The sequence below is a fragment of the Sphingobacterium sp. HSC-15S19 genome, assembly GCF_050433745.1.
In the GTDB taxonomy this organism is placed as follows: Bacteria; Bacteroidota; Bacteroidia; order Sphingobacteriales; family Sphingobacteriaceae; genus Sphingobacterium; species Sphingobacterium siyangense.
The window spans coordinates 1-57,671 of sequence record NZ_JBNPWQ010000024.1 but is presented as its reverse complement, the minus strand read 5'-3'; the positions used below and the strand labels follow the sequence as shown (position 1 = coordinate 57,671).

At 37.9% G+C, this 57,671-nt stretch carries 51 protein-coding genes; 25 read left to right on the top strand and 26 right to left on the bottom strand.

Features of this window, described 5'->3' with window-relative positions; genetic code table 11:
- Window positions 1-2: 2 nt before the first annotated feature.
- The 5 genes from L1283_RS18905 to L1283_RS18885 all read right to left on the bottom strand — a co-directional run bounded on the left by L1283_RS18905 (window position 3) and on the right by L1283_RS18885 (window position 3,840).
- Window positions 3-560: an ExbD/TolR family protein gene (locus tag L1283_RS18905; protein WP_075990314.1), complete on the bottom strand. Its 558-nt coding sequence runs from the start codon at window positions 558-560 to the stop codon at window positions 3-5.
- 24 nt (window positions 561-584) lie between these two features.
- The gene (locus L1283_RS18900) at window positions 585-1,247 is read right to left on the bottom strand and encodes an ExbD/TolR family protein (RefSeq protein WP_112375110.1); all 663 of its coding nucleotides are present in this window, start codon (window positions 1,245-1,247) and stop codon (window positions 585-587) included.
- A gap of 101 nt (window positions 1,248-1,348) precedes the next feature.
- A complete protein-coding gene (locus tag L1283_RS18895; RefSeq protein ID WP_075990316.1) occupies window positions 1,349-2,173 on the bottom strand; it encodes a MotA/TolQ/ExbB proton channel family protein in 825 nt (274 codons plus the stop codon).
- A 433-nt stretch (window positions 2,174-2,606) separates the two neighbouring features.
- A complete protein-coding gene (locus L1283_RS18890; protein ID WP_075990317.1) occupies window positions 2,607-2,957 on the bottom strand; it encodes a translation initiation factor in 351 nt (116 codons plus the stop codon).
- A gap of 4 nt (window positions 2,958-2,961) precedes the next feature.
- Window positions 2,962-3,840, bottom strand: coding sequence for a diacylglycerol/lipid kinase family protein (locus L1283_RS18885; protein WP_286734148.1), 879 nt, complete (start codon window positions 3,838-3,840; stop codon window positions 2,962-2,964).
- A 304-nt stretch (window positions 3,841-4,144) separates the two neighbouring features.
- Here L1283_RS18885 and metK point away from each other — a divergent pair, with 304 nt between their 5' ends.
- Window positions 4,145-5,398, top strand: a complete 1,254-nt coding sequence (metK, locus tag L1283_RS18880; protein ID WP_201667001.1) for a methionine adenosyltransferase — start codon at window positions 4,145-4,147, stop codon at window positions 5,396-5,398.
- Between the two features lie 172 nt (window positions 5,399-5,570).
- Window positions 5,571-5,975 carry a Dabb family protein gene (locus L1283_RS18875; RefSeq protein WP_198386003.1) on the top strand — a complete coding sequence of 135 codons (405 nt, stop codon included), beginning with the start codon at window positions 5,571-5,573 and terminating at the stop codon, window positions 5,973-5,975.
- On the opposite strand, the gene L1283_RS18870 is transcribed toward L1283_RS18875, so the two are convergent.
- The 6 genes from L1283_RS18870 to L1283_RS18845 are packed head-to-tail and all read right to left on the bottom strand — an operon-like array spanning window position 5,968 to window position 12,207.
- Window positions 5,968-7,296: a DUF58 domain-containing protein gene (locus L1283_RS18870; RefSeq protein ID WP_286849155.1), complete on the bottom strand. Its 1,329-nt coding sequence runs from the start codon at window positions 7,294-7,296 to the stop codon at window positions 5,968-5,970. The two genes, L1283_RS18875 and L1283_RS18870, sit on opposite strands and share 8 nt — an antisense overlap.
- Window positions 7,296-8,285, bottom strand: a complete 990-nt coding sequence (locus L1283_RS18865) for an AAA family ATPase (RefSeq protein WP_286849153.1) — start codon at window positions 8,283-8,285, stop codon at window positions 7,296-7,298. The genes L1283_RS18870 and L1283_RS18865 overlap by 1 nt, the downstream gene beginning before the upstream one ends.
- A complete protein-coding gene (locus tag L1283_RS18860) occupies window positions 8,282-9,475 on the bottom strand; it encodes a DUF4350 domain-containing protein (protein ID WP_286849152.1) in 1,194 nt (397 codons plus the stop codon). Before L1283_RS18860 ends, L1283_RS18865 begins: the two co-directional genes overlap by 4 nt.
- Complete coding sequence (locus L1283_RS18855) at window positions 9,472-10,350, bottom strand: DUF4129 domain-containing protein (protein WP_286849150.1); 879 nt, start codon at window positions 10,348-10,350, stop codon at window positions 9,472-9,474. The genes L1283_RS18860 and L1283_RS18855 overlap by 4 nt, the downstream gene beginning before the upstream one ends.
- Window positions 10,343-11,254, bottom strand: coding sequence for an ABC transporter permease (locus L1283_RS18850; RefSeq protein WP_286849147.1), 912 nt, complete (start codon window positions 11,252-11,254; stop codon window positions 10,343-10,345). Before L1283_RS18850 ends, L1283_RS18855 begins: the two co-directional genes overlap by 8 nt.
- Entirely contained in the window at window positions 11,245-12,207 is a 963-nt protein-coding gene (locus L1283_RS18845) for a stage II sporulation protein M (protein WP_286849145.1), read from the bottom strand. Before L1283_RS18845 ends, L1283_RS18850 begins: the two co-directional genes overlap by 10 nt.
- Before the next feature lie 114 nt (window positions 12,208-12,321).
- Between L1283_RS18845 and L1283_RS18840 the strand changes: the two genes are divergently transcribed.
- Entirely contained in the window at window positions 12,322-13,053 is a 732-nt protein-coding gene (locus tag L1283_RS18840) for an RDD family protein (protein WP_088163328.1), read from the top strand.
- Window positions 13,054-13,327: 274 nt separating this feature from the next.
- On the opposite strand, the gene fabD is transcribed toward L1283_RS18840, so the two are convergent.
- From fabD to L1283_RS18825, 3 genes are all read right to left on the bottom strand, one after another.
- A complete protein-coding gene (fabD, locus tag L1283_RS18835; protein ID WP_120335223.1) occupies window positions 13,328-14,218 on the bottom strand; it encodes an ACP S-malonyltransferase in 891 nt (296 codons plus the stop codon).
- Between the two features lie 220 nt (window positions 14,219-14,438).
- A complete protein-coding gene (locus L1283_RS18830; RefSeq protein WP_286849142.1) occupies window positions 14,439-15,668 on the bottom strand; it encodes a M16 family metallopeptidase in 1,230 nt (409 codons plus the stop codon).
- Window positions 15,669-15,895: 227 nt separating this feature from the next.
- A complete protein-coding gene (locus L1283_RS18825) occupies window positions 15,896-18,733 on the bottom strand; it encodes an outer membrane beta-barrel protein (RefSeq protein WP_286849140.1) in 2,838 nt (945 codons plus the stop codon).
- 269 nt (window positions 18,734-19,002) lie between these two features.
- Here L1283_RS18825 and L1283_RS18820 point away from each other — a divergent pair, with 269 nt between their 5' ends.
- Window positions 19,003-19,599 carry a ribonuclease HII gene (locus tag L1283_RS18820; protein WP_075990330.1) on the top strand — a complete coding sequence of 199 codons (597 nt, stop codon included), beginning with the start codon at window positions 19,003-19,005 and terminating at the stop codon, window positions 19,597-19,599.
- A gap of 29 nt (window positions 19,600-19,628) precedes the next feature.
- On the opposite strand, the gene L1283_RS18815 is transcribed toward L1283_RS18820, so the two are convergent.
- The 5 genes from L1283_RS18815 to L1283_RS18795 form a co-directional block, all read right to left on the bottom strand.
- Entirely contained in the window at window positions 19,629-22,109 is a 2,481-nt protein-coding gene (locus tag L1283_RS18815; protein WP_286849136.1) for a YfhO family protein, read from the bottom strand.
- A 322-nt stretch (window positions 22,110-22,431) separates the two neighbouring features.
- The gene (locus L1283_RS18810; RefSeq protein WP_046673052.1) at window positions 22,432-22,752 is read right to left on the bottom strand and encodes a YbjQ family protein; all 321 of its coding nucleotides are present in this window, start codon (window positions 22,750-22,752) and stop codon (window positions 22,432-22,434) included.
- Window positions 22,753-22,755: 3 nt separating this feature from the next.
- Window positions 22,756-23,442: a potassium channel family protein gene (locus L1283_RS18805; protein WP_075990332.1), complete on the bottom strand. Its 687-nt coding sequence runs from the start codon at window positions 23,440-23,442 to the stop codon at window positions 22,756-22,758.
- Between the two features lie 110 nt (window positions 23,443-23,552).
- Entirely contained in the window at window positions 23,553-25,343 is a 1,791-nt protein-coding gene (locus tag L1283_RS18800) for a TrkH family potassium uptake protein (RefSeq protein WP_429626379.1), read from the bottom strand.
- Between the two features lie 178 nt (window positions 25,344-25,521).
- Complete coding sequence (locus tag L1283_RS18795; protein WP_145330954.1) at window positions 25,522-27,417, bottom strand: hypothetical protein; 1,896 nt, start codon at window positions 27,415-27,417, stop codon at window positions 25,522-25,524.
- A gap of 95 nt (window positions 27,418-27,512) precedes the next feature.
- Here L1283_RS18795 and L1283_RS18790 point away from each other — a divergent pair, with 95 nt between their 5' ends.
- Complete coding sequence (locus tag L1283_RS18790; protein WP_088163336.1) at window positions 27,513-28,550, top strand: hypothetical protein; 1,038 nt, start codon at window positions 27,513-27,515, stop codon at window positions 28,548-28,550.
- Complete coding sequence (locus L1283_RS18785) at window positions 28,510-30,963, top strand: hypothetical protein (RefSeq protein WP_429626377.1); 2,454 nt, start codon at window positions 28,510-28,512, stop codon at window positions 30,961-30,963. The genes L1283_RS18790 and L1283_RS18785 overlap by 41 nt, the downstream gene beginning before the upstream one ends.
- Before the next feature lie 89 nt (window positions 30,964-31,052).
- Here the strand turns inward: L1283_RS18785 and rsgA are convergent, their stop codons facing one another.
- Entirely contained in the window at window positions 31,053-31,973 is a 921-nt protein-coding gene (gene rsgA / locus L1283_RS18780) for a ribosome small subunit-dependent GTPase A (protein WP_145330950.1), read from the bottom strand.
- Between the two features lie 250 nt (window positions 31,974-32,223).
- On the opposite strand from rsgA, the gene L1283_RS18775 reads away from it, so the two are divergent.
- Window positions 32,224-33,489, top strand: a complete 1,266-nt coding sequence (locus L1283_RS18775; RefSeq protein WP_115046308.1) for a site-specific integrase — start codon at window positions 32,224-32,226, stop codon at window positions 33,487-33,489.
- Between the two features lie 395 nt (window positions 33,490-33,884).
- Complete coding sequence (locus tag L1283_RS18770) at window positions 33,885-34,790, top strand: hypothetical protein (RefSeq protein WP_115046304.1); 906 nt, start codon at window positions 33,885-33,887, stop codon at window positions 34,788-34,790.
- Window positions 34,791-34,990: 200 nt separating this feature from the next.
- Here the strand turns inward: L1283_RS18770 and L1283_RS18765 are convergent, their stop codons facing one another.
- On the bottom strand, window positions 34,991-35,389 hold the full coding sequence (locus L1283_RS18765) for a hypothetical protein (RefSeq protein WP_115046303.1): 399 nt from the start codon (window positions 35,387-35,389) through the stop codon (window positions 34,991-34,993).
- Between the two features lie 35 nt (window positions 35,390-35,424).
- Window positions 35,425-36,405: a hypothetical protein gene (locus L1283_RS18760; protein ID WP_115046301.1), complete on the bottom strand. Its 981-nt coding sequence runs from the start codon at window positions 36,403-36,405 to the stop codon at window positions 35,425-35,427.
- Window positions 36,406-36,491: 86 nt separating this feature from the next.
- Here L1283_RS18760 and L1283_RS18755 point away from each other — a divergent pair, with 86 nt between their 5' ends.
- From L1283_RS18755 to L1283_RS18695, 13 genes are all read left to right on the top strand, one after another.
- Window positions 36,492-36,725 (top strand): helix-turn-helix domain-containing protein, encoded by a 234-nt coding sequence (locus L1283_RS18755; protein ID WP_115046299.1) that lies wholly within the window; start codon window positions 36,492-36,494, stop codon window positions 36,723-36,725.
- 5 nt (window positions 36,726-36,730) lie between these two features.
- Entirely contained in the window at window positions 36,731-37,216 is a 486-nt protein-coding gene (locus L1283_RS18750) for a hypothetical protein (RefSeq protein WP_115046297.1), read from the top strand.
- A gap of 50 nt (window positions 37,217-37,266) precedes the next feature.
- Entirely contained in the window at window positions 37,267-40,089 is a 2,823-nt protein-coding gene (gene polA, locus L1283_RS18745; protein ID WP_429626376.1) for a DNA polymerase I, read from the top strand.
- 4 nt (window positions 40,090-40,093) lie between these two features.
- Entirely contained in the window at window positions 40,094-41,224 is a 1,131-nt protein-coding gene (locus L1283_RS18740; RefSeq protein ID WP_145330946.1) for a toxin-antitoxin system YwqK family antitoxin, read from the top strand.
- Between the two features lie 24 nt (window positions 41,225-41,248).
- Complete coding sequence (locus tag L1283_RS18735; RefSeq protein ID WP_088163340.1) at window positions 41,249-41,902, top strand: phosphatidylserine decarboxylase family protein; 654 nt, start codon at window positions 41,249-41,251, stop codon at window positions 41,900-41,902.
- A 63-nt stretch (window positions 41,903-41,965) separates the two neighbouring features.
- Window positions 41,966-43,003: a sensor histidine kinase gene (locus L1283_RS18730; protein WP_145330944.1), complete on the top strand. Its 1,038-nt coding sequence runs from the start codon at window positions 41,966-41,968 to the stop codon at window positions 43,001-43,003.
- A gap of 90 nt (window positions 43,004-43,093) precedes the next feature.
- Window positions 43,094-43,741, top strand: a complete 648-nt coding sequence (locus L1283_RS18725) for a DUF47 domain-containing protein (RefSeq protein WP_046671637.1) — start codon at window positions 43,094-43,096, stop codon at window positions 43,739-43,741.
- A gap of 36 nt (window positions 43,742-43,777) precedes the next feature.
- Complete coding sequence (locus L1283_RS18720; RefSeq protein WP_046671636.1) at window positions 43,778-44,788, top strand: inorganic phosphate transporter; 1,011 nt, start codon at window positions 43,778-43,780, stop codon at window positions 44,786-44,788.
- A gap of 240 nt (window positions 44,789-45,028) precedes the next feature.
- Window positions 45,029-46,402 carry an OmpA family protein gene (locus L1283_RS18715; protein ID WP_145330964.1) on the top strand — a complete coding sequence of 458 codons (1,374 nt, stop codon included), beginning with the start codon at window positions 45,029-45,031 and terminating at the stop codon, window positions 46,400-46,402.
- 179 nt (window positions 46,403-46,581) lie between these two features.
- On the top strand, window positions 46,582-47,994 hold the full coding sequence (locus L1283_RS18710) for a tetratricopeptide repeat protein (protein ID WP_145330942.1): 1,413 nt from the start codon (window positions 46,582-46,584) through the stop codon (window positions 47,992-47,994).
- A 95-nt stretch (window positions 47,995-48,089) separates the two neighbouring features.
- Window positions 48,090-48,836 carry a shikimate dehydrogenase family protein gene (locus tag L1283_RS18705; RefSeq protein WP_145330940.1) on the top strand — a complete coding sequence of 249 codons (747 nt, stop codon included), beginning with the start codon at window positions 48,090-48,092 and terminating at the stop codon, window positions 48,834-48,836.
- Window positions 48,837-48,880: 44 nt separating this feature from the next.
- The gene (locus L1283_RS18700; protein WP_145330938.1) at window positions 48,881-49,522 is read left to right on the top strand and encodes an MBL fold metallo-hydrolase; all 642 of its coding nucleotides are present in this window, start codon (window positions 48,881-48,883) and stop codon (window positions 49,520-49,522) included.
- A 5-nt stretch (window positions 49,523-49,527) separates the two neighbouring features.
- On the top strand, window positions 49,528-50,757 hold the full coding sequence (locus tag L1283_RS18695) for an FtsX-like permease family protein (protein ID WP_145330936.1): 1,230 nt from the start codon (window positions 49,528-49,530) through the stop codon (window positions 50,755-50,757).
- Here the strand turns inward: L1283_RS18695 and L1283_RS18690 are convergent.
- Both L1283_RS18690 and L1283_RS18685 read right to left on the bottom strand, forming a co-directional pair.
- On the bottom strand, window positions 50,754-51,401 hold the full coding sequence (locus tag L1283_RS18690; protein ID WP_145330934.1) for a carboxypeptidase regulatory-like domain-containing protein: 648 nt from the start codon (window positions 51,399-51,401) through the stop codon (window positions 50,754-50,756). The two genes, L1283_RS18695 and L1283_RS18690, sit on opposite strands and share 4 nt — an antisense overlap.
- Window positions 51,402-51,459: 58 nt before the next feature.
- Window positions 51,460-51,735 (bottom strand): NifU family protein, encoded by a 276-nt coding sequence (locus L1283_RS18685; RefSeq protein WP_075990344.1) that lies wholly within the window; start codon window positions 51,733-51,735, stop codon window positions 51,460-51,462.
- A 242-nt stretch (window positions 51,736-51,977) separates the two neighbouring features.
- On the opposite strand from L1283_RS18685, the gene L1283_RS18680 reads away from it, so the two are divergent.
- Genes L1283_RS18680 through coaBC form a run of 3 tightly spaced genes read left to right on the top strand, consistent with a single transcriptional unit; the run spans window position 51,978 to window position 54,427 of the window.
- Window positions 51,978-52,907 (top strand): outer membrane protein assembly factor BamD, encoded by a 930-nt coding sequence (locus L1283_RS18680; RefSeq protein WP_075990345.1) that lies wholly within the window; start codon window positions 51,978-51,980, stop codon window positions 52,905-52,907.
- Window positions 52,891-53,220 carry a DNA-directed RNA polymerase subunit omega gene (locus tag L1283_RS18675; RefSeq protein ID WP_075990346.1) on the top strand — a complete coding sequence of 110 codons (330 nt, stop codon included), beginning with the start codon at window positions 52,891-52,893 and terminating at the stop codon, window positions 53,218-53,220. Before L1283_RS18680 ends, L1283_RS18675 begins: the two co-directional genes overlap by 17 nt.
- 10 nt (window positions 53,221-53,230) lie before the next feature.
- Complete coding sequence (gene coaBC / locus L1283_RS18670; RefSeq protein ID WP_075990347.1) at window positions 53,231-54,427, top strand: bifunctional phosphopantothenoylcysteine decarboxylase/phosphopantothenate--cysteine ligase CoaBC; 1,197 nt, start codon at window positions 53,231-53,233, stop codon at window positions 54,425-54,427.
- Between the two features lie 46 nt (window positions 54,428-54,473).
- On the opposite strand, the gene L1283_RS18665 is transcribed toward coaBC, so the two are convergent.
- The gene (locus L1283_RS18665) at window positions 54,474-55,841 is read right to left on the bottom strand and encodes a methyltransferase RsmF C-terminal domain-like protein (protein ID WP_075990348.1); all 1,368 of its coding nucleotides are present in this window, start codon (window positions 55,839-55,841) and stop codon (window positions 54,474-54,476) included.
- 88 nt (window positions 55,842-55,929) lie between these two features.
- On the opposite strand from L1283_RS18665, the gene L1283_RS18660 reads away from it, so the two are divergent.
- Window positions 55,930-56,316, top strand: a complete 387-nt coding sequence (locus tag L1283_RS18660) for an SRPBCC family protein (RefSeq protein ID WP_075990349.1) — start codon at window positions 55,930-55,932, stop codon at window positions 56,314-56,316.
- Between the two features lie 69 nt (window positions 56,317-56,385).
- On the opposite strand, the gene L1283_RS18655 is transcribed toward L1283_RS18660, so the two are convergent.
- The gene (locus L1283_RS18655; protein WP_429626375.1) at window positions 56,386-57,105 is read right to left on the bottom strand and encodes a hypothetical protein; all 720 of its coding nucleotides are present in this window, start codon (window positions 57,103-57,105) and stop codon (window positions 56,386-56,388) included.
- Window positions 57,106-57,671: the final 566 nt, after the last annotated feature.

Below are 57,671 nucleotides of genomic sequence, written 5' to 3'. Positions count from 1 at the left end.
AACTAATCATTATAGATATTGTCACGTTTTAACACGTCCACTTCCTCTGGAGTAATCTTTCCGATCATATAGCGTTTTACGTCTACAATTTTCATCTCGTCAAGAATGTCAACAAGATTACGTTGTGTACATTTATCACTCGGTCTTATGATTACGATCATGTCTTTACCGCCTGAAACGCGAGGTACATATGCCTTTTTCTCCATCAAAACCTTACGAATCCCATCTGCACCGTAACCAGCAACAGTAGGACCTTCGATCGGACGAGCAACTTGACCATATACCCAAGAGACTTTATTGTCAGAACCCAATAAAATTGTCAGGGAGCGATTATCTGCTGTAAGCAATTCATCGCTTTGTTGCTCCTTAATTTTATTTTTGTCTGGCATAGCCACATCCATCGCTTGCGGTTTATTTAAGGATGTGGTCAACATGAAGAAGGTAATCAACAAGAACGCCAAATCCACCATCGCTGTAAGGTCGACCTTACCGCCATTCTTCTTGGATCTTACTTTCCCGCCTTTGCCTTTTTTACCACTATCCTGATTTAATTCTGCCATTGTTTGTTCTTATTAAATCGTCAATTATTTCTCCTCAGCACGCATGCCTGTTATGAAACTAAATTTGTTTTGCTTTTGATTGCGCAACGTTTCAATAACTAAATTAACCGAAGGATATTTTTCATTCGCATCTGCTTTGATAGCCATCTTTAAAGGTCCTGGATGCACGAAGTTTTTATCAGATGCTTCCTTTTCTTTATTTACTTCCTCAGCTGCAAGACGGGCATTTTGAACCCAGTAATACAACTCATTTGAAGTATTCTCTGTACTATCAACCGGGATACCAGTTTGCACACCTTTTTCCGTACGCTTACTTCCATCCAGAGCTAATAATCCTTTCAATTTAGACATTGGTACACCAAAGTTTTCCATCAATTTGAAACGATCATAATCTTCTTGTGAAAAGCCAACGCCATATTTTGCTGACATTCTTTCTAGTGCTTTTACGCGAACCTGTTGATCAGTCGTACCGAAGAAAACTTTACCTTGATCGCCTATTGTGATCATACCTACATTTGAATCAGGTAACTTATCTTTTGTAGTCGATGCTGGGGTATCCACCGTCAATGCTTCCGGTTGGCGCGCAGTCGCCGTTAAGACGAAGAACGTAAGCAGTAAGAACGATACGTCACACATCGCTGTCATGTCGATCGACGTACTGGCTCTTTTTACTTTTGCTTTACCCATTTTAAATTCTTCTTTTTAAATTAAAAACTCAATCTTCTATCCTATGATGCTTTTGATTTTTGATTTCCATAAAATAAAATCAAAAACTTTCATCATAGTTCTTATTTGTGGTTTGCAGCGTATGTTTGTACGATTGAGAAACCAGCTTCGTCGATAGAGTAAGTTAATTTATCGATTTTTGCAGTAAAGATGTTATACAATACGATAGCGAATGTTGAAGTCGCGATACCAGTTGCTGTATTGATCAAGGCCTCAGAGATACCGTTTGCCAATTTAGCTGAATCTGGAGCACCACCTGTTGCTAATGCCGAGAACGCTTTGATCATACCTGTTACTGTACCTAATAGACCACATAATGTACCGATAGAAACTAATGTAGCGATAACGTTTAAGTTTTTCTCTAACATTGGCATTTCTAATGCTGTAGTTTCTTCGATTTCTTTTTGAATTGCAATAGCAGCTTTTTCAGTGTTTACTTCAGGATCTGCAGATACTGATTTGTATTTCAATAAACCAGCTTTTACAACATTTGCTACTGAACCTTTTTGTTTGTCACACTCAGCGATAGCTGAATCGATGTTTCCACCATTAATCAATGTTTGAATTTTACGAACGAAGTTTCCTACGTTACCATTACCAGAAGCTTTGTTAATAACGATAAAACGTTCTACTGAGAAAACCCATACCATCAAGAATAAACCAAGCAAAACAGGTACGATAGCCCCAGCATGGTAAACCATTCCTAAGTAGTTACCTGGATTTGGAGCATTTTCAGGATTGTTGTCAACGAAGTTAGTTGGATTGCCCATCACAAATTTCCATACACAGAAACCCACGATGAAACAGATGATGATTGCAGCTTGAGCAAAGAAAGATCCTCCGTTGTTGCTCTCTTGTTTTGCAGCAGTTTTAGGTGCGTTTGCCATTTTTCTAATTTTTAGTTTTTTACTGTTGTTTAAATATATAATGTTGTTTAAATTATATGCACTCTTATTCGCTTTTGAGACCAATTTTGCAAAGCAAATTTAATATTTAATGTCAAATTTAAAATATTCATCTCAAATATATAAAAAAAATCAAATTTGTTTTTTCAAACTGAACACACCATTAATCAGTGTTATTTTTCTCAGCAGTTCCCGTTATATAATCATTATTACTCTATGCTAAATCGCTTATTCGCAATAATTATTTTACAATGAAAGCCATTTTTTTTTTGATATGCAAAAAAATCAAGGATTTTAAACGACAAAAAGTAAGTGATTACTCATGTTTCTGAACAACTAGACATCCTACACTCAAAGCATACTTGCCTAATAGACAATTCATTAGATTTACCACGATTATCCCTGATATACTTGTTTAACCACCAACTAATTTTACGCGATACCCCTCTTTAAGTAACAAATCATAGATCTTTTGTTTAAACTCTCCCTGAATGATGACCTCCCCATCCTTCACTGTTCCACCCACTCCGCACTTCGTTTTCAACAATTTACCTAAATTCTCCAAGTCTTCCGCTTTTCCAACAAACCCCGTAACCAACGTAACAACTTTCCCCTTCCGCATTTTCCGGTCAAGCTGCACTTTTAAGTTTTGCTGATTTACAGGTAACGTATCTGCTTCCTGAAAAAAATCAGCCAGCTGATAGCTGAAGCTGTCATCTGTTGAATATACAACGCCCTCATAGGACTGTTTCTTATTTTTACTCATGATCTTAACAAATTATCTTTAATGCTTTTGGCATAATAGAAATATCCAATTTATCGCCAAGTTCGATCGGCTCCCCATCCACATGAACCGGTGACACCTTATCAATCTCGATCTGTATGTTCTTTCCAGGAATGATCTCGACATAACTGGATTGATCTGCCGATTTATTAAAAAGATGGAAAATCATCTTTGGCAAAATGTAAAGCGGAAATTTGTGCACGATACAGACATCTAAAATGCCATCGTTAACCGAAGCCTGTGGTGCGATATAGGCATTATTTCCATATTGGGGAGAGTTCGCTACGCTGATCATAAACGCTTGCCTTTCGTATACCTTTCCATCAATCGTCAATTTGTAATGTGCAGGCTGATACTTGCTGAGCACATTAAAAACGGACTTCATATAGCCCAAAGGTCCGCGAATATTTTCATTCGCAAAATTTTCACTTACAGAGGCATCAAAACCTAAACCCGCGATATTAAAAAATCGTCTATCATTAATTACACCACAATCCACCTCTATCGATTCAAAACGATTAATCCGACGGATAGCAGCAGCTTCATTCATTGGAACCCCCAAGTAAAGCGCCAGGCCGTTACCAGAACCTTCAGGAATAATCCCCAATGGAATTCCAGATCCTACCAAAGCGGAGCCCAGTTCATTGATCGTCCCATCACCACCGACCGCGATAACTGCATCATAGCCTTCTTTGATCGCTTTCAGCCCAATTTCGTAAGCATGGTTCGGTCTCGCGGTCTGCTGAAAAGTAGGATCAAACTTCTGCAGATCAAGCACATCCAGCACTTGTTTTTTAAAGGAAGTTTTATTTTTCCCCCCTGAAATAGGATTAATAACAAACAGTATTTGTTTACGTTCTGACATATCCAAAGATAGCGGAAATTACCAATTTCTTAAAATAATGTAATCTTTATACTAATTAGCGCACTTCCCTATGCTTTTAAAAGTTAAAATATAAATTTGATTTTAAATAATCCTCAAAGTATTGTAGCTTTGTCGCACAAAAAATAGAATGTGGACTGATTTGCGTGCTGTTGCGTTACAAGGCAACGACAAGGAGATTGCAACCACAGTAAAAAAGTGCTAAAAACCCTTCGCTATCACGGCTCTTATCACTTTGCTGTTATTTCATTCTAGCGCAAATCCAATATTAAAAATTACGTAAAGCATGGCTTATTTATTTACGTCAGAATCTGTTTCTGAAGGGCATCCAGACAAAATTGCGGATCAAATTTCAGATGCATTAATAGACAATTTTTTAGCATGGGACGAGGATTCTCGCGTCGCTATTGAAACACTAGTAACCACAGGACAGGTTGTCCTTGCCGGGGAAGTTAAATCAAACATATACCTCGATGTTCAGAAAATAGCCCGTTCGGTGATCCAAAAGATTGGCTACACCAAGTCTGAATACATGTTCGAGGCAAATTCCTGTGGCGTTCTTTCGGCGATTCACGAGCAGTCTGCTGATATCAACCAGGGCGTAGACCGCAAGACAAGGCAAGAACAAGGTGCGGGCGACCAAGGTATCATGTTCGGTTATGCAAACAACGAAACTGAAAATTTTATGCCTCTGGCATTGGACCTATCGCATCGCTTACTTTATGAATTGGCCGAGCTACGTCGCGAAAATAACGAAATCAAGTATTTGCGCCCGGACGCAAAATCTCAGGTTACCCTTGAGTATAGCGACGATCACAAACCAAAAAGAATCGAAGCAATCGTAATCTCCACACAACATGACGACTTCGATACGGAACAAGTTATGTTGGATAAAATTACACATGACATCAAAACGATCTTAATTCCTCGTGTTAAAGCACAATTGAAACCAGAACTTCAGTTGTTATTTAACGATGAAATTAAGTTTCATATCAATCCAACTGGAAAATTTGTTATCGGTGGACCTCACGGAGATACAGGACTTACCGGTCGCAAGATCATTGTCGATACCTACGGCGGCCGAGGTGCACATGGTGGAGGGGCTTTCTCAGGAAAAGATCCATCTAAAGTAGACCGTTCTGCTGCATACGCAACGCGCCATATTGCTAAAAACTTAGTGGCAGCAGGTGTTGCAGATGAAATTCTCGTACAGATTTCCTATGCAATTGGTGTAAAAGATCCTATGGGAATCTATGTAAATACCTATGGAACGAGCAAAGTAAATTTGACCGATGGTCAGATTGCTGAAAAAATTGCTCATTTGTTTGATATGACTCCCTACGGAATTGAAACGCGTTTGGGTCTGAGAAATCCAATTTATTCAGAAACGGCTGCCTATGGACACATGGGAAGAACACCAAGAAAAGTAACCAAGGAATTCGAAAGCTCAACTGGCGAGAAAAAGCAAATTGAGGTTGAACTTTTTACTTGGGAAAAACTGGATTATATCGATAAAGTGAAAGAAGAGTTTGGTTTGTAAGAGCCTACCCTCCATAAAAAGATAAAAGGAAGACATGATGTCTTCCTTTTTTTGTTTGTTAAAAACGCCTATTTTTCATTAAACACAAAAAACCTTTTCTCACGATGAGCGTCATTGGTATTGGTGAATTCACGAAGGTTTTGTATCTTAAAGCTTCTAAACCGTTTCAATCATGAAAAGACGCAACTTTCTTCTAGCACCCATGGTGCTCGTAACTGCTCCCACATGGGCAAATACAGTTCAATCGGATGAGGCTATCGAGTCCAGCACCATTGTACACGTTGTCAATTTTTGGCTAAAAAAAGATCTCAGTGAAAAAGAAAAAAAGAATTTTGTTGGATTTTTTGAGGACCTTCGAAAAATCGACGTCATCAAAACGCTCAATTATGGAGTTCCGGCGCAGACAAACCCGAGACCTGTCGTAGACAACAGCTTTGACTATACGTTGATTGTCACTTTCAAAAACCTTAAAGATATTACAACGTACGAGACACATCCGATTCATTTAAAAGCGATCGAAAAATATCAGCATTTGTGGACAAAAGTAATGGTCAAAGATACCTCCATCATTAAATAAGGCCACGTGCCTTAATTTCCAAATATTTGTTGATGGAGTTAATGGTCAGGTTTTCCGGTGCTGTATAGATTGTCTGAAACCCATTGCGAATCAGTTCCTGTACGATAAGTTGTTTCTCATAGATAAACTTTTCAGCAATGACCTGGTTGTAAATATCTATTGTCTTTTTCGGCGTACTCTTCGCTAAATCCTCTATTTCTACGTTTTTAAAAACAACAACGACAATAATGTGGCTTCTATTTAACATCGACAGATAATTTAGCTGACGTCTTAAGGAATCTAAGGTCTCAAAATTTGTATAGACAAAAATCAGCGAACGTTTATTAATATGTGCATTGGCATAACTATATAATCTTCCAAATTCCGACTCCTCAAATTTGGTCGACACCTGGTATAGTGCCTCCGAAATCTTGTGCATTTGATTATTCCTCTTCTCAGCCGCTATAAATGCATTGATATCCTTTGAAAAGGTTAATAATCCGGCACGGTCCTGCTTTAAGATGGTCGCATTGGAAAGAACGAGTGCTGCATTGATCGAGTAGTCCAATAAGGTAAGACCGTTGAATGGCATACGCATTGCCCGACCTAAATCAATAAAAGAATAAATTGGCTGAGACTTCTCCTCTTCGTACTGATTGACCATCAGCTTCTTTACTTTTGCAGATGCCTTCCAGTTCATGTGTCTATAGTCATCCCCCTGCACATACTCTCTAACATGGTCAAATTCCATAGCCGAACCAATCCGTCGAATACGCTTTATCCCCAGTTCATTCAACCGATTACTTGTTGCCAAAAGCTGGTATTTTCGGAGTTGAATATAGGATGGATAACAGGGTATTTCCTGTTCTTGATTGGTAACAAACCTTCTTTTGAAAAATCCAAAACGCTTAACCAAAGCCATACAACGACCAAACTGATAAACTCCCCTTTGTGTGGGCCGCAAGGAAAACGAAATTTCCGAACGCTGAAAGGCCAGCAAACTTGTCGCAAAATCTTTATCCCGAATTTGAAGCTGTACCGGAAACTCCTCCAAAATATCCACTTTTGTCCCAAACGGGTAAAAAGAATTCACAATCAGACGCATCGGGTTTTCATCGCCATTGGATAATTTTTCAGGATATATCCTTGTGATCTCAATTCGCCCCTTTCCTGAAAACAAGACAATAAAATCAAAAGCCAAAACAGCCAACCATATCCAAAAAACAATCCAAGCCACAATCAACAATCCTTTAACGAAAAAAGAAAATGTAAAGAGTGTTGCTACACCTAATAGGGTGTAGAAGAATTGATTTGTTAGAAAAAGCTGCCTTAATTTCTTCATTATCTTGGAATTTCTACAGAATTAATGATTTGGTCGATGACATAAGCGGTGGTAAATCCTTCCATTTCCCTTTCTGGAGTTAACATAACACGGTGGCCCAGTACGGCAGATGCCACCCTCCGAATATCCTCAGGAGTAACAAAGTCTCGGCCTGTCAAGGCAGCTGAAGCCTTTGCTGATTCCAACAAAGCAATAGAAGCCCGCGGTGATGCCCCAAGGGTCAAACTTGGATTCGTGCGTGTCTTTATAATAACTTGAGCAATGTAAGTTAACAACTCTTCGTGAACAAAGATAGATTTGATCAATTTCTGGAATTCTAAAATTTCTGCGGCCGAAACTACAGCCTGAACCTGATCCTCTTTATTCTCTGCTTTTTGGGCATGGTGCTCCTTTAATATTTCCAGTTCCTGTTCAAGTTCAGGATAATTCACATTGATCTTAAACAAGAAACGATCGAGCTGAGCTTCCGGCAATCGATAAGTACCTTCGTGTTCGATGGGGTTTTGTGTCGCAAAAACAATAAACGGTCCTGGCAATCGATAGGTCGTTCCATCGACCGACACTTGTTGCTCCGCCATACTTTCAAAAAGTGCGGCTTGTGTCTTTGCCGGAGCACGATTGATTTCATCGATTAAAACAATATTTGCAAAAATAGGTCCCCGACGAAATTCAAATTCATTACTTTTCAAATCGAGTATCGACGATCCCGTTACATCCGAAGGCATTAAATCCGGTGTAAATTGAATCCGCTTGAATTCACTGTGAATAGTTTTGGCAATCAATTTTGCGGATAATGTTTTTGCCACCCCAGGCAAGCCCTCGATCAAAGAATGCCCTGAAGCCAAGATCGAGATTAAGAGCATGTCAATCAATTGATCTTGCCCAACGATTACTTTTTTCACCTCCGACTTTACCTGCGCCATTTTATCGAATAAAACGGACACATCTATTCGATTTTCAAAAGATATATATTTATCGAAGTCACTCATATCATTTTTGCTTTATGTTTAAATTCTTCTATTGTATCATTAATCAATTTGAGATCAGCCACATCATGTTGTTTAGCATCTTGCATACGAACAATCAGCCTGATTAAAGACTGTGTCTCTGCGAGCGAAACCCCAGACCGCTCGGCCAGTTCCTCACTGAACTCTTCTTCCCGCAACATCAGCGTGTCCAAATGAAAGCGCATCCGAAGATCGTGCAGGAAGTAATCTATTTTTTTTGCGACCATATTACCTGGTGCACCATTTTCATAATATAAAGTAGCGATGGTTCCACAGAACTCCTTCGAGAGATTTGGTTCCGGACTCACTACCGCCACAGCCCGCTGCTCACGTCTACTTCTAAACACAAGCAAAAGGACTAGCCCCGCTAACAAAACATACCAGGCTTGCCGAAGACCATCATTCATAAGCAATACACGCAAAGGTGTCCGATATTGCTCCATATTCGCTTTAAAATCATACCAAGCGATCGGCTTATCATTTAGATAAGATAACGACTTCGCAACATAGGCATATTGCGAGGCGGAATTCAGCAAGTAATAGTTCCCAAATAAATCAGGGGTCAGGTGAAGATAGAACGTTCCTTTACCAAATTGAACCGCGATGAAGTTCGGTAGCGCAAATTCCTTATAGGTGATCGAGCCCAAAATAGTCGCATTTTTAGGAAGTTTTTTAAATACTTCGCCAAGATCTGATTTACTGTAATGAATTTTATTGTTATCGTTCATCAACCGAACGCGCAACTGACTTTTTATATCTACACCTTTTTTAAAACCATAGAAATTATCTGCTTTCAAACCCAGGGAATCCAACAGATAATTATCAATATCCTCAGCTACAATCATTGCTTTCCCACCCCGGTTTACATAATCAAGTAACTTATCTTCCGCGGCTTCACCCATCGAAAAATAGGAGGTATAAAAAAATAAGTTAGCGTCTGTTTTCTTTGTGCTATCCAGATACTCATACAATGGTCGCTCAATCGTTGTATTCTTTTGATCAATGATATGCTTCAGTTCTTGACGCAATACATAAGCTCCAAAGGGATTTTTATCCTTTGCATCAAAAGTCCGATCCCAGATAATAGGTTTCTTACTTGTTGCATCGATAAGAGCTATTAGCACTAACACAACAGTCAATAATATCAATCCAAATTTTACCGATCCCTTCATTTAATCTGTTTTTGATATTGGTGAAACAATTGCTGATATTGACTAAAATTGTCTTCTGCCAATTCAAATTGACCAAACCAGACATAATCAAATATTCTTGTACATTCAGCAAATCCACGACGGAGCTCCTCGTTTTGAATCTCTTCTGCAAATTCAGCATTTGTTTTGCTCAGCTTCCATTTTATATGATCTGATTGCGCTAGTTTCTGAATATTCAATAGCTGTAAGTATCGGATTCCCAACGCATAATTCCTTTGCGCAATAGCCTCCTGAATGTAAGGTTCTAGATTGCTATTCATCAGGTTTCGCTCTACATACGCTAAAACGTCAAGTTCACTCTCTTCTTCACTATGTTTAATAAAATATTGTTTTCTGTTGTAGAGCACTTTATAAAGGATAAACGCTAACGCAATAACAGCTAAAAAAGCAAATACATAACCAAACTCTTCCCGAAATTTATAGGGATTATCTGGCATGATACTTCCAATCCAGTCCGCGAGCCGCGCAAGGATGCGCTGTAATACGCCTACGCGATCCTTAATATTTTCTGAATAAACAAAATCATCAGTCTCGTAACGTTTGATGATATCCTGATAAGGATCCATTTTAAACGAACGTTCTTCGGTATATTTTGGGATTGAATCAAATAATGTTGGATCCCACAGGTCAATTTCATCGTTTTCCTGTTGGCCATTAGGAGCTTTTACGGCTATTGAGTCAATAGCGACAGAATCTGTTCCCACCAAGGTCGAATCTATTCTCACATTGAGCGAATCGATTCTATCACTATTGGAATCCGTATCCCTTGGTTTTGGATCACAAGCATAAAAAATGGATAATAAGGCGATACCAAAAAAAACGAAGAGTCTATTCATCTTTTCCTCCTATCTTTTCGATCATGCCATAAATACGTTCTCCAAATTTGAGGTCCTTGGCCGTTTCATAAATAATACCATTGGCCAAAACACCGGACATATACAGAAAAAGGGTAAATAACGTGATAAATAAGCCTCCCAATGTCATCAGCAGTTTTCCCCAGGATGAATCAAAAAAGGCGGCATCTATACCTAAGAAGTTGAATGATAAAAGCCCCATGATAATCAAAGGAACTATGGAAATCATCATGACCGCCATTTGAAAAATAAAATTCACGATATAGGTCGCGATACCATATTGAATCAATTTTTTGCTCAGCATCACATAGGCATCTGTAAAACAGCTCCCTAGATCCGAATAACCTTCCCGATAAAATAAAAATGAGCAAAATAACCAAATGCCGACCATCGACCCCAAAATACCGATCGCAAAACTCCCGACGAAAGGGATAAAAGCACAAATTGCAGCGACGATGGCCAGGGGAATAAAGACGACAATTAACGCCAATATCATGGCAATTAAAAACATAAAGTATTTCCCGAGGTTTGATCGGAAATTCTTCAGCACCTCTGCGCCCGAAAATGCTGTACTTTTGCGCTCTTTGAGCAGTAAAAAATATTCGATAGAAATACCATAAACGTAAAGCCCCAAAGCTACCAGCGCCAAAATGAGTAATCCAGCCCAAGTAAAAGCATCGATATCCTCAAAAGAATCACTGTTGGCAGAGAATGTGATTTTTGTAGACAGAAAATAATAAACCAAGGCAATCCCTGCTAGAGGTACCGCAGATAAACCAAAAATAGTAGAAACAAAGTGTCTATAGATCAATTTAAAAAGATCTATGAAACTTTGAACAAAGTCCCCTACCTTCCGTTCTTTTTGAAACTCAAAATCTATTTCCATTGAAATCGTTTTGCTAGTCGATAAGGATTAATAACATAAAAATAAAGGATAGCCAGTAAGGATAAAACGATAATCAATAAGCATAACCAAATTGACACATTATAATACCGTGTTACAAAACCTTCCAATGTACCAGCGATAATAAAAAAAGGAATTGTGCTGACGAGAACTTTCATCGCAATCTTTGCTGCGCGGACAAAAGATGTCAAACGTGTAAACGATTTGGGAAATAGAATGCTATTACCGATGGCCAACCCGCATCCTCCAGCCACAATAATTACCGAAATCTCAATAGTGCCATGAATCCAAATCGCCGACATGGCTTTCCCCATAACGCCGTACTGGAAAAACATATGATGAAATGCACCAAGCATAATACCATTGCTAAACAAAACATAACCTGTTCCTACACTGAAAAATAGTCCAGCAGCAAAGGCCATAAAGGCAACCCGCACATTATTAATCGTAATCCAAATTGCTGACCCAAAGTTACTCCCCTTTTCATATACCGCAGCAGGATCTCCTGCTTTTATGCTTTCTATCGTCGAATCAACATAGTAGTCACCTAAAATAAGCCGAATAAAATCCATATCGTATACAGACGACACAAAACCAATGACCGAAGCCAAAACAAAAATTAAAAAGGAGTATAACAAAGGTCTACGGATGGACCAAATTGCTTGTGGTATCTCTTCGGTGATAAAAGATTTAAACTTATTATTGGAAGCTTTCTGATCTTTATAGATTTTCTGATGGACGGTCACGGCCAGTTCATTCAGATAAGCCTTTACCTTACTTTCAGGATAAAAGGTTTGCGCATACGCCAGATCATTTGTGAGCTCAATGTAATTTGAGGCCAATTCATCTGGATCAACCTGCATATTAATTGATAAATTATTTTCAATTAACGTCCATTTTTCTTTATTTCGTTCTACAAAGGATGCTTCTCTCATTAATTTTTTTAACTGGCATAACCAAATATAGGAAATATCCATGATTGAAAAGCACAAATTAGAGCTAAAATGACCTAGATATGCTATATTACATTAAATTCAACTAATTTGCATATGAATAAGCTTGAGATAAATACGGCACAAAATGTAAAAATCGAATATAATCTTGCCAGTCTTGGCTCAAGAATGATCGCATTTGCAATAGATTATTTTATTATAGTCTGTTATTATTTCTTTTGCTTTTTTCTCTTGGACAGCATTAACATGAACACAGGAGATCCCTATCTCTTTTATGGGATTATGATGGCATTGACCTTACCTGCATTTTTTTATACTTTGATTACTGAAACAGCCTTCGGAGGCCAAACAGTAGGCAAGAAAATCATGAAAATAAAGGTCGTCAAACTTGACGGCTCACGTGCCAACTTCTATCAATACTTGTCCAGATGGAGCCTATCTATCGTAGATATCTGGATGACGATGGGTGGTGTCGCCATTACTTCGATCGTTTTATCCAAAAATGGACAACGCATTGGAGATATTGCGGGTGAAACTTCTGTTATCAGTCTCAAACCTACCTTAAAATTGAGCGACACAATCTATGAAGAGACATTCGACAATCACCCTATCCTATTTCCTCAAGTGATTAAATTGAGCGACAAGGATGCTAACTCAGTCAAAGAGATCTATCAAACAGCTTTTGATAGAAGAGACGTAGGAATTTTAACTGCTTTAGTACAACGCCTGGAAACGGTGATGGAGGTTAAACATCCGGAAAAAATGACCCCCAATGATTTTGTCCTGCAAGTTATGAAAGATCATTACAGTATGTTTAAGGATAAATAGTTTTTAAGCCCATCGTTGATTCTGCATTCTCTCGGTCAAAAGACGGATATTGATCGGAGCTCGTTCGGTGTTTCTTCGCTTCCAACCGAAGAAGTACCGAACGAGCTCCGAAGAAGCACCGAGTAATCTCCGAAAATGATCCCTATGTCTTATCCATTTTTACAGGTAATTCTTGATGTGATTTGGATTTTTCGTTCATAAAAAATGCCCTCAAAAAGTTGGACACTTTTTGAGGGCACTGCAAAATAATTCCTTTTTTATACTGAATATTTTGTTACGCGGTCACTGATGCTGCGGAAGTCTGAACTTGACGGTCTACCTTCTTAACCAGTCCCTGCAATACATTTCCTGGACCAACTTCTACAAAAGCTGTTGCACCATCGGCCAACATATTTTGTACTGTCTGTGTCCACCGTACAGCGCCAGTTAATTGCGCAATAAGGTTTTGCTTGATAACCGCTGGATCTGTCTGTGGTTTGGCATCGATATTTTGATAAATCGGACAGCTAGGCGACAAAATGTCTACAGCTTCTATAGCCGCTTGCAATTCCACTTTGGCAGATTCCATCAATGGTGAGTGAAATGCTCCACCCACGTTTAATTTTAATGCGCGCTTAGCACCAGCCTCGGTCAATAAAGCACAAGCTTTATCCACGCCTTCAATAGATCCCGAAATAACCAATTGTCCAGGACAGTTATAATTTGCAGCTACCACGACATCATCAACCTGAGCACAGATATCTTCCACTATAGCATCTTCCAGACCTAATATCGCAGCCATCGTCGAAGGTTGAAGCTCACATGCCTTTTGCATCGCATTGGCGCGTTGTGCAACCAATTTCAAACCATCTTCAAAGCTCAATGCACCGGCTGCTACCAAAGCCGAAAACTCACCTAATGAGTGACCTGCAACCATGTCCGGTTGAAAAGACTCTCCCAGCGCTTTCGCCAAAATAACCGAATGCAAGAAAATAGCAGGTTGGGTTACTTTCGTTTGTTTCAACTCCTCGTCTGTACCGGAAAACATGATATCCGTGATGCGGAACCCTAAAATATCGTTAGCCTGTTCGAACAAGGCTTTCGTTTCATCATTTAAATTATACAGGTCTTGCCCCATTCCAACAAATTGGGCCCCTTGACCAGGAAATACATATGCTGTTTTCATCCCTTATATTTTTTATTCATTTATTTGTCTGCTACCATAGGTATTGAATCTGCCTTCGGCAGTCAATGGTTGAGAAGAACGAATTCCCGTAAGCGCAAACTTAGATAAATTGCTTTTTATATGCAATATAAATTCATGTCAGCCAGCTATTATTCCCATCGTCGGCCGATCGATCTCATATTATTCATCTTCTCTGAAGAATCTATACAGGTCCTTAAATTCAGTCTTCGGGGACAAAACTTAGCGACAACATCTTCTTCGGGTCAAATACATCTTGCGCTATTTCCAGCAGCTCTGTATTCGTCAAATCCTGAATTTTTTCAATTACTTCGTCCAATAAAATGACACGATCATAGTCCATCACGTTTTTCGCGGCAGAGATAATCATACTCATACGATTCTCTTCGGTCAAAGCAATCTGCCCAATAAATTTCTGCTTCGCCTTTTTTACCGCAGTTTCAGATAGCGGTTGCTCACTCAGCTTCGCAAGTTCTTTAAAGACGAGTTTTTTAGCTTTTTCAACTTTTTCTTCATCGGTACCGAGGTAAATACTAAATAACCCTGTATCCGAAAAAATAGTATAATTAGATTCAATGGTATAGGCTATTCCATATTTCTCCCGTATGGAGAGATTCAGGATAGATCCCATTCCCATTCCACCAAGCATATTATTTAAAAGCAGCAGCCCCGTCTTACGGTCATCTCGATAATTATAAGCTAAAGAACCGAGCATATAATGCACCTGATTGATTGGCTTGCCTACGGCAACATGCTGTTCAACAAGTGGTCTGACGTCATTGCGGAGACGTGCTATCGTATTTGAAGGCACGGTCCCAAATACTTTGTGCAACAATCGCTCAACTTCTTTTAGCGTATAATTGCCCGTGATACCAATAACCATTTCATTTGTATCATAATTTGCCCGCATAAAATCGACAATATCACCCTTTTGCAGTGCAAGAAGCTGATCTTCCAGGCCCAAAATATTATGCCCTAAACCCGATCCCTGAAAAACCAGATCTTCAAAATCGTCCACAATAGACTCTTCCGGGCTATCCAGATAAGATGCCATTTCATCTACAATGACAGATTTTTCTTTATCCAATTCTATATCGGGGAAAGTGGAATGAAAGAAGATATCTTCAAAAAGATCTAACGCACGATTTAAATAAGGCTGAAGAATAGAGGCATGTACACAGGTATACTCTTTCGTCGTATAAGCATTTAAATCTCCGCCAACGGATTCCAAATGATTTATAATCTGTTGTGTAGAGCGTCTTTCAGTACGCTTAAATAAAAGGTGCTCAATAAAATGGGCTACACCATACTTTCCAGCAGACTCGTCCCGAGACCCCGCGTTGATGACCATGCAGACATGAGTAACCGGTAAATTTTGATATTGAAATACTACGCGTATTCCGTTTGAAAGTCTAATAATTTCGTATTCCATGCAGTACAAACTTGCTGTAGCTTCTTTTAGTTTATCTATTTTTTGTGCCCATTAACCTTGACAGTCTTCCCTAAAACAAAAAATACAAAATCTTACATTTTTTGCTACGTTACTCAATCTTCAAAATCGTATGGGCATATGAAGTCTTCACAAAACTAGGCATTTTTAAATGCAAAACGGTCATAGCGAAATCACTATGACCGTTTTTATATCCTATGGGAATCAGATTACATACGCGGAGGTCTCATTCCGCCCGGAAATCTATTCTCTCCTTCTGGATTTCCCATCGCAAATTTTTGGAATTTATAAGTAAACAGAATCATAAAATATCGACCCAAACGGTTGGTACGGCTATCTGTAATCATAGACTCACTCACCGTTCTTGAAACATTCGTTTGCTGATTTAACAAGTCAAATGCTTGTAGACGCACAGTACCACGTTGTTGACTCAAGAACTTCTGCTCCAAATAGGTATTTATGACGAAAGGATTTGCATTAATACCGGCTCCATAACCACTGTTGAATTGCTTGGATAGATCCGCTCCGAAAATGGTTGTTTTTGTTATGTTAACAGAACCAATCAATGTTGGTGTCCAGGACGAGACATTCGTCGTACGATTTGTCAATGAATTCTCTGTATGATTAAATTGGTAGCGTACCCCTGGATTGATTTCTAGGTTCTCGGAAGGATTATATCTAAACATTAAACCTTGATTTAATACAATATTCCGGGCGATGTTCTTTTGACCTACGTTATCATCTTTCTCTGTGGAAACATATCCAATATTTTTATTGTAAGACACACCCCCCATTAACATAATATTATATGTTTTTTCTTTCAGTGATTTACCATAATGATAGAAAGAACTCACATTAAATGGCTTATCGCTTGTTTCATTCAAATAGCGGGTTTCAGAAACTAACGTTGAATTTGTTTGGCCAGTTTGATAATCCATTAAATCATCAAAATAGCTTTTGCTCAAGCTCACAATCTTGTTGTTAGTCAAACCGGCATTAACGAACGCAAAGAAGTTGTTTCCTTTTTGAAAATCATTCTTACGGAATCTTACATTCAATTGATGGCTAAATTCCGGATTCAGATTGGCGTTACCGATCACAATACTCGTCCGGTTTGTACTCATATCAAACGGCAAGATCTGCGTTACTGAAGGCTCATTCGGTGTTCCCGAATAATTGACAGAGATATTGGACTGTCTCGAAAATTTATACTCAAAACGTGCAATAGGCATCCAGTTCATATTGTTGCGATGAATTGGCACGACTAACCCTGAACTGATCGCATCACCTCTTAATTGAGAAGGCTGAGCAGCAGCTCCAATGGAATAGGTTATTTTATCGCCACTATACAAATAGTTTGCCCCGATTTTATGTGTTGTGAACGAATAATCATAATTATAATCAAAATTCAACTTGGGATCTTCTGCAATAAGGTTTCCATCGCGATCAAACCCTTGTTGTTTATTCGAATTGTCATACTTGTTTTTGTTGAAGTCATAGGTAAACTCTACTTTTCCCTTCTCAGAAACAGGTTCAGTATAATTCACTGAAGCGCCCCCATTCCAACTTTTATTATTTGCTTCTAGAATCGTTTTTTCATAGATCGAATCTAGAGGAGCGTTTGCATTGTTGGGATCAGCCAATAGCCTATCTAAAATGGCATTCTGATCCTTCGTTGTTTTTGCATTATTGAAGTTCATGTTTACAAAAACATTCCTTCCTTTGTCATTAAATTTATGGTTGTACAATCCGCTAATCCCAAATCTCGGTGCAGTAGAATTTGCAACAATATCTTGGGCCTGTGAATTATTAAATACACTACTACGGTAAGTTAGCGAATTAGTACCTGTCGTTACATCACTATTGTCGTAACCAAATTGAGGAGAAATTTTGATATAGTCTTTCGTTGTAGGCTTCCATTCAACATTTGCTTCAAAACGGTGGCTTGCTCCTACTGTATTGGAATTAGATTGAACACTGTCCGTTTGCATGATATTAGGTAGTGTATTTTCCTGAAAGCGCTGCGAGATTGTTGTATTGTTGCTATGGCTATAACTGTAACTACCGTAAACCGTCAATTTATCATTAAAGTCTTTACGGTAATTCAGCCCGATAGAACCGATTTTAGTTAAACCGTCCGATCCGCCAAACATGCCGCCGCCGCGACGGCCGCCACCACCTTGGCCACGACGCGCACCGCCACCTACAGTACTAAAGTCAAATAAGGGTGCATTGGTATTGTTCAAATTTCCCAATACAGAAATTTGTTCACCTTCGCGCATCCCCATCCACATCCCTGTAGCCTGGTAACGATCTTCGGTTCCCACGCCTGCCCGTAAGGTAGTCATATGTCCTGTATTGTATTTTGGGTCAATCTGAATATTTAAGACTTTTTCTGAATCACCCGTTTTATTACCGGTTACATTGGCCATATCGCCATAATCATCGATGACCTGCATCTTTTGGATAATATTTGCCGGTAGATTTTGTGTAGCTGTCTTTACATCTCCACCAAAAAAGTCCTTACCATTTATACGAACCCGCTTAACAGACTCCCCTTGTGCCGTTACATTGCCGTCTTTATCGACTTCGACCCCTTGCAACTTTTTCAAAGCATCCTCTGCAACAGCCCCATCGCGGAGTTTTAGATCTTTCATGGTATATTCGAGGGTATCACTTTTGACAACGACTGTAGGGACTCCATCAACAACAACTTCTTGTAGCATCTGTGAGTTCTGTTGTAAAGTCAAACTTGGAATAATATGCTTTGATTCGCCTTTAGGGATACTAAATTCCTGCTCAAAGCGTTCGAACCCAAGGTTTGAAACAGTAATTTTAAAGGTGTCCGCCTTGACTTTATCAAAGATAAAAATCCCGGCCATATTAGATCCTGTCGTCATGGAATCCAATTTTGACGTTAATTTCACTGTTGCACCGGCGACAATTCGATTCTTGTCGTCCTTCAACATTCCCTGTATGCTCTTCGTCTGGCCATAAACGGTCCATCCCATCAGCATACTAAATAAAAAAAGCACAAAGCCTCTCATAATACGTATTTTTATATTTCTATAATTGATAAATCTTTGACTCTAAAACTATTGCTCAAGTTTAATTTGAAACAATATGGCCTAGACAAGAACAAACTTTTATTTTGTTAATGGAAATTATTCCAACGTTTTAATAGTCTAGCGCTCTTAATCTTTACAAAAGAAGACATTATTAGTGTTAATTAGTGTAAACGGTCGATATTCACACAGAAGTTACAATAGATAACTCTAAATTTATTTGTATTTTCGGCTATTTTAAAGAACTGAACATGCTATTATCATATTATCAGGAGCAGTGGATAGAGGCCGGCTGTGACGAAGCGGGAAGAGGTTGTCTGGCAGGGCCAGTTTTCGCTGCAGCAGTGATTTTCCCCACAGACTACCATCACGAGCTTCTTAATGACTCCAAACAACTTAGTGAAAAAAAGAGGATGGCTTTACGTCCCATCATTGAGCGCGAAGCCCTTGCTTATGCCGTTGCGAGCGTTTCAGCAGAAGAAATAGATCGCATAAATATCCACAATGCAAGCTACCTGGCGATGCACAAGGCACTTGATCTCTTAAAGACCAAAGCCGAGTATATTATTGTTGACGGGAATAAGTTTATTCCATATCAGCAAATACCGCATACATGTATCATCAAGGGCGACGGGAAATATCTATCGATTGCCGCAGCTTCGATTCTGGCTAAAACTTACCGGGATGAATACATGGACAACATCGCCTTGGATTATCCCGATTACGACTGGCTCAACAACAAAGGGTATCCGACAGTTAAGCACAGAACAGCTGTATTGGCACACGGCTCCACTCCACATCATAGAAAAAGCTTTAGAATAACCGATCCGCAGCTCAAATTATTCTAAAGCTCACACAATAAAAAAAGAAACAGCAACTAAGCCGCTGTTTCTTTTTTATTCCCTCTAAAGGAGAAATATATCGCCGCTCCTATTCCCAATACAAGAACAATAGACGAGATTAATGTCAATAAATTACCAAATTTGTGTGACTCTGGATCAAAAACAAATTCTACCTTATGCGTTCCCGCAGGTAATTGCAGTGCTCTTAGGATATAATCCGCACGAATAATTGGCGTTTCCTTTCCATCCACATACGCTTTCCATCCTTTATCATAAAATACTTCAGAAAATACAGCAAAGGCATCATTGGCAGCCGTATATTCATATTGCATTTTATCCGGATGGTAAGATGTCAACTTAATCTCCCCTGTCGTTGAAGCATTCGAAGTTTTAGCCTTAATCTCATTTTGATATTGTTGATTCACAAACGCCTCCTTATGTGGATCAAAAGAACTGATTGCTTGCATCTCCTCGGCATTTCCTTTCACAAAACTTACCCGATCCACAAACCAAGCATTTCCTGCAGCTGTACTTCTTCTTACAATACGTTGCGACTGATTCTGAGGATCTGTCGTAATCAAATAACGTACGTTGAACATATCCAACACATCTTCATTAAGGGCACCATTAAATTGATTTTCCAAAATTTCCTGGAAGCGCATTAATTTTGCCGCATGGTATCCTCCTAAAGATTTGTGAAAATAGGATGGACGGGCATCCGAAAATGGGTCCGAAGTCAAGTCAAGAACGCGGTAGCTTGGATCTTTATCCATTAAGATCAATTGATCCACTTCACGTTGTTGGAATACTTGCTGTACTGTAGCCCCTTTCTCCATAAAAGATTTGTCATTCAAAAAGCGCTTATCTACACTCCATAAATCAAACAAGAATAAGACCAACAATGTCCCCAGTAATACACCTTCGCTCAGTTTCTTCTTTAAAAAGACCCAAACAAATCCAAAAGTTAGTAGAACGATGACAAAGGAACGATAGGCATCTTTGCTTGCGATATCTTTACGATCCAGAACCAACTGGTTTGCCAAGTCCGTCGCAAAGGCCTTGTCGCCTATCTGGTGCTCAAAAGTTGCTACTAAATTGCTATGCTCCGCATTCCTAAAACTTAAAAAGAGATCGGGCATCACGCCAATAAGCAGACAGACGCCACCGACACCAATAAAAGTATACAGCACTTTTTTATCTAAGTTTGGAATCTCCTTCGCCCGTGTCAAAAGCTCATTGACAGCCAGAATTGCCATCATAGGTACTGTAATGGAAACCACAACAAGAATGGATTCAACAGCCCTAAACTTATTGTACATTGGGAAATAGTCAAAGAACAGATCTGATACAAGTGTAAAGTTTTTTCCAAAAGACAAAAGCAATGCTAAAATGGTTGTTGCCAGAATCCACCACTTGAAGCGGTCCTTGACAATAACAAGGCCTAAAACAAATAGGAAGAAAACTCCGGCCCCAAAATACCATGGTCCCGAAGTGAAACGTTTGTCGCCCCAATAGGTTGGCATGCCTTGTGCCATCTGACCAGCTTGAATCTCCGATGCACCTCCTCGTTCCATTAGGAATTTAGCGACATGTGATTTTTCGTCCAATTGTCCGCCAGTTGAACCACCATAGGCATTTGGAATCAAAAAGGTAATGGTTTCACCAATCCCTTGGCTCCACTCATAGGCATATTCTTTATCAAGCCCTTTCTCTTTGCTGTTGTTATTATCAACCTTAGTAATATTGGCATGTCCACGCGTACTTAATTTACTATATTCCCAAGTTGGTAATAAAATTGATGCATTTACCATCAAAGCGATGACCACTGCGATAATCTGCCTACCCGATGCAATAAAAAAACCTTTTAATTGTTTTTGTTTAATTGCATCTACGAAAGTGAAAATCACGTATACCATCAGGACTATCAACAGGTAATAGGTTGTCTGCAAGTGATTTACACGAATCTCCAGCGAAAGAAACAGCGCCAATAATACAGGGCCCCACAATTTACTTCCCCGATAACACATAATAACCGCAGCAATAACGGGTGGAATAAATGCAATTGCATTAGCCCTTGTTATGTGCCCAGCTTCAATATAAATAAAATTATAGGATGTAAACGCAATGGCTATTGCACCAATTGCTGCCAACCAGGGTTTGATCCGTAAGACGCTAAAAAGGAAATAAGCACCCAGCAAATAAAATAGCACCGTATCCATTGGGCTCGGAAAGGCGAACTTAACCGCTTTTAAGAAATAGGTACCAATGTTATTCTCATTTTCTTGCCAAATTTGATAAGTCGGCATCCCGCCAAACATAGAGTTAGTCCATAAGGGCGCTTTACCATCCTTTGCCTTAAAATCAAATAATTCCTTCTGTGCCGCCTGCGCTTGTACCACATCCGACTGCGCCAGCGTTTTTCCTTGCCAAACAGGGGTAAAATAAAAAAACACGAGCACAATGAATATCGCTATAACAATCAAATGTGCCGAATTCGCCTTAAACCAATTTTTCATCCGTATAAATTTGTCATTTAAAGGTGATGAAGCTATCTCATTTATTCAACTCACGCTATATCGTTCATTCACAGCTGGCTTTTTGCTGTATTTATGCACGCATTACACACGATTTTGATAAATTCCGATGATTTCATTTATCCTCTTAGGTTGTTTAAAAGTCTTAAAAGCCAAACTTAGATAAATTTGTTTTTATATACAATTATAATTATCGCTCAGATTGCTGTTAGTGGAAAGTTTATAACAGGTATTCCATCCGATCGATCCATTTCACATCTTTTAAGCACTAAAAAAGCCCTATGTTATTTAGGGCTTTAAGTAATTAAGATCTCATTTTTACGGCCGTTCCCGTCGCGCCTACCATCATCATGCCCCCTGTTCCTACCGTTTGAAAGTCCAGTCGAACGCCAACGACCGCATCAGCACCCAATGCGCGTGCACGGTCTTCAAGTTCACGTAACGCCGCTTCACGTGTTTCCTGGAATGCGCGTTCATAAGAATTGGATCTTCCGCCAAAAAAATCACGAAAACCCGCCATCATATCCTTGATTGCGTTCGCTCCCAGAACCACTTCGGAAGAGACTATCCCCAAATAACGTTCAATTTGGTGTCCCTCAATAGTACCAGTTGTTGTCAATAACATATTTTATTCTCCTTTTTGAATTAACTTATTAATATTGGATAACTCCCCAAAAACAACCAAAATATCGCCTTCTTCCATGATCGTTTCCGAGGCAGCAATTCCAGAAGCTTCCTTTTGTTCTTTGGTCACACCGTCCTTCTTCGTTTCTGTGATCTTCACAGTGGTCAACACGATAACCTTGTATAAATTGGTCAGGTTCGCTTCACGTAATGTCATGCCCACATAACGAGCAGGCACTTTAGTCTCCACAATGGAATATTTATCCGAAACCTTAAACGAATCGACAATATCAATATTGTCCAAGCGCATCGCCAATCGTTCAGCAGCTTCTTCTTCGGGCATAATATATTCATTGATTTCCATTGCTTCCAAAACAGTCTTTTGTAAATCTGAAACGATACGACCAATGATACGTTTAACCTTCAACTGTTTTAAGAGGGCTACGGTCATGAGCGAAGCTCCCTCATCCTCTCCAATAGCAACAATGACAGCATGGGCATCTTTAAGGGGTAATGACGATACCGCTTCTCGGTCGGTTGTATCTAGGCATACCGTGTGCGTTATCTTGTCCTTGAGTTGTTCAACGATACTGAGATTTCGGTCTGCCCCAATCACCTCATGTCCGAGCTCAGTAAGATGTACTCCTAAAGAACGTCCAAAATGCCCCAATCCTAAAACAATATACTTCATATCTCAAACTAAAATAAATTTACTGTTATTTCCAAGCTCTCTTTCGATCTACCTGCTCATATTACTCCGATAAGTTCATCAAAAGTTAGTCAATACGCTTGTCGGTCTACCTAAAACAAGATCTTTTCTTCCGGAAATACAATATTTCTCCGTGTTGTATTTTTAATAAAAGCGACCAGCAGAGTCAGCATACCCACACGTCCGACGAGCATTGTTAAGGCAATAATCAATTTTCCGCCCATACTGAGTGATGGTGTAATCCCCAAACTTAATCCACATGTTGTATAGGCTGATAGTGATTCAAAGAGGAGTGCTTTCATACTCTTATCGGGATCTGTAAAAATGAGCACAAAAAAACTGAACCCTACGACGAATAGCGACAACAGAATAATCGCAAAAGCCTTGTTAACAGATTCGCCGGCTATCCTCCTTTTAAAAATCTCAATATATTCTTTTCCCTTAGCCAGAGAAACAATATTCAACAGCGAAACAGCAACGGTAGTTACCTTTACTCCCCCACCAGTAGATCCGGGAGAAGCCCCGACCCACATCAGAATCATAATCAAAAAAACAGTCGGTGGCCCGACAAAACTCAAATCAACACTATTGTATCCTGCTGAACGCGCTGCATTGGCCATAAAGAAGGAAGTTGCCCATTCACCATCGATTCCCCTTTCAAGAGAAAGGGTGTTCCCTCGCTCCAAAAAGTAGAAAAACAAAGTTGCACCTACAATAATAATCGCATTACAGACCAGCACCAATTTAGAATTAAAGCTAAAGCTCCATGCTTTATGCTTATAGTTTTTCTTTGTGATCCATCGGTGATAATAAAGCAATATGGATTCTTTAATATAGGTGTAGAAATTCAATACAATTCCAAACCCCAAACCACCAAGAATGAAAAGCGAAGATAACGCCAGCTGGAATGGATAATTGAATTTATAGGCTTCATTGGTAATACCCCCAGATAAGATCGAAAATCCAGCATTACAGAATGAAGAAATGGAATGAAAGATCGAAAAGAAAACCATACTCCCTAAATTTGGAAAATTAGCACTTTCTAAGGTACTAAAGATCAGTATAGCTCCAAGAAATTCAAACAGCAGCGTAATAAATATCATGGTCAATAGGGTTTTAATGACAGAGGCCACTTTATTTTCACCCAGAATTTCACCAAACATCAATTGATTCTTAAAAGAAAATCCGCCAGAGAAAAAATAGCCAAAAAAACCTGTAAATGTCATAATACCCAATCCGCCAACCTGTATCAAAACAATGACCACGGTTTGTCCGAACATGCTAAAATTGGTTGAAATATCGGCAACAGACAAGCCAGTGATACAAACAGCACTAGTTGCCATAAATAAAGCATCCACAAAACTTAACGGAGCTTCTACCGTGGTACGGGGCAGCATCAAGAGTACGGTTCCGAGCAAGATAAGAACCAGGAAACTGATGACAAATAATATTGTCGGATTAAAATAAAAATTGTCAAAGAAAAGCGTACTTTTCGATAGCTCCGCGATAAAAATAAGATAGATTCCTAGATAAACCCACTGTTCTCTTGAAAAAACAGAAAGCGCTCCAAATCCTGCAAAACGGGCAATAAGGATAAATACAAAGTAGATGAGGATAACTAAGCCCGAGTAATGCTCAACAGCAATTTTTTTGAGTGCATAAATGGAAGATGACTCGCGGAGAGCAATCATGAAAAAGAGGACAAAGAAAAGATAATGAATTGTTTTACCAAGCAATTTCCCCAATGCAGGATCAGTAACATAGCCCACATTAAAAATAACGATTGCGGCGCAAATCATGCTCACATAGAACATGATTTTGTCTACAAGCCCATTTTTATATTTGAAAACAAACCGGATAAAACTTAAAATCGAATCTATCATAATGTCTCAAACTAAGATAAATCTGTCAATAAATGTAAATCTATCTCCGTTGTATTTTTTGGCGCGCTAACGAAGCCGGCAATGAGGTTTTATAAATACAGTACATCACTTCCTCTACCATTTCTAAAAAATATCGGCAACGGCACCAAACGGGAACCTTTCCACGTGAAACGGATCCTCAATTTCCCGTTCCTTCTTTCTCAAGTTCCTTTTCAGCTTTTTCACGGTCACGCTTCCGCTTCTCTTCAATCTTTGCCGCCTCTTTGGCCTCATCTTCTTTTTCTTCCTTCAGCAACTCCTCAGGAGTTTTGTGTTTCTTAAATATACTTGAAATCATTTTCTTGGCCTTGCTGATGCCCTCAACGACTTTTTCAACTTTTCCAGCCGTATTCATCAGTTTAGCCTCCCGTTCTGGACCAAGGCCGACACATTGTTTAATTCCAACCAACAAAGTCTGCCACATCGCTTTAAAAAACGGATGATTGGGATCCCGACGCTTGTTAATATGCCCCACCGTATATTTACCGTATAAATCCGGATTGCCCGGATTAAACAACACCTGATTAATCATAAAAGACAGCAGCCCCTTTTTTTCTCGACGACCATCATCACCTGGCTCCGACAGGATATTAACTTTGAGGTCATCATAATCCATTTTAAAGGTTCCTTTACTACGGTAATCGTTAGCCCATATGTCAAATGTAATCTGACTGAGATTGCCCGATTTAACCTCAACATTTAACAATGGCCGGATCATCTTATTAACGACCGTTAGATCCATTTTCCCAAGTGTGCCCTTATAGGTGTAGGCTCCAACTTTAGAGGTCATATCAAAAACAAAGTTGGTAGAAAGCTTGCCCGCATTCATAAAATTGCTGCTCAAATTTGCACGCATGAGCTTCTGCTTAAGCAATTTTGTCGAATCATTTGTCACATTCAATATCGTACCATACGTGTGATCAAAAGTAATGGTACCGATTTGACTATACTCATCACTCATTTCAGCATACGTAATTCCTATATTATCTAAAATTAATGAATCAATTCCCAAGCGTGTCGACATCTGCATTAATTTCATGTGCGGAGCATTTCCAATCTGACTGGTTGGTGGGCTTTTATAATGTTTATCACTATAAATCGAAAGAGAACCATTTTTTAAGCGTGCATTTTGTGCATATATTTTCTTATCACGAGAAAGCTCGGCAAAATTGAATCCCGTCAAAAGCAGGGTATCCATTTTCAGCACCATATAGCTTCCACCTTCACCTTTCTTCCGGTAATAAGCAGCCTTATTCAGCGTCGGCTGATAAGCAACTTTAGTCAAGAGGACATTGCGGTTTTTACTATTGATTTTCAACTGATCAAAGTTTACTTTATAAAACCCATCCGGAGTTTTATAGGTAAAACCAGGCACCTCAATATCAATCATTTTCGTATGATAAAAGCGCTGCCTGTCGTGCTCAGAAGTTGAATCGATCAAAACATCATCTATCCGGACCTTGACCTTCTTGACCTCGAAATCTTGATAAACCCCTTTTTGGACTTGCGTATATTTAAAATCGATGTCATTCAAATTGACGGCCCGCACCTGAATTTTTTTCAGATTGTCCTTTATTTTCTCGTACAGTGGTTTTTTAGATCCCCGACTCACCGTATCATTATAACGGTGTACCTCATTAATGACATGAATCGTTGGTCTTTCGACGGTGATATCATTCAGGAAAAGCTCCTTATCCATCAATACCCTTCGAATACCAAAGCTTTTTATTTTCAACCTATTGATGGAAATTTCGAAACGGTTATCTGGCGCTTTTTTGACCAGCTCCAACTTTTTATAGATGGAACTATCTGACACGAGATGCAGATTGTCTATTGTTATATTACCCAATAATAGGTTGACGTGGATATCGTCGTATGTAATAGTATACAAATTGTCCGTTGCTTGGGACACCAGCTGTTTGATTTTAGTATCTAAAAGAGGCTTCCACTTATTGCTAAAATACCAAATACCTCCAGCCAATGCCAATAGGATAAACGCTACAATACCAAGGATCCATTTGAAAATAGGCTTCATAAAGTCACAATCTCTTTGTAATTTCGTCTTTATTTTATTGAATAACAAACAAAATTAAGCCCATTTTGTTTGAATTACGACTAAATAAAGTGAATATGCTGCGTAAAACACAACTATTTTTATTTCTTGTACCGCTCTCTCTACTTTTTTTAAGTTCCTGCACCAAAACAAAGCATGAAACAGGCTTCTATTTTTGGAAGACAGTATTCCAGTTAGACACCGTAGAAAGCCGCTCTTTAAAGGAAATTGATGCGAAATCTATCTATGTCCGCATTATGGATATTGATTTCGATCCATCTGGTGTACAAGCCGTCCCTATTAGCCCCATTACGTTTTCGCAACCTGTCCCCAAAGAACAGCAGCTGATTCCTGTAGTATTTGTCAACCAACGTATTTTTGTGGAAATGGATAGCCTGCAAATCAGAGGACTGGCAAATAAAATTGTTCCGTTTGTGACGGCTAAAATACAACAAGCAGGAAAGGAAAAATTTACCGAACTCCAACTGGACTGCGATTGGACAAAGACATCCCGTGATAAATTTTTCTACCTGCTCACCTATTTACAACAATTGCCGGCCTTAAAAGATGTTGTCGTGAGCTCTACTCTGCGGCTACACCAGGTCAAAAACACAGTCACCAGCGGAATTCCGCCTGTGAAAAAAGCGATGTTAATGTGTTACAACATGGGAAATCTCAGACAATTTGGCAATCAAAACTCCATTTTAAATCAACAGGACCTCAAGACCTATCTAAGCGGAACATTACGCAACTATCCCATGGAAATGGATATTGCATTACCGCTATTTCAGTGGTTTGTCGTTTTCAGAAATAATAATTACATCGGTATTTCAAAACATATCAATGAAGAAGATCTCAAAAACTCGTCATTGTTTACCCATAACCCCAATACGAACCTCTATATTTTAACGAAAGATCTCCCAAAAGCAAACCTTAAAAAGGGAGATGTTATACGTTTTGAATCCATCAATCAGGAGGAACTCTTACAAACGGCAAAATTTTTGAAGGGAGAGCTGAAAGGAAAAGAACACCGGATTATTTTTTATCATTTAGATCAAGCTACACTAGCAAACCATGGCAATGCCGAATTACAAAAAATTATTGCTACTTTCTAGCACTACATTAGCTTTCTTCTTTGGGGAGATTGCAACCAATATCGCCTGTGGTCCTGAAGTGGATCCTTACGACAATCAAACGACATATTATCTCCCCAATCTGGAGGACAATGGATTTTCTGCCTTTCAATTTATCCCCTACCAATTTCTTTATACGGAAGAAGCTCCAGTCAAAGAAAGTTTAATCAATTCCGAAACCTGGGCTAAACACTTAGGTTCGCAGGTCAAGGTTAAGGATGTCGAGCAATTGATGTACAACAGCAACGCTGCAACCGCTAATTTAGCGAGCAATCAACAAAAGTCGACTTGGATCAACCTGCCAGATTCCATTAAAGGAAATACGTTCTTAAGCACATTGATTGACGGAAAACATGAAGCTGAACGCGCTTATTTTATGTTCACCAAAAAGCAGGAACCCATCACGAATATTCAACATAACTATTGGGATCCGGATACCCGAAATTTCAAAGAAATCACACAATTAGCTGAACTCGCCGAACAGCAGATCTCCAAGTACCCCAAAAATAGCTTTCTCTATATCCGCTATGCTTATCAAGCTGCCCGTTTATATCTATTTGGGCAGGAATACGCCAAGAGCATGACGATTTATGAAAAGTACCTGCAATCTGCTAAGGGAGACGAAGCTATCCTCAATTGGGCACTATCCAACTATGCGGGGGCTGTCCGCAAAAATGGTGATCCTGCAAGGGCAGCTTATCTCTTTTCTAAATTATTCACTGCCAGTCCAGAAAGGCGCATCCTCGCTTATGCTAATTTCCATTATATCACAGCCAGTGATGCTGAGATATTTCAATATGCAAAAAATGATGCGGATCGGTTCAATATCAATGCTATCATAGGCTTTGGCACAAGTGACTATGCCCTGAAATATCTGAGCGACTGCTATCAGCTCGATCCTGCCAACACCGTAAATGCCGTACTATTGGGACGCGAAGTCAATAAGATAGAAACAGAAATGAACGAGTCTTTTTACCTCAGTAACGATAATTATAATTACTACAGTAAAAATGACGATAAAGGAAAAGTTAAACTACATCTGGATTCTCTTCGCAATTTTGCCCTAAAACTTTATCGCGACAAAAAATATGTTCAACCCCAAATGGGCCTTATTACTGCTGCCTACCTAAGTTGGATGAATAAGGAAAATGCTTTAGCAAAAGAATACCTTGCTGGAATAAAAGAGACTGACCTCAGTCCAAAATTGATTGATCAGCTTCAAATTACCCGATTGCTCACACAATTGACGGACTGGCAAAGCAGTAAGCAGCTGGATGAAGTTCAATTGACCAAAACCTTATCGTGGTTAGAAGAAAAAGCAAAACTAGATGGTAAAGAAGATATCCGCAAACAAAACTGGGGTTATAGTGCTTTTGAATACAGCAACTATAGTTTAATCTGCCGGAACATTTTACAAAATCTTGTTGTAAAACACTATTTGAACACACAAGACACCGCTATGGCTAGTTTAGCTGCTGTAAAGGCAGATGCTTTTTACAACTATGGCTTTGTGAAAGACTCATTGGAAGATAATATGCAGTGGACAACAATGCACTTTTGGGAAAATAGCCTTACACCTAAAACGCTGTTAAAAATAAGGAATTTATTGTCGGACAATTCCCAACAGAACACCCTGTCTAAATTCTTATTGAAAGATATCAAACATTTTAATAGGGATTATCTCACCGAATTACTGGGTACAACTTATTTGCGCGAACTGGATTTCCAAAAAGCAGCAAAAACTTTAGTGGGACTTCCTAAAGACCATAAAATAAAAGAAATTAAAAACTGGTACGATGCGGATGAAAGCGATATTACACCGAATCCATTTATTGTAACGATAAATGATTACCCTAAAAAATATGGTAAAGAGTCCACCACTAAGCTAAAATATGCTGAACGGATGGCACGCTTGGAAAATGCCATAAAAACGGAAAAGAACAACCAGAAAAAAGCCGATTATTATTTCCAAATGGCCACCGGTATTTATCAGACTAGTACCTATGGAAATGCTTGGTCCCTGGTGTCCTATGACTGGTCGTCCACCGACAACCACGCCGCTTCGACACTTCACTGGCAACGAAATTATCTACAGACAAAATCAGCAAAAGAATGGTACAGCAAAGCGCGTACGCTGAGCACAGACAAAGAGTTCAAAGCGAAATGTACCTTTATGCTTGCCAAATGTGAGCAGAAAGATTTTGTCTATACCAATGAATCGCGTTGGCAATACTATGATTCGCCATTAAAGAATCCTTTCTATCGTTTTTCGATGCAAAATAAATACTTCAAAGAATTGAGTACACAATATAAGGATACGCCTTTCTTTACAATCGCTTCGCGGGAGTGTACCTATCTCCGTGATTTTCTAAATTTAACACAAGCGATACATTAAGGGCTTCATCCTATCTCGTTTTACAAAAAATAGCGCCTTCTTGATGTAAGAAGGCGCTATTTTTTTATAAAGATTAAGATTTATATAGATTAAGATCTACTATCCTCATTATGATATATACTGAGGTAGCTATCGTAGCGCGAACTCTCAATAGAGCCTTCTTCCACAGCCTCCATAATGACACAACCGGGTTCATTGATATGCCTACAATTATGAAATCGACATTGATTCATCAACGCGCGCATCTCTGGAAAAAAATGGGATAGCTCCTGTTTTTCTATATCGACAATTCCCAACTCACGAATACCAGGCGTATCAATTAGCTTCCCTCCAAAATGGAGATCGAACATCTCAGCAAAAGTAGTTGTATGCTTTCCTTTGTCGGACCAATCGGAGATTTCACCAGTTTTCAACCCATATTCAGGGACGATTGCATTAATCAACGTTGATTTACCAACCCCGGAATGGCCTGATACCAAGGTTATTTTATCTTTAAGCAGTTGCTTGACAACGTCGATGTTTGTACCGGTTAACGCAGAAACCTCGAAACAGGGGTAACCAATATGTTCATAAATAGCTTTATAGTCGGCCAATATCTCCAATCCTTCATCACTAAAAAGATCCAATTTATTGAAAATAATTACCGCAGGAATTCCGTACGCCTCTGTTGTTACTAGAAAGCGATCGATAAAACCCAAAGAAGTTGGTGGCGAGGCAAGTGTCACCACTAAAAAAGCCTGATCCAGGTTTGCTCCGATAATTTGAGTTTGCTTGGACAGATTGACGGATTTTCGAATAATATAATTTCGACGAGGTTCCAGTTCGTGAATGACCGCACTTTCCTGATCAGGTTCCACATCAAAATGCACCCAATCACCCACAGCAACAGGATTAGTCGTTTTTATTCCTTTGGTACGAAACTTTCCTTTGATACGGCAGTCGTATCTTTTATCATCTTCACCCAAAACTTGGTACCAACTACCTGTCGATTTAGTTACCAGTCCTCTCATAAATCCTGTTGCATTAAATGTGTCATAGTACAAAAATCGGAAAAATTTATTAAACTTACCCTTTGATGAATTTCTTACCTTTGTAAGGAGACTAAAATTCAATTTTGTGAAAAAACTATTTCTTTTATAATATATTTTTATTGACCTTTACCACGCTATATAGGGGAATAAACCTATATATTTCATTACAAATAAGTATCAATTTGATAAAAAAGGTATCTAAATAGGTATCTAGTAAAAACATATTAATATGTTAAAAAACGGGGTTAACGCAGGAAAAAATATATATAAAGCAAGGTTAAAGAGCAGAAAAGAAGATGCTAAAAAACTCACAATAAGTTTTGAATACCTCAATTCTGCTGGGGAGAAGAAATATTATACAAATACTTATAAATTAAATAAAGAGCCTTATGTAGTTAACGGGGTCGTTAATATGAATAAAAACGTCGTAAGACAAAGATTTAAATTGGCTGACCACTATGTCGACATGTTAAATGAAATGTTGCAAGATACAGTATTCGATGTAGATAGACACATGTTCATCCAAGATGGTAAAAACAAACTATTTGTAGATTTACTGAATGAGTTTATCTCTTGGAAATCCAAGAAAGTAACAGCTAGTTCCCTAATCACTTACCAAAGCGTTATCAATGAAATAATTAAATATCTTTCAGAAAAAGGATTACAAAATATTAGCCTTAAAAATGTGGATGTATATTTAATTGAGAACTTAGTTGACAGAAAACTTGACTATTCAAATAGTAGGGCGAATTATTATCTTACAGTTTTATCAAATTTTTATAAAAAGTACCTCATCAAGTTTCTCGGAATACTAACCAATGACGAAAATATAATATCCAGAATTGAACGATATAAGCAAAATGAAACAAAAAAACATGCTATTTATAATAATATTGACAAAGCATTCTCTGACTTAACGGAACATAAATTCTACTTAGGTTTCATGGCTAAGGTTATATATTATAGTCTCCACCGCATGGATACAATTACAAAACTGCAATATAAAGACTTCAATTTAAAAGAGGGTATAATCAATATCCCCAGCGATAAAATCAAAACGACAAAAAAACTAACCATCAGAATAAGTAAACATCTATTACCATCTATACAAGAATATGTAGAAAAATACCCCCCTCAACCAAATGACTTTTGGTTTGGTCATAATAATATGGTTCTAAACTGTAAAGGGAAAGACAGTTATGATATAGTAATGTTCGGTAAATTTAAAACACCATCCTATACGATATCTCATCATTTCGATGAATTTAAAAAGAAAAAAGGTACTGACAAGACCTTATTTACTAAAAATCATACACTTTATGGATTTAAAGCTAATGGGTATACATATTTCAAAAATGGTGGCGATAAAAAGCAAGGAATATTGAGCGACGAACAAATTATAAAATTGACAGGACACAGCAACACCGCCATATTAAAAAAATATAGCAGAGAATATGAAGCTATAATTCCGAAAGACATTTGGGATAACTTATAACCTCTATTTTTTAAAACCTGGTAATAACCCCCTTTTTACCACACCTATACAACCTTTTGTAAGGATAAATCAGCTAAGTTAAATATCATAAAAATGTAAGTATCCGCTTAATCATTGTAATGAAGTACATAAGTCGGTGTCTTCAAGTGGGTACAAGCGACATTTTTACATTAAAAAAATTTTCCAAAAATTTTTGAGCCTCAAACTTTACAAATTTTCCGTTATGAGCTATTATATACAATATCAATAATTTGGGTTCACTATCATCTTGCATTATATTGGCTATTTGAGCCATACCATCATTATAGGTACTCTCAAATTTTAAATTATTTAAAAGACTTGATAGAGATTTCTCTACTAGGTCTTCTTGAAAAAAAAGTATGTAAGAAAAAACTATGACATTAATTATATTTTCATATATCAGCAATCCATCAATCCGTAATATTTTAAATACTGTTACAAAAAAACGTGGTAAAAAAAGATGGTTGTTAAAAAACCTACGCTTACGAAAATGCAAAGTGAATAAGATAGGAAGACCAAGATTAAAAATTTCAGATGAAGAGAGACAAAAGCGTAAACGCCTAAGTAGTAACGTTAGTCGCATGAAGAATTACAATAGAAAAAGAGATAAAGATTTAAAAGATATTGATAAAACCTTATCTACTTTGACCAAAGAAAAAATGGTCAAAGCTCTCAAACGCTTCTTCTCCACTCATTACCAGTTTAATTTTTTTATTTCTTTACAGTCAGGATTTAATTTAGATAAAAGAGATTCTAAATTGCCTAAAAATAAAGAAGAATATCGATTATTAAGGCAACAGGATAAATATCAAATTACCAAAAGCATTACACTAAAAACGTGTATGAAAAGGACTAACGAATTTTTGAATCTATTACGCAATAAAGATGGAAATCTAATTTATGACAACTATGTTGTTTGCTATCATAAAGGAAAATATGACAATACATTTCACAGTCACATAGCCATTAATATTGTAGATAAGTCGGTTAAAAATAAACATACATTCTGTTATAACAGATGGAAATATTGCAAACGTAAAAAGCAAATGGTAAAAAAAATTTACAATTCAAAGGAATGTATTGGCTATATGCTAGAAGAGAAGAAGCGTCTTGACAGCGATTTCGTTGAATGGGATACGAATATCGATTGTAGTGCGAACCGATTAGTTACCCAATTTGACTTGGTCGATGATTACGATTATGCTATTAAAAATTATTCTCATCCATTAACCCAAGAAAAATTAATAAAATATGGCATACCACCAAAGCGGATTGCATAAGGTCATGGATACCTAAATAAAATTTTCATAGATTCTTTTTTTAAAAGGGACTGTCAAAAAAAGATTAGATAGTCCCTATTTTTTCAGGGATACTTACACTATCCCTAATATTAATTTAATACTATGTTGTTTTTTGTCTAGAGATACAAAAACTATCAATGAAAAAAGCGAAGCGATATTACTCCGCTTTTATTTTAAAGCTATTTTTTCAGAAAGTATCCAACTTCGTTATATGCGTCGTTGTATTCCGTTACTATAACTAAATATTTTCTATCAAAATAATAATCAAAAATATAATAGTTACCATCTTCATCTTGCATTGTACATTGCTTTTTTACAATGTCATATGTACCACTAGAGACACTTCCTTTATCATTTGTATTAGAAACTATTCGAAATGATTTGTCGCTAAAAAAGGTTATTTCTGACGTTATTTCTTCATCATCATTTTCTTCTATGAATTTACCATCCTTTACAATACCTTTTTTAACTAAAAAATAGGTGCCTAAAAAAGAATTATCTTCATCCTTCGAACATGATAAAAAAATAAAAAGGGATAGAAAAATTGAAAAAATAAGAGTGTAATTAATAGTTTTCATACAATGTATTTTATAATTATAATAACTATTTATGCTTATTGTACCAAAAGGTATTTAGATATAAAGCTATTGTCTATCTTATAATAAGGATAAGCTTTAGATAGCAATTCTATTGTTTCTTTGGGCAATAGCGTAATTCGAATATTTATAGTAACATCGTTGTCAAGCCACGAAATTAGCTGACTTTTTGTGTAATTACCTCGTACCATAATCATTCTATCAGAACCGATAAATAGTTTATTAGAATCTTTATAATATTTTGTCAAAGAAGGCATAAATGTGACCATATATTCCCGACCATTTATGACAAATTGTTTGGTAAGGTCTTTATTATAATTTGGGTCTAGAATGAACCATTCACCATTATTTATAGAAGCCTCATAAGTTACAATCCCTTTATCATAATAATCTTGGATATTACCAGTGCTAATGAAATAATCTGCACTTGTTGCTGAAAATGTAGAATAACCTGGTAACCACGTTGTAGAATAATTAATACATGAGCTACAATTTTTTGAATAAGGGAAATTTTCTTTTACTAAAACCCTTTTAGTAAGTTGGTCTTGGGGTTTCAATGATACAGGATTGCCCCACCCACTTTGAGATTTTGGACCAAAAAAATCCATTTTGGAAATATTTATATAAAAATCTCCAATTTTACCTATGGATGAAGAAGGCACAGAATTTCCACTTAAAATTGTATTACCATCGTTTCCGTTAGTTCCATTTGCACCGTCCTTTCCATCATTACCACTTAATCCAACCCCAGCACCCCATCCACTTTGAGATTTTGGACCAAACAATTTTGCAGTTTTAAGATTGAGATAAAAATCGCCATTTTTTCCAACGGACATCGTAGGGTCTACGTCTCCGCTCAAGATTGTGTTACCATCGTTTCCTTTAATCCCCTGTTCACCCTTTTCTCCTTGTTTCCCGTCTACTCCAATTGCTCCATCTTTACCGCATGAAAAGATAAGTAAGGTTAATAACAGATAGCTTAGTTTTATAATTTTCATATTTTCAGTAATTAAGTTAATAAATTAAGCAAATATAGCACATGTCATATATACAAGAAAATTTAAATTAAGAAATTTTGTTATGTATGGCTACTAAGAATCCACGTAACGAAGAGTTGATAATATTATTCGGCAAAAACGTTCGAAAATACCGTGAGAAAAAGGGACTAACTATGTTGCAACTTGCCTATGCGTGCAATGTCGAATATAGCACTATAAGCACAATTGAGAGGGCAATAGTTAATTGCTCCCTAAGTACAGCTCATAGCATAGCTCAAGCCCTTGACATATCATTAGACAAGCTCACATCAGAAGACTAGATTGAATGAAAAACACTATCCACACATTGCTTCATCCATTTACTCACTTATTTTCTATTTCCCGTTTATTGGATGAAAAAAAAACAGATGCTCTAATTGATACAATCATTCAGCAAGACTATGTGCAAGTCCTACAATTGGTAAATGAATGGATTGATGATATCAGAAACTTCCAAAAAAAAGATGAATCGTCTTTGTTATTATTATTAGAGCTATCACAATTTCACACATCAATTCAAAGTTTGTATAATTATGTTGAGGATTTAGAGTATCATAAACAATCAACGAATGCTCTGGATTTAATCAATATCGTTAACGTTGTTTTAAAAAAGTATAATATAAAAAATCATAAAGAAATCGGAAAAGAGATATTTTTCAATATAATGCAAGCGTCTAAATCTGTACCTTTGAACTTAAACAAAACTAATTCAGAAGTCGACGTCCGTGCAACTGCATTTGCTCGAACTTCAAAAGCTATTTTAAAAAAGTAGGTATCTATTTAGGTATCTCATCTTTATGACTAAAAATTATTTCTTTGATAATGAGCAATTTAAATCAATATAATAAAAAACTATTTCTTTTAGACGGAATGGCTCTCATATATAGAGCTTATTTTGCTTTGAGCAAAACTCCCCGAATTACCTCAACAGGGTTAAATACAGGAGCAATCATGGGATTTACCAATACATTATTGGATGTATTGAAAAATCAGCAACCTTCCCACATAGCAGTAGTGTTCGACACAGCGGCACCTACCGCTCGACATATTGAATTTGAAGCTTATAAAGCACATCGGGAGAAAATGCCAGAAGACCTTGCTGCTTCTATCCCCTATATAAATCGCTTAATCGAGGGCTTCAATATCCCAATTATCACGATGGATGGATACGAAGCCGATGATATTATCGGAACACTTGCAAAAAAGGCCGAGAAACAGGACTTTCAAATCTATTGCATGACACCCGATAAAGATTTTGGGCAACTTGTGTCTGAAAATATCTTTATCTACAAACCTGCTCGCATGGGTAATGGAGCAGAAGTACAAGGTGTCAAAGAGATTCTTGAAAAATGGGAAATTTCTGATGTTTGCCAGGTCATCGATATTCTCGGTCTTTGGGGTGATGCCGTAGACAATATCCCTGGTATACCTGGTATTGGAGAGAAAACAGCGAAAAAACTTGTTCAGGAATACGGATCTGTCGAAGGCATTATCGCTAACGCGGACCAACTAAAAGGAAAAATGCGTGAAAACGTAGAGAATTTTGCAGAACAAGGGCTCATCTCCAAAAAATTAGCCACTATTTTATTGGATGTACCTATTGAACTCGATGAAAAATCGCTAGAACTGGAAGATCCAAACAAAGAAATCCTTGAACCGCTATTTGCTGAATTAGAATTCCGAACACTTGGAAAACGAGTTTTCGGCGAAGATTTCTCCGTCCTTGACAAGAGCAGCCCTACAAATGGACAAATGGATCTATTTTCGACCACAACAACGACAATTACCACCACCGAAATTGTTACCGAAGTTAGCGTCGAAAATGCAGCAATAAATAACATCCATAATACCGCACATGAGTATGTTTTGGTTGATACAAACGAAAAACAAGTAGCGCTCGCTCAACAGCTTGCTTCTTTGGATAGTTTTTGTTTTGACACAGAAACAACAGGATTAGATGCAAACCTTGCGGACATTGTGGGCTTATCATTTTCTTTTGAGAACGCAAAAGCATATTATGTCCCAACACCTGCCGATCGTGATAGCGCTCAGGCTATAGTCGATATTTTCAAGGGCGCTTTAGAAAACCCAAAAATTGAAAAAATAGGACAAAACATCAAGTACGATATTTTATTATTAGCACGCTATGGTGTAAAAGTACAAGGCACCCTTTTTGACACCATGCTTGCACATTATCTGATTGATCCAGATACCCGTCACGGAATGGATGTACTCGCAGAAAATTACCTAAATTACAGCCCGGTATCAATCACAGAACTTATCGGTGAAAAGGGAAAAAAGCAAGGGAATATGCGCGACGTTGAAGTCGAAAAAATAAAAGAATATGCCGCTGAAGATGCAGACATCACGCTACAGCTCAAAAATATATTTCAACCTCTTCTTGTCGAGACCAACACTATGCAGCTCGCTCAGGATGTTGAATTTCCATTAGTATATATCCTCGCTGAAATTGAACGAAACGGTGTAAAAATTGATGTTCCGGCACTTGAAGAATTTTCAAAAACACTGGAGCAGGACATTAAAAATCTCGAGGAAGCTATCTTTGAGAAAGCAGGTGTAAATTTCAATATCGCATCCCCTAAACAATTGGGTGAAGTCTTATTCGATAAACTGCAACTGGATCCTAAAGCTAAAAAAACAAAAACGGGACAGTATAAAACAGGTGAAGATGTGTTATTAGCTTTGGCCCATAAATCAGATATCGTCCAAGATATTTTAAACTTTAGGCAAATGCAAAAACTCAAATCAACCTATGTTGATGCACTACCTGAGTTGATAAACCCCGAAACAGGGCTCATTCATACGTCCTACAATCAAGCGGTTGCCGCAACAGGCCGTCTGAGCTCAACGAATCCGAACTTGCAGAACATCCCGATCCGTACCGAGCGGGGGAGAGAAGTCAGAAAAGCCTTTATCCCAAGATCTGAAGACAATGTGATCCTCTCTGCCGATTATTCGCAGATTGAACTTCGCCTAATTGCAGAGCTAAGTAAAGATCAAAATATGATGGAAGCGTTTAGCCAAGGTCATGATATCCACCGAGCAACAGCCGCGAAAGTATACAATATGGATTTTGATGCCGTTACTTCTGAACAACGTCGCAACGCGAAAGCAGTTAACTTCGGCATTATATATGGTCAGTCGGCATTTGGCCTTTCTCAAAATCTTGGCATATCACGTAAAGAAGCATCCGATATCATCAATGAATATTTTAACCAATATACAGGGATAAAAAAATACATGAGTGATGCCGTCGAGTTTGCAAAGGAGAATGGTTACGTTGAAACAATTTTAAAACGGAGACGTTATCTGAGAGATATCAATTCCGCAAACATGACCGTCCGCGGATTCGCAGAAAGAAACGCTATCAACGCTCCGATCCAAGGATCAGCAGCAGATTTAATCAAACTTGCCATGATCGCCATTCAAAAGGAAATTGAGCAGCGAGGTTTATCCGGCAAAATGATCATGCAGGTGCATGATGAATTGGTTTTTGACGTACCTAAAGACGAGGTAGCGGTATTCAAAAAAATCATTTTGGATAAAATGTCCAATGCTATAAAAACAAATGTTCCTTTGATCGTAGAAATTGGAGAAGGCAAAAATTGGCTAGAAGCACATTAAAGTTATGATTAGAAAACTCATCCATATCTTATTATTATTGTGTGTCTGTAGCTTTACAAAGCTACATGCGCAAGATGACAAACCTGTATTCTATGAAAAACTAGACCAGGGATTGATTCGCTTTTATTTTGACAAATATTATTATTTAGTTTCAAAAGAATGTGAGTTTAAAACGATCGAACGTGTGAGCAAATTTGATTTTGCAAAGCAAGTTTTTGATGGAGAGTTCCGCGATTTTGCGCCAAATGGATCGAGAATACTCATTGGTTCCTATAAAGATGGTAAAAAAGAAGGCTTATTCCAAGCCTTTCATCCGAACGGAGTGCTAAAATGGGAAGTAAATTTTCAAAACAACCATCCAACCGGTGATTGGAAATATTACTACCCGGATGGAAAACCCTTATTAACCATTGCCTATAATGAGCAAGGCTATTTTATCAAAGATTACTGGGACAACAGAGGCAAACAGGAGGTGATAGACGGCGAAGGCAACTATGAATTTTCTATTCCTTTTGAAGGTTTTACGGAGTTCGGTTTTGATTTCTATCTACGCAAAGGAAAGGTAAAAAACGGTAGGCCGCAGGGAAACTGGAATACATATTTCTACAATGTAGGTCAGCAAGCAGTTTACGCCATGACACAACGCTTTGCAAATGGTGTACTCACAACGACCTATGACGACAATGGAGATCTAAATAATGAGGATTTCATGTCGCTAAGTATCCTCCCTTACGACTATTTTATACGAGCGGAACTATTTAACGGTAAGTCCTGCAGCTTTGATGATTATTCCAATTTTTATGCATTCCTAACCAAACGTTTTAACGACAATCTCAATAAAACCGGGCTAGACATCACCAAACAGGTTAATTTTTCTTACTTAGTGGAAGTAAAGAAAAGCGGAATGGCTAATCCAAAAAGCCTCAAGTTAATATCAGATTCCGGCGACGAGCCTTTCGATGGCACTTTGAGCCGTATTGCGAGAAGTGTTGACTTCTATTTCCCTACATATAAAGACAATCAGCCTCAAGACGATCTTATCAGAGTATCCGGCGGAATCACACAGGGTAATGACGGAAAAATCTATACCCATTCAATTAAAATCGAAAGACAAATAGACAATTCGAGTAAATAATTATCTTTGCAGAAATAAATAGATATGAAATTTCATAAAGAAGGATATACCACATTAGCGATCGCTGTACTTTTTATCTTCATCATCAATGCCGTTGCGGATTATTATGACGCTCCGCAATACACTAAATGGTTTATTTATGCGCTCTCAGCATTCCTATTCATTACAGTTGTTCAGTTTTTCAGAAGTCCCAAAAAAGTGGTTAACCCGCAGGATGGCGTGATTCTCTGTCCAGCCGATGGAAAAGTTGTTGTTATCGAAGAAACTGAGGAAAATGAGTATTTCCATGATAAGCGGATACAGGTGTCGATATTTATGTCTCCTGTCAATGTGCATGTCAACAGAAACCCAATCAGTGGTTTAGTCACGTTCTTTAAATACCATCCGGGCAAATTTCTAGTGGCTTGGCACCCCAAATCATCTACCGATAACGAAAGAACAACAGTCGTTGTCAAAGATAAGGCTGGACGGGAAGTTCTTTTCCGCCAGATTGCAGGAGCATTAGCACGCCGCATTGTATGGTATGTAAAAGAAAAAGACGAAGTCGTGCAAGGCAATGAGTTTGGTTTTATCAAATTCGGCTCCCGCGTCGATTTGTTTCTTCCTTTAGGGACTGAAATCAATGTTAACATTGGTGATAAGGTTACTGGAGCAAAAACGATTATCGGAAAATTTTAACAATTTATTAATATCATTATAAGTAACTTAGGCTCCAAATCAGGGGCCTTTTTTATTCTGCAAATGAATTTTAGACAATTACTATTGGCAAACTCCGCAACTGTCGGTATTGCAATATCCACGATCAGCTTTTATTATAAACATGACCTACAGACAGCGTTGATCATTTTCTTTGTTGCTGTGGTAACGAGCTTCCTCCTATTTAACTATCTATTTGAAAAATACATATATCGTAGACTCAATACGATGTATAAATTAATTCATAACCTTAAACTCGGCAAGGATCTTAAGGATGCTATCGGAGAACATGTCAGTGAGGATCCAATTACGGATGCTGAAAACGAAGTCAAAGCATGGGCAAAAGATAAAAAAAACGAGATAGAGCAGTTAAAATCACAAGAAAAATTCCGTAGAGAATTTTTATCCAACATTTCTCATGAATTCAAAACGCCATTATTTGCTACCCAAGGTTACATTGAAACCCTGCAAGATGGCCTTATGGAAGAAGATATGGAAATGGCCAAGAACTTCTTAGATAAGGCTGCCCGGAATCTGGACAGGCTAAATTACCTGATTCAGGATCTTGATGAGATATCCAAACTGGAATCTGGAAAAATGGTCCTGAATATAGAGAAATTCGATATCGTTGATCTTATTAAAGACACCACCTACTCTCTTGAGGACAAAGCTAAACAGCACAATATCAAAATAGAATTCAAGCCAAAAGTGGGCACACCACATTGGGTTAAAGCAGATCGCAATAAAATCCACCAGGTATTATACAATTTGATTGACAATTCCCTGAAATATGGAAAAGAGGGCGGAACAACGAAAATTAAGATCTTTCCGCTGTTTGAACAGGTTCTTATCGAGATTACAGACGACGGTTATGGCATCGAAGAAAAAAATCTCAGCCGTGTATTCGAGCGCTTTTTCCGAACTGATAAGAGTCGATCACGCGATATCGGAGGATCAGGATTAGGATTGGCTATCGTAAAGCATATTGTCGAAGCACATCAGCAAAACGTCAATGTCCGTAGTACAGAAGGCATTGGGACAACATTTGGCTTTACTTTACAAAAAGTTCAGTCAGGAAATTAAACAATTGATGACACTTTTGTGTTTAAACAAAATCAATGTTAACATTAACTTAACATTAAGGTATTATTTTTGCAAAAATAAATTTAAGATATGTCTTTAAATAGCATTTTTCAATACTTCGTTCCAAAGGATAAAAAATTCTTCCCTTTGTTTGAACAAGCCGGCAACAACTTGATCGAGATGTCAAAGTTGTTAAAAGATATTGTTAACTCAAGCAACCCTGAAAAGAAAAAGGAATTAACACGCAAAGTGGAAGATTTGGAACATAGAGGCGACAACATTACGCATCAAATTCATTTGGAGCTGGGAAAGAACTTTATCACTCCTTTTGACCGCGAAGATATACACTCTTTGGCAAGTTCATTGGACGATGTCGCAGATTTTATACACGGTGCTGCCAATAGAATGGACCTTTACAAGGTTGAAAAGGCCACTGAGCCAATGATTGAAATTGCTGACTTACTTGTTGAAGCTACCGAACATGTATCAAAAGCTATTCATGAGCTTAGAGATTTGAAAAATATCCGGAATATTACGGATTCATGTGTTCGCATCAATAGCGTAGAAAACAAAGCCGATTATATCTTCGATAAAGCTGTAGCTGACCTTTTTGAATTTGAAAAAGATGCAATTTCATTAATTAAACACAAAGAAGTGTTATCTGCAATGGAAGATGCAACCGATAAATGTGAGGATGTTGCTAACGTATTAGAAAGCATTCTAGTTAAAAACGCATAATCATTCGATTTAAGTGCACAAAAATTCTACGAGATTATGATGTCAACATTACTCGTTGTTGTGATTGTCCTTGCGATTGCCTTTGACTACATCAATGGATTCCATGATGCCGCCAATTCTATTGCGACAGTTGTATCAACAAAAGTTTTAACGCCAGCAATGGCCGTTTTATGGGCTGCGATATTCAACTTTGCAGCTTACTTCTACTTTACAGATCATAAAGTAGCCAATACCATTGCAAAAACAGTATTGGAAGAATACATTACCTTAGAAGTTATTTTTGCGGGGTTACTTGCAGCAATCGGTTGGAACTTATTTACATGGTACTATGGTGTGCCATCCAGTTCGTCCCATACGCTTATTGGAGGTTTTGCAGGATCGGGGATGGCTTACGCGTTCATACTTGGCGCAGATCCTATCCACGCTATCAATATTGATGCAACCTTAAAGATTATTGCATTTATCGTACTGGCCCCTATTATAGGTATGACGATATCGGTTATCATCACACTGATTGTGATTAACCTGGCAAAAAACTCCCGTCCAAGTGTTGCCGAAAAATGGTTCAAGATATTGCAACTTGTTTCTTCTGCCGCCTTGAGCTTTGCACATGGAGGTAATGATGCACAGAAAGTCATGGGAATTATCCTTGTCGCGATGGTTGCTGGTGGCTATGTCCCAACGACTGAACACATGCCTGAATGGATTCCATTAACTTGTTACGCAGCAATCGCTGCCGGAACAATGAGCGGTGGGTGGAAAATTGTTAAAACGATGGGAACCAAGATTACAAAAGTAACACCCTTGGAAGGTGTTTGTGCTGAATCTGCAGGAGCTGTCACCTTGGGTATCACAGAACATTTTGGCATACCAGCCTCAACAACGCATACCATTACAGGTGCAATCATCGGTGTCGGTGTTGTCAAACGTGTTTCCGCAGTGCGTTGGGGGGTAACAATCAGCTTGTTATGGGCTTGGATATTAACCATTCCAGTTTCAGCTTTGTTGGGTGCGTTGTCTTTATTGGTCGTACATTATTTGCTTTAGAAAAAAAATACTTAATTTTTTTCTTAAACCTATTGAAACAAAACAAAAATTTGGTACTTTCGTAGCGGATTTTTGTTTTGTTGTTTCACATTAAATACTTAATTTAGTACAAAATATAGCAAAAACAAAATTTTAACATAACTTTAAGACTTTGGCACGGCAATTGTACTGTTCCATGTGTTAATACAATAATTAAATTTGAAAACAATTAAAATTAATAATAACCTTAAAAACAAGAGTATGAACTATTCTACAATTAAAAAAACAGCAGTTGCTGCTACATTAGTTGCCGCTTTAGGTTTCGCTGGTACAGCACAAGCTCAACAAGTATTCGGTGGTAGATCACAATACAGAACTTGGTCTATCGGAGTTCAAGGTGGTATCACCACACCTAACAACGTGATCGGTGGATCTAACGCTTTTGGTCAAAAAGTAGGTTACTTTCAAAATAAAGTAGGTGAATACTATGGTTTAACAGTGCGTAAACAATTCTCTCACTTATTTGGTTTAGAAGTTGAAGCAAACCGTGGTAAGATCAAAACGTACAACCATGATCTTTCTGGTCCAGCTATTGAGAACAAATTGGGTGCTCGTTCAGTAGAAACTAGTGTAAACTGGGCTGCTAGCTTGAACGGTGTATTCCAATTGGGTACAATCGATTTCTTGAGAAGAGAAAATGCGGTTAACTTCTACGCTAAAGTAGGTTTGGGAGCTATGGCTTACAACCCTGTTCAATACGCAAACAATGATTTCTCTGGAACAGTTGTTTATAACAACAAAGGTAAATGGGGTGAAGATATCGTTGGTGACCGTGAAAACAAAGGTGATCGCGATAACAAATTAACTGCTTTCGTTCCTGTAGGTGTTGGTGCAAAATTCAAATTATCTGAAGTTGTTGCATTGAACTTAGGGTATACAATGAACTTTACTGATGATCAAATCTACGGTCCAGCTCGTCAAGCTTCTTACAAAGGTAAATTCTCTTCAGTTATGGCTGGTTTAGAATTCACTTTAGGTTCGAAAGACAAACAAAACTTGACTTTTGCTAACCCAGTTGCGACATTGTACGATGAGTTGAAAGATCCTTCATTGAGAAACGAAGTTGAAGCATTGAAACAACGTGTAAGCACATTAGAAGGTACAGTTAACACATTAAGCGCTGACGCTGATGGTGACGGTGTATCTGATAAATTTGACAAATGTCCTGGTACTCCAGCTGGTACTCCAGTAGATGGTTCAGGATGTCCAATCAAATTCCCAGAGCCAGTTGTTAACAACGTTACTTCTAACGGTTACTACGCTCCAATTCAATTCGAATTTGATAGCTCAGTATTGAAAACTTCATCTTACTCTACATTAGACAAATTGGCTAAGGAGTTACGTGATAACAACTCTGCTGTACAATTAGATGGTTATGCATCTGCTGAAGGTTCTGAAGCTTATAACTTAACTTTATCTAAAGACCGTGCTAACTCTGTAAAACAATATTTAGTAAACGCTGGTGTTTCTTCATCAAGCATCACAGCTAAAGGTTACGGAGAGAAAAACCCAGTTGCATCAAATGCTACTGAAGAAGGTCGCGCTCAAAACCGTCGTGTTGAGATCAAAAAATAATCGTATATAACTTATACATTATAATAAGAGCCGGCTTTAAAGCCGGCTTTTTTATTTTACCCGTATTATCCTTAACTTTGTGGAGGATATCCGATTTGTGGAAAATTAGTTCGAACAAATTAGATAAGAAATTAGTATTTTGAATTAAGGAACAGAATACTGGTTTTAAACTTTTGAGAATGGAAGAGGATTTTGAATTTGAAAACCCCGAGGAAAGAAAAATCTCGGTGGACAGATATGAGGAAATGCTTCGAAACGAGGATCAGTATTTTTTTGACTCCAAAGCTTTTGAAGGAATTATTGATTACTACGCTGAAAAAAATGACCCTGTTAAGGCCTTACAGGTTACCGAATTTGCGATCAGCCAACATCCTTTTGATATTACGTTTTTATTGAAACAGGCACAACTGTTTTCAACGATTCAACAATATCAGAATGCACTTGCAGCACTAGATAAAGCGGAATTATTGGAAGCTTCAGAAGGAGACATTTTCTTGATCCGCGGTGGCATATTAGGCAGTATCGGCCAATTTGATAATGCTTTGGAACAGCTCTTCAAAGCACTTCCGCTATTAGATAATAAAGATGAGGTGTATTTCCATATTGCGATGATCTTTCAAGCGCAAATGAACTATGACAAGGCAATAATTTATCTAAAGAAAGCACTTGAGCTCAACATGGATTACCAAGAAGCACTCTATGAATTGGCCTACTGTTATGATGTATTGGATAGACAAGAGGAAAGTATCTCCTTTTATAAAAAATACATTGATTCAGATCCATACTCCTACTATGCTTGGTACAATTTGGGAAATTCTTACCATAAAATCAGTCGGTTTGAGGAAGCTTTAGACGCATACGACTATGCTATATTAATTAAGGAAGACTTTTCTTCCGCTTATTTCAATAAGGGAAATGCTCTAGTCAATCTTGATCGCTATCAGGAAGCATTGGATGTTTACAAACAAACATTTGAATATGAACAACCAAGTGCTGATACCTATTGTGCGATAGGCGAATGTTATGAAAAACTTGAGCAGATGGAAGAAGCTCGCAATTATTATAAAAAGGCCGTCAAATTAGACGGGGAGCTTGCTGATGCCTGGTTCGGTATTGGGGTTACCTTAGATTTCGAAGAACGCTATTTTGAATCACTGCATTTTTATAAAAAAGCATTGGAACTGGAGGATACAAACCCCGATTACTGGTTTGCGATTGCCGACGCCCGGTACAAACTACAACAAATAGATCTTGCAGAAGAAGCCTATAAAAAGGTAGTCGCTTTAAACCCAACAGACATCGATGCCTGGCTCGATTATTCCTCAATTCTATTTGAACAAAGTAAAATTGAAGAAGCTATTAATGTGATATCTGATGCCATCACACAAAATCCAAATGCAGCAGAACTGTACTATCGTGTAGTTGCTTATCTATTTGCCAATGGACAATACAATGAAGCGCTCAACTTTTTAGAGCTTGGCTTAGCGACTGATCCCGATAAGCATCATATTCTTTTTGATTACCTTCCACAGCTGCAGGGGAATCAGATCATTACTGAAATTGTAAAAAAATATACCAAGCCGAAAGATTAACATACAATAGGCGCCACATCCGGTCGTTGCCACGCAACGACCGGATACTAAAATGAAGATATATTCCTATCCCCAACGTACTTTTCGCAATTCAAATGAAAAAATTAGGCTTAATAGGATACCCATTAGGGCATTCTTTTTCAAAAAAATATTATTTAGAAAAATTTAAACAAGAACATATTACCGATGTGGATTACGATTTATATCCACTTGCTCAAATAGCCGATTTTACAACAATTGCTTCCAATAAAGATTTCTATGGTGTCAATGTGACCATTCCTTATAAGATAGCGGTTATGGATTACTTGGACGAGCTCTCAGAAGAAGCTCGTGCAATACAAGCTGTAAACTGCATTCGAATCAGCCATACATCAGATGGCGCAACACATCTAAAAGGTTACAATACTGATGCCTACGGTTTTGAGGCATCGCTAAGGCCGCTACTGAATCCCTTGGTGGATAAAAAGGCTTTGATTTTAGGTAATGGAGGCGCTGCAAAGGCTGTCATTTATGCCCTGAATCAACTTGGAATAATGCATACTTTAGTAAGCAGAACCAAACAGGCAGACCAGCTCACTTATAATGACCTTAATGCCGCTATCCTAGCTGACCATACAGTGATTATCAACTGTTCACCGGTTGGTACATTCCCCAATACGGCAGAATATCCAAAAATTCCTTACGAATTCTTAACCGAGAACCACCTCTGTTATGATCTCATTTACAATCCAGAGGAAACAGCATTTCTTCGAAAAAGCAAAGAAAAAGGCGCCAGAATCAAAAACGGATATGAAATGCTGGTTCTACAAGCAGAAAAAAACTGGGAAATCTGGAATAGTTGAGCTATCAATAGTAAGAGATCAATAAAAACTGTAATTTTACCACTATGTTTACGATAAAAACATTCACTTTCAATCCATATCAGGAAAATACTTACCTACTCTATAACGAGTCAGGAAATGCCATTATCATTGACCCTGGGATGTATGGCGAGCAAGAACAGCAAGAACTATTGGCTTTCATTGCAAACAATAACCTCAAGCCGACATTCCTATTAAATACACATTGCCATATTGACCATGTTTTAGGGAATAGTTTTGTCCATGAAAAATTTGGCTTGCTCCCACAGTTCCACGAAGGTGAAGTACCAATTTTAGTAGCGGTACAGAATTACGCTCCTCAAATGGGCATCCGATATGACATCTCACCAATTGGAGAAACATTTCTAAATGAGGATGATCCCATTTATTTAGATAATGATGAGCTAAAGGTCATTCTTGCACCTGGACATTCCCCTGCACATATCTGTTTTTATTCAGCTAATCAAAAATTCTTGATCGGGGGAGATGTCCTATTTCGCAATAGCATTGGCCGTACTGATCTTCCTGGGGGAAATCACCAGCAGCTTTTAGATAGCATAAAAACAAAACTTTATACCCTGCCCGACGACACGATCGTCTATCCGGGGCATGGACCATCGACAACGATTGGCTTTGAAAAAAATTCTAATCCATTTATCCGAGGATAAAAGTTATGAATCTACCATTTCTATTTGCAAAAAGATATCTGTTTTCTAAGAAATCAGTTAACGCCATTAATATCATCTCTTCTATTAGTGTAATTGGCGTAATGGTAAGTAGTGCTGCTTTAATCATATTGTTATCTTCATTCAATGGAATGGAACAGCTGATACTATCTATGTACAGTAAGTTTGCTCCTGAACTGAAAATTGAACCCCAAAAAGGAAAACTTTTTGACAGTAAACAGGCTGTCTTCAGTGAATTACGAAAAGATTCCAATGTGGTTCATTACACGGAGGTTCTACAAGAGAAAGTATTACTGCAATATTCAAATAGACAATTTATTGCAAATATGAAAGGCGTCGAACCTCAATCGCTAAGTAAAAAGGCCGGAGACAGTATTCTCGTAGATGGTCAGTACAAACTTACCCATGATTCTACTAACCTCGCAATTATAGGGGCAAGTGTACAGGCAAATCTGGCAATTCCTATGCAGAACTCTGTGGAACAAATTCAAGTGTATTCTCCGAGAAAGGGAGTAAAGAATTCTTCCAATCCTGCAGAAGAATTCAACATCCGATCCATAGCTCCCGGAGGGGTATTGCGCTATCAGCAAGATTTTGACAATTTGATTATTACGCCAATTTCATTTGCTAAAGAGGTTCTCGGAGAATATGAGCGCGTTTCATCGATCGAGTTTTACCTAAAAGATGGTGTGGATGTTAATTCATTTGGGCAAGCATTACAAAAGAAAATAGGACCGGATTACATTGTAAAGAATAGGGAAAAACAAAACCCTACCTTATATAAAAATGTACGTGTTGAACGCTGGGTTGTCTTCTTTATACTGACCTTGATCAGTGTGATTGCAATCTTTAATATTGTAGGTTCCTTAACCATGCTTGTACTAGACAAACAAAAGGATATGACAATACTAAAAGGTCTCGGTGGGTCAAATGATCTAATTCAACGTATCTTCTTTTATGAAGGCCTTATGATCGCCATTATTGGCTGTGTATTAGGTCTATTGATAGGAGGCATATTCAACTATATCCAGTCAGCTTATGGAATCATTCGTGTAGAGGATGGAGCAAATACAATTATTGACAGCTACCCTATGGTAAGTAAGTGGAGTGACTATATTTTAGTCTTCATGACAGTCATTAGTATCTCTGGTCTAGTTTCCTATTTCTCGGCAAAGCTAAGTGTCAGAGAATTAAATAAATTAAAGGCGACCGATTAATAACTTGAGCTTTTTCGGCTCTGACTACCTTTTGTAATCTGTTGGATTAAACTGCCCCATGCAAAAGGATTTAACAATGGATTAGCATAACGTTGGTTGATGACTTTATTATTCATCGTATTAAAGCTCTGCGCATTGTTAATTGAACGCATTTCATTTCCGTCACGTGGTATTACAGCTGCCATTGCCGCTAATGACTCATAAGACAAGGACCTCCTTACTCTCACGATGTTATCTTCAGAAACGTCCAGATTCATAAATGCAATGTTAAACTCTTCGATGCTTGCCCATGGATAGGGTGTTACCATCGGGAGTTCCGTAACTAGATTTTGCATAATGATATTTGCGGTATATTTATCTCCAGGAACTTCTGGAATAGTGACAACTAAAGGATCAAAACCGACGGAAGTAAAACGAATTGTATCGCCTACATGTGCTACAAAAGAGAAATAGCCCTCGTTATTTGCCGCAAATGCTTCATTCCTGAAAGATAAATTAGTGACGGTCGCATAACCTACAGGAAGTCCAGACCCAACTGTTGTTACGACACCGGAGTACTGAACAATCTTCCTTTCCTGAGCATGTAAAGCAGAGGAACAAAAAGATAAGAATACAGCAAATAATATAGAAACCAGCAACTTCATGGAACAAATTTAAACAAAAGTAGCCGAACTAGCCGTTAAATTGTGTTAAGTAGAAAAACTAATTAACAGGGGGTAAAGTTGCTTCTGGGGAATCGGGATCTGTTAAATTAATAGCCTCCACTGCTGTAATTTCAGGAACAGCTTTCTTAATCGCCTGCTCCAAACCAGCTTTAAAGGTCATAATGCTCATTGAACATGAAGCACATGCTCCCAATAATTTTAAACGCACGACATTATCCGCTGTAATCTCTTCAACACTCACATTTCCGCCATCAGTCTCCAAATATGGTCTCAAGGTATCTAATGCTTGCTCAACTTTTTCTTTTAAAGTCATACTCTTAATGCTATTCAATGATTGTAATATGTAAAGATAATCAAATATTTTAAAATGTGTATTTCTAGGCCTCGCTACCAATGGAAAAACAACAAGTATATGACAATATATCTTCTTCATAGCTCTAATCGAGTTAAAGAATGTTAATAAGAAATGTTGTTTTTGCGATCAAATAATTATTAAACTATATTGCGCAGTAAAATTTAATTGATTAGTATAACAAATTCACTTATCTTTGTAAAATGTTTTTAAATAGGCGTATAGCGGCTATCTGTGCCGGCATGATGTTTCTATTGGTATTTACTGGTTGTAAAAGTAAATTTGAGAAATTGCGCGCAAGCAATAACATCGCTCAAAAGTACGAAGAGGCCGTAAAACTTTATGAGAAAAAGAAATATACAAAGGCGTTAGTTTTGTTTGATGACTTGCGGACCAAATTCCGTGGACAAGCTGAAGCAGAAAATATTTACTATTATTTGGCATTTGCCAATTACCGGCTGAAAGATTATACATCGGCAGCATTTCACTTTAAAGATTTTGCGGATGTTTATCCAAATAGTGCGAGAGCAGAAGAATGTAGATTTATGCATGCCTATTGCTATTACTTGGATTCTCCGAGATCAACGTTAGATCAAGCGAATACAAAAAAAGCAATTGATGCATTACAGCTCTTTGTCAATCTCTATCCCGAATCAGAACGGTCCAAAGAAGCCGCAGATCTTATTCAGAAATTAAGAGATAAGCTCGAGCTTAAAGCATTTGCTAATGCAAGACTATATTATGACATGGGGCTTACGGATGATTACAGGGCAGCTGTAATCGCATTACAGAATGTATTAAAAGAATACCCTGATACAAAATACGCGGAAGAGATTGAGTTTTTAACATTAAAAGCACAATACATCTATGCGTCCAAAAGTTTCTTCCTGAAACAAGAAAGTAGATTTGATGATGCCTTAGACTATTATCGTAGCTTCGCAAGTAATTTTCCGAATAGCAAACATATGAAAGAGGCAGAATCCCTTCGTGAAAATTCTGAAAAAGGGATTAAAACCGCCCTCTCTCAAGTGAAGGATTATAATAAAGCCGTTGCAGAGCAGGAAGTATATATCAAAGAACAAAAGGCGAAAAAAGAAAAAGAAAATACCCAAAAAGATGAGTCAAAAAAATAACAATTCAATTCCAAACTCTACAGTTACACGTGACTTGAGACAATTGGACAAAGGCACAGACAATCTCTATGAATCTATTGTAGTTATTTCTAAACGCGCGAACCAAATTGCAGTAGACATTAAAGAAGAATTGAACGGAAAACTTGCGGAATTTGCAAGTAACAACGATAACTTGGAAGAGGTATTCGAAAACCGTGAGCAAATTGAGATTTCAAAACATTACGAGCGTATGCCAAAGCCTACTTTGGTTGCTATTGATGAATTTTTACACGATAAAGTGTACTACAGAAATCCTTCAAAAGAGCAGGACTAATCCTTAAACAATGGCTTTAGCTGGGAAAAATATTGTAATTGCTGTATGCGGCAGTATTGCCGCATACAAGATTGCATCCCTCATCCGCCTTTTAGTAAAAGCAGATGCCCGAGTTAACGTAGTCATGTCAAAAGAAGCGACAGCCTTTATTACTCCGCTTACGCTTTCCACTCTTTCCAAAAATCCTGTTTTAATTGATTATTATCAGCCGAATACCGGGGAATGGAATAATCATGTCGAAATTGCCTTAAATGCGGATTACATTTTAGTCGCTCCCGCAACGGCAAATACACTGGCCAAAATGGCCAATGGATTTTGTGACAACCTCCTAACTGCCGTGTATCTATCCGCGAAATGTCCGGTGCTATTCGCTCCAGCAATGGATTTAGATATGTGGAAACACCCGTCCACACAATCCAATATCAATAAGCTTGGTTCTTATGGCAATATCCTAATTCCTCCAGGAAAAGGGGAATTGGCTAGTGGCCTAGTGGGGGAGGGACGTTTGGCGGAACCAGAAGAAATACTGGATTTCTTAGTTAAATTTTCGGAGACAGGACTACCCTTAGCAGGAAAGAAAGCGTTAGTATCTGCAGGTCCTACTTATGAAGCTATAGACCCAGTCCGATTCATTGGCAATCATTCAAGTGGAAAAATGGGCTATGCTATCGCCACACAACTTGAAGAACTTGGCGCAGACGTAACGCTAGTATCAGGCCCCAGCGCACTTAAACTACCCAAAGGTGTCAATACCATTTCAGTAACCTCGGCAGCTGAGATGTTACATGCCTGTGAAGAACATTTTGAAGCCGCAGATATTGTTGTGATGAGTGCTGCTGTGGCAGACTACACACCAGTTGAAGTTGCTAGCCAAAAAATAAAAAAGAAAGAAAACGAATTATCCATTGAGCTGAAAAAAACGGTAGATATTCTGGCAACTTTAGGGGCTAAAAAGAAAGAAAACCAATTACTCGTTGGGTTTGCATTGGAAACCAATAATGAGCTCGAAAATGCGAAAGACAAATTGATTCGAAAAAACCTGGATTTTATCGTGCTCAATTCCATGCAGGATAAAGGAGCCGGCTTCGCAACAGATACCAATAAAGTTACTATAATCGATCGGTCTGGAAATACCCGTGAGTTTAGCCTAAAATCAAAAGAAGAAGTTGCTAAAGATATCTGTTCAATTATCGTGAGCCTTTCCTAAGCACAACTTTTATAAACACATTCTCTGTGTTCAATGCCGCTATATTTTACAAATTTACAATCCTCAATTCCTTTGGATAATAGTTATTGATTCGGTTGGTCAATACCTTCATCCAGCCCAAAGGTTTACCTTCAAAACTTGCTATTGTCCATCCTTGAAGACTTTCGCCAATCGTATCCACAGTTATATTTTCCTTTCTAAGGTAATTACGTGCATCTTCAAGCGACAATTCTACCGATTGAAAGTCTTTGGTCAAATGATTACTCAAGGCCAGTGCATGGCTTGGTATTAGCTCCTTTCTATTAAGCTTGCCGACATTGGTTCCCGCATTCTTAAGATAAAGCACATTTTGTAGATACTTTAGATCATCCTCATACATTTTTGGGAAAACATATACATCCTCATGATGAAGGAAAGTATGAAAACTAGTACTATCCGAAATCCAGCTATCTAAAATTCCTTTGGGTACATCTGATTTCTCCGGTTTAATTCGCTTTCTATTGAATGTTTCTTGTTCACCAACCTTCTTAAGGACAGCAATAAAAAAGCCCTCTCCACCTAATTTATGCGGGTAAAATCGATAACCGTGTGCACGATGCTTATTAGAATTTGTATGATCAATTCCCCAATGCTCTTCAATAGCTATTTCAACAGATACAAAATCGCCGCTATCCAATAGCCAATCGACAATATCTTCATTCTCTTCTGGTGAATAAGAACAGGTTGAATAAAACAAATATCCGCCCTTATTTAAAGCACTCAAGCTTTCAACCAAAATCCGTTGTTGTCTTTCGCTACAAAGCTTAACATTAGCTTCGGACCATTCATCGATGGCATCGGCATCTTTTCTAAACATTCCAGATCCAGAACATGGCGCATCAACAACCATCAAATCGAAGTATCCAGGAAGACGATTAAACGCTGCAGGATCATTATTTGTAGTTACTGTGTTTGCATTTCCCCATTTCATTAAGTTATCTTGCAGGATTGTAACCCTAGTTTTAATAATTTCATTTGCAACCAAGAGTGATTCCGGATGTAAACTACTGTTTAATAAGGTAGACTTTCCTCCTGGTGCGGCGCATAAATCCAACGCCCGAATACTCCCTTCGTGTAACTTCAAACTTCGAATGATATGATCGATGAACATGGACGAAGCATCTTGCGGATAATATGCTCCAGCATGAAATAATGGATCTAATGTAAACACTGGACGATCCTGAAGATAATAAGCCACATTACACCAGGGAACTTGTCCTGCATTAGGAAACGGACAATCTTCTAATTTATTAGGGTTTAGGCGTATTGCTGTCGCCCGAATACCTTCCTCATGTATCTTAATAAATGCATCAGTATCAAATAACGGATTCACCCCTAACTTTTTCACTAAAGAATTTGGCAGAAAATTACTCATGTTGTCCCAATAGTTTGCGATAAAATTAAGATAAATAAAAATGAAGTCAAAATAACTGGTAAATTACAAGAAAGAGTAACTTTGTACCATGAAAGAATTCAAGAAATATGCTATTATTCCTGCAACTCCAGAGGAGTTGTATCTTGCATTAACGACCGAAATTACCGCTCGTCTTTGGACAGGGGACCTTGTGTCTATAGACCCTACTGTCAATGGGGAATTCTCTTTGTGGGATGGTGCTATAACTGGCCGATTCTTGGAACTGGAACCATCGACAAAAATTGTACAAGAATGGTATTTCGGTGAAACAGACAGCCCTTCTATTGTTACATTAAAGTTGCATGAACATAAAAAAGGGACTTCCTTGGAAATTAGGCAAACGAATATCCCTGATGAAGACTTTGATAATATTTCGGATGGATGGGAAGATCCTTATATCTCTTCGTTGATTGACTTTTATACAGAAGAAGATTAAAGTCTATTATCTCAGAATTCCTTTTTGATGATATATTAGCTTATTGGCGTCATAAATGACGCCAATAAGCTAATATATCATACGTTCCGAAACGATGCCGCCACCATTTTCTTTAGATAACCTAGCTTCATTATACTTTTTTATATAATTTAAAAACAACTCGTAACTATATTTTCGTTCAAGCTGAAATTGCTTTAATATGGTTGGTTCATCTTCTATTAACGCTGATAGCGCTTTAGCCCTTTGTTTTACATCTTGCCCCAAAATATCTTTTACAACATCATTCAATTCAATTATCTCTCCAGAAGAACACTTAAGAGCACACCAATATTTCCTTGTCGTGAAACCGAGAATAGGTCCAGAGGTTCCACCTCCCACCGCCAAGCCAGAGCTTTTAAAATAATAGACCATTATTTCACCATCCTGAATTAATTCAGCAAATCTTAATTCCTCTGATTTTTCTTTATTAATCCGAAAAATCTGAGGTTTTGTATTTTTAACTTTTTCTAGCCCTGTTTCGATGTAAGAAGGTGCGAAAATTTTGCTTTTACTATTTTGATAAACACGAAAAACTTGGTCTGGAAAAAAATCCATCTGCGTATCTCCATCACGCCATGACAATTTACTATCCGTAACTGAAGAAATTTTCCCATATAAGCTATCTCCATTCATGAAAACAATATAATCTGTATTATTAGATTTCTTTTGAGCACAAAGTGTTTCGGAAAATATAAGTAGAGCAATAACTGCCATCATTTGGCCCAACATTAATAATTTAGCTTTTTTCATTATATAAGTTAATATCCACAAATATACAATTCATTCCAATAATTCACTTTACCACCTGCAAAACATTAAAAAAATTAAATATTTAACTTAAATATCTATACGTAGCGTATTATAATTGTCTCATTGCTCATGTTTTGGACATCCCGAGGCATAGGGAATATTAAGTAAAAAATTATAAATATTTAAGTTAAAATTCCATATAAAATGTTCTAAACTTGGACTTCTCTATTACTAGTTTTATAACCTCATTCCTGCTCGGCAAAACGAACAGTATCGGTTTGCGAATTTGATAAACCCAATAATAGCCTCACTAAGAAGATCATACGTATGCATTTTGTTTATATAAAGCCATACCAGTAATTCTACATCAAGTAAGCAGAATGAGTTACAATAGGCTTAATTCGATTGTTCAAGTTTTAGCACTAGAAAATTATCATACAGAAAACTCAAGCTTAGTGCTGCTATAACCGATAGGCGGAGGATATGCAATAGCCTGTACATGGAAATACGGAAGTACTTAAACGAAAGAAGCCCTTGACTGTTTCCAGCAAGGGCTTCCGTGTAAA

Coding starts and splice junctions, on each gene's coding strand:
- L1283_RS18905 (WP_075990314.1), bottom strand. CDS start 560: ATGGCAGAATTAAATCAGGATAGTGGTAAAAAAGGCAAAGGCGGGAAA.
- L1283_RS18900 (WP_112375110.1), bottom strand. CDS start 1,247: ATGGGTAAAGCAAAAGTAAAAAGAGCCAGTACGTCGATCGACATGACA.
- L1283_RS18895 (WP_075990316.1), bottom strand. CDS start 2,173: ATGGCAAACGCACCTAAAACTGCTGCAAAACAAGAGAGCAACAACGGA.
- L1283_RS18890 (WP_075990317.1), bottom strand. CDS start 2,957: ATGAGTAAAAATAAGAAACAGTCCTATGAGGGCGTTGTATATTCAACA.
- L1283_RS18885 (WP_286734148.1), bottom strand. CDS start 3,840: ATGTCAGAACGTAAACAAATACTGTTTGTTATTAATCCTATTTCAGGG.
- metK (WP_201667001.1), top strand. CDS start 4,145: ATGGCTTATTTATTTACGTCAGAATCTGTTTCTGAAGGGCATCCAGAC.
- L1283_RS18875 (WP_198386003.1), top strand. CDS start 5,571: ATGAAAAGACGCAACTTTCTTCTAGCACCCATGGTGCTCGTAACTGCT.
- L1283_RS18870 (WP_286849155.1), bottom strand. CDS start 7,296: ATGAAGAAATTAAGGCAGCTTTTTCTAACAAATCAATTCTTCTACACC.
- L1283_RS18865 (WP_286849153.1), bottom strand. CDS start 8,285: ATGAGTGACTTCGATAAATATATATCTTTTGAAAATCGAATAGATGTG.
- L1283_RS18860 (WP_286849152.1), bottom strand. CDS start 9,475: ATGAAGGGATCGGTAAAATTTGGATTGATATTATTGACTGTTGTGTTA.
- L1283_RS18855 (WP_286849150.1), bottom strand. CDS start 10,350: ATGAATAGACTCTTCGTTTTTTTTGGTATCGCCTTATTATCCATTTTT.
- L1283_RS18850 (WP_286849147.1), bottom strand. CDS start 11,254: ATGGAAATAGATTTTGAGTTTCAAAAAGAACGGAAGGTAGGGGACTTT.
- L1283_RS18845 (WP_286849145.1), bottom strand. CDS start 12,207: ATGAGAGAAGCATCCTTTGTAGAACGAAATAAAGAAAAATGGACGTTA.
- L1283_RS18840 (WP_088163328.1), top strand. CDS start 12,322: ATGAATAAGCTTGAGATAAATACGGCACAAAATGTAAAAATCGAATAT.
- fabD (WP_120335223.1), bottom strand. CDS start 14,218: ATGAAAACAGCATATGTATTTCCTGGTCAAGGGGCCCAATTTGTTGGA.
- L1283_RS18830 (WP_286849142.1), bottom strand. CDS start 15,668: ATGGAATACGAAATTATTAGACTTTCAAACGGAATACGCGTAGTATTT.
- L1283_RS18825 (WP_286849140.1), bottom strand. CDS start 18,733: ATGAGAGGCTTTGTGCTTTTTTTATTTAGTATGCTGATGGGATGGACC.
- L1283_RS18820 (WP_075990330.1), top strand. CDS start 19,003: ATGCTATTATCATATTATCAGGAGCAGTGGATAGAGGCCGGCTGTGAC.
- L1283_RS18815 (WP_286849136.1), bottom strand. CDS start 22,109: ATGAAAAATTGGTTTAAGGCGAATTCGGCACATTTGATTGTTATAGCG.
- L1283_RS18810 (WP_046673052.1), bottom strand. CDS start 22,752: ATGTTATTGACAACAACTGGTACTATTGAGGGACACCAAATTGAACGT.
- L1283_RS18805 (WP_075990332.1), bottom strand. CDS start 23,442: ATGAAGTATATTGTTTTAGGATTGGGGCATTTTGGACGTTCTTTAGGA.
- L1283_RS18800 (WP_429626379.1), bottom strand. CDS start 25,343: ATGATAGATTCGATTTTAAGTTTTATCCGGTTTGTTTTCAAATATAAA.
- L1283_RS18795 (WP_145330954.1), bottom strand. CDS start 27,417: ATGAAGCCTATTTTCAAATGGATCCTTGGTATTGTAGCGTTTATCCTA.
- L1283_RS18790 (WP_088163336.1), top strand. CDS start 27,513: ATGCTGCGTAAAACACAACTATTTTTATTTCTTGTACCGCTCTCTCTA.
- L1283_RS18785 (WP_429626377.1), top strand. CDS start 28,510: ATGGCAATGCCGAATTACAAAAAATTATTGCTACTTTCTAGCACTACA.
- rsgA (WP_145330950.1), bottom strand. CDS start 31,973: ATGAGAGGACTGGTAACTAAATCGACAGGTAGTTGGTACCAAGTTTTG.
- L1283_RS18775 (WP_115046308.1), top strand. CDS start 32,224: ATGTTAAAAAACGGGGTTAACGCAGGAAAAAATATATATAAAGCAAGG.
- L1283_RS18770 (WP_115046304.1), top strand. CDS start 33,885: ATGACATTAATTATATTTTCATATATCAGCAATCCATCAATCCGTAAT.
- L1283_RS18765 (WP_115046303.1), bottom strand. CDS start 35,389: ATGAAAACTATTAATTACACTCTTATTTTTTCAATTTTTCTATCCCTT.
- L1283_RS18760 (WP_115046301.1), bottom strand. CDS start 36,405: ATGAAAATTATAAAACTAAGCTATCTGTTATTAACCTTACTTATCTTT.
- L1283_RS18755 (WP_115046299.1), top strand. CDS start 36,492: ATGGCTACTAAGAATCCACGTAACGAAGAGTTGATAATATTATTCGGC.
- L1283_RS18750 (WP_115046297.1), top strand. CDS start 36,731: ATGAAAAACACTATCCACACATTGCTTCATCCATTTACTCACTTATTT.
- polA (WP_429626376.1), top strand. CDS start 37,267: ATGAGCAATTTAAATCAATATAATAAAAAACTATTTCTTTTAGACGGA.
- L1283_RS18740 (WP_145330946.1), top strand. CDS start 40,094: ATGATTAGAAAACTCATCCATATCTTATTATTATTGTGTGTCTGTAGC.
- L1283_RS18735 (WP_088163340.1), top strand. CDS start 41,249: ATGAAATTTCATAAAGAAGGATATACCACATTAGCGATCGCTGTACTT.
- L1283_RS18730 (WP_145330944.1), top strand. CDS start 41,966: ATGAATTTTAGACAATTACTATTGGCAAACTCCGCAACTGTCGGTATT.
- L1283_RS18725 (WP_046671637.1), top strand. CDS start 43,094: ATGTCTTTAAATAGCATTTTTCAATACTTCGTTCCAAAGGATAAAAAA.
- L1283_RS18720 (WP_046671636.1), top strand. CDS start 43,778: ATGATGTCAACATTACTCGTTGTTGTGATTGTCCTTGCGATTGCCTTT.
- L1283_RS18715 (WP_145330964.1), top strand. CDS start 45,029: ATGAACTATTCTACAATTAAAAAAACAGCAGTTGCTGCTACATTAGTT.
- L1283_RS18710 (WP_145330942.1), top strand. CDS start 46,582: ATGGAAGAGGATTTTGAATTTGAAAACCCCGAGGAAAGAAAAATCTCG.
- L1283_RS18705 (WP_145330940.1), top strand. CDS start 48,090: ATGAAAAAATTAGGCTTAATAGGATACCCATTAGGGCATTCTTTTTCA.
- L1283_RS18700 (WP_145330938.1), top strand. CDS start 48,881: ATGTTTACGATAAAAACATTCACTTTCAATCCATATCAGGAAAATACT.
- L1283_RS18695 (WP_145330936.1), top strand. CDS start 49,528: ATGAATCTACCATTTCTATTTGCAAAAAGATATCTGTTTTCTAAGAAA.
- L1283_RS18690 (WP_145330934.1), bottom strand. CDS start 51,401: ATGAAGTTGCTGGTTTCTATATTATTTGCTGTATTCTTATCTTTTTGT.
- L1283_RS18685 (WP_075990344.1), bottom strand. CDS start 51,735: ATGACTTTAAAAGAAAAAGTTGAGCAAGCATTAGATACCTTGAGACCA.
- L1283_RS18680 (WP_075990345.1), top strand. CDS start 51,978: ATGTTTTTAAATAGGCGTATAGCGGCTATCTGTGCCGGCATGATGTTT.
- L1283_RS18675 (WP_075990346.1), top strand. CDS start 52,891: ATGAGTCAAAAAAATAACAATTCAATTCCAAACTCTACAGTTACACGT.
- coaBC (WP_075990347.1), top strand. CDS start 53,231: ATGGCTTTAGCTGGGAAAAATATTGTAATTGCTGTATGCGGCAGTATT.
- L1283_RS18665 (WP_075990348.1), bottom strand. CDS start 55,841: ATGAGTAATTTTCTGCCAAATTCTTTAGTGAAAAAGTTAGGGGTGAAT.
- L1283_RS18660 (WP_075990349.1), top strand. CDS start 55,930: ATGAAAGAATTCAAGAAATATGCTATTATTCCTGCAACTCCAGAGGAG.
- L1283_RS18655 (WP_429626375.1), bottom strand. CDS start 57,105: ATGAAAAAAGCTAAATTATTAATGTTGGGCCAAATGATGGCAGTTATT.